Below are 56809 nucleotides of genomic sequence, written 5' to 3'. Positions count from 1 at the left end.
GAAGTGAAACGCCCCAGCGCCAATGGTACTGCGTCTCAAGACGTGGGAGAGTCGGTCGCCGCCAGGCCCGCAAAGCGCAAAAAATCCCTACAAAACATAACAATATCATCGCGGGGTGGAGCAGCCCGGTAGCTCGTCAGGCTCATAACCTGAAGGTCGCAGGTTCAAATCCTGCCCCCGCAACCAAATTTCCTACATAAAATCAGAATGTTACAAAGCCCGGTCTCAACCGGGCTTTTTGCGTTTGAGCGCCAATAGCCACCGAATAATCATTGATGCAAACAGTTCGGAGGTGCCGCCCCTCGCCGCTGCGATCCATCTCGTTGCCGAGCGGGCTTGATACCGGTCATCCCTTCTATGTGCCGGATGCCTCCAGCCGCTTGCCGCGGACGAAGTCGGAGGGCGTCATGCCGTATTCGCGCAGGAACAACTGCGAGAATCGGCTGGGGTTGGCATAGCCGACCGCCAGCGCCGTTTCGGTCACCGTCGCCCCGTCGCGCGCCAGCAGCGTGCGTGCCTCCTCCATCCGCGACTTCTGCAGGAAGCTGTAGACCGGCAGGCCGAACTGCTGGCGGAAGCCGTCCTTCAGCCGCTTTTCGCTGAGGCCGACGCAGGTGGCGAGGTCGTGGATCGTCCAACTCCGGTCGAGCTGGCGCAGCAGCGTGTTCTTGGCCTCGTTGAGCTTGCGCGAGTCGCGCAGGATCTTGGTCCTCTGGCAGAACAGCGGCTCGCGCACCATCGAGATGGCGGCGGTGAGCAGGTCGAGGCAGCGCGCCTCGATGGCGAGATCCTCGCAGCAGCGGTCGAGCCCGCTGGCGACCAGGCCGGCGGCGAGCGCGTCGATCATCTCCGTTGCCGGGAACCGCCCGACCCAGAACGAGCCGGTGGCCGCGACGGTGAGCGGATGCCCGCCGAGCGCCTGCTCGAACAGCACCATGGCGTCGAGCCGGCGCAGGAACGCCTCGCTGGCGCGGATCTCGATGCCGCGGAACCGCGTGTCCGCCGGCACGTCGTAGACCCCGCAGATCGGTGTCCTGGAGAAGATCATCAGCGCCGAGCGCGGGTCGTAGTCCAGCCGCACGGCGCGTGGATCGCCGTCCAGCGCCTTGAGGATGCTGCTGCCGGTGGCGTGTTGCAGAAGGACGATGGTCAGGCCCGGCGCCATGTTGGCCGTCCGGCGGAAGCGGTCCTGCAACCGCAGGTCATAAACGGACAGTTCCAGCCCGAGGCGGATGCCGAAGCGGCGGAAGTCTCCGTCGATCGCCGTTTCCGTCAGGCCGCTGTGGCTTGGCTGCCGGGCCGCGAGATCGAGCTCGCTGGCAGCCTGGCTCAAAGGGCGCTCTTCGATGTTCAGAGCCATTCGAACCTCTCCCGGGGCTGTGCACCAGAAAAGTGCCTAGTGTGGTGAATTTGAAATACGCCTCACTTCGGCGGCACGCCCAGAGCGTATTTCAAATTCGAAAACCACACTAGAAACATAGACTTGCTGGTCACCCTTTTTGAATCTGAAGTTCGTTCGGAGCATGCCGCCAAAGGTGACGAACTTCAGATTCGGGTGACCAGGGCGACGAGTGCACGCGAAAATAAGTATCCGATTGGGACCTTGCCGGCCCGGATCGGGGTAGCGGGCACACCCATGATCTCCAATTCTTGACTGAAAAAGTCAACATTTAATCGCGCTCCCACGAAACCCGCCTGTTCCACCAAATGCGCCATTCGCTAGGGGAAAACAGCGGGTTATCGCACTGCGACAGGTTAGCTGGAGTTCACGCATGTCCGTTGTCTCGTCTCAGATTCCCGCCGTCGAAACGCTGGTCGATGCCATTGCGCACTGGGCCGGGGAGCGGGGAGAGGAGATCGCGCTCGACTTCCGCGCCCGCGCTGGAGCTGAGCCGGTGACGCTCACCTACGCGCAGCTTTCGGCGAGCGCCCGGGCGCTCGCCGCACGTCTGGCGCGCGAAGGGCATCGCGGCGACCGGGCGCTGATCCTGCTGCCCTCCAGCATCGACTATGTGGTCGCCCTGCTGGGATGCATGCAGGCCGGGGTCATCGGCGTGCCCGTAAACCTGCCGGGCCCCTCGCGCGTCCGGCGCGTGCTCGGCAAGGTCGGGCCGATCGCCGCCGACTGCACGCCCCGCTTCATCGTCACCACCGACGAGATCCGCCGCCAGTCGCAGGCCGCCCTCGACGCCTTCGCGCGGGAGATCGGCGCCCGCGTCCTGATCCTCGATCCGCCGTGCGAGCGGTGCTCCTGGCAGGGGGATCCCCTTCGCGGCACCGACACCGCCTTCCTGCAATACACCTCCGGCTCGACCGGCGAGCCGAAGGGCGTGATCAACGGCCACGCCCCCCTGATGCGCAACCTGCGCTTCATCTCGCGCCTGCTGGCGCCGAAGGAGCGGCCCGTCGTCGTCAGCTGGCTGCCGCTCTATCACGACATGGGGCTGATCATGGGCGTCTTCGCGCCGCTGGTCGCCGGCGGCAAGGCGGTGATCCTGTCGCCGACCTGCTTCGTCGCCGACCCGCTCCACTGGCTGGAGGTCGCCTCCGCGGAAGGCGCCGGCATGATGCCGTGTCCGGCCTTCTCGATGGATGCCTGCGTCGAGCGCTATGACGCCGAGCGCTGCGCGAGCCTCGATCTCAGCCGACTGGAAAGCTTCATTCCCGCCGCAGAGCCTGTGCTGCAGCGCCAGGTCGCGGCCTTTTGCGAGACATTTGCTCCTCATGGGCTACGGTCGGCGGCGATCCGCCCGGCCTACGGGCTTGCCGAGGCGACGCTGCTGGTGACCACCGGGTTCGAGCCCGACGGCCCGCGCCTGCTTTCCATCGATGCCGCCGCACTGGAAGACGGCCGGGCGATTGCGGTTCCAGACGGCGCGTCCGGGTCACGCGTCTACGTCTCCAACGGCGCGGAGACCGACGGCCAGGACGTGCGGATCGTCGACCCGCAAACGCTCCGGACCCTGCCCGAGGGACAGGTCGGCGAGATCTGGGTTGGCGGCGACGAGGTCGCCTGGGGCTATTGGGGCAACGAGGCGGCGACCGCCGCCACCTTCCGCGCCGTTCTCGCCGACGGGCCGGGGGAGTTCGCTCGGGGAGGGCCGTTCCTGCGCACCGGCGACCTCGGCTTCCTGCAGGACGGCCATCTCTATGTGACGGGCCGGCTGAAGGACATGATGATCCTGCGCGGCCAGTGCCACTATCCCAACGACCTTGAGGCCAGTCTTGTCGGCGTCCATCCGGCCATCGTCGGCGGCGCGGCGGCGGCCTTCGCCGTCGAGGACGAGCGCGGGAACGAGGCGGTCGTGCTGGTGCAGGAGGTGCGCCGCGACGGGTCGCTCGACCCGCGTGAGGTCGACAGCGCCGTCCGCGAGGTGATCGCCCGCGAGCACGGCCTTGCGCTCGCGGATGTCGTGCTCATCCGCAAGGGCACGTTGAAGCGCACCACCAGCGGCAAGGTCCGGCGGGCGGAGATGCGCCGCGCCTATCTTGCCGGCGAACTCGTGCCGGCGGTCCGGGAGCAGGCCACCGGGCACGACACCGGGCCGGCCCCGCAGCCGGCGGCAGCGGGCGCCGACCACCACGCGCTGGTGGCGGAGATCGCCGCTGCGGCGCTCGGCCTCGGCTCGGCCCGCCGGATCGACCCGCAGGCGAGCCTTTTCGCCCTCGGCTTCGATTCTCTTGCGGCGACGCAGGCGATTGCCGCCCTGGAGGCCCGGCTCGGCCGCCAACTGCCCGAAGGACTCCTCTTCGACCATCCGACGATCGCCGCGCTGGCCGACTGGCTGGCCCGTGCCGAACCGGCGAGCAGCGAGGCGGGCGGCGACGCTCCTGTCGTCGACTCCGCTTCCGCTGCCGAGGCCCACACGTCGCGTGCCCCTCGCGCAGAGCCGCTGGCGATCGTCGGTCTGTCCTGCCTGTTTCCCGGTGGCGAGGAGGACTTCGACGATCCCGCCCGCTTCTGGTCCTTCCTGATGGAGGGCGGCGATGCGGTGCGGCCGCTCAGCCCCGCGCGGTTCGCGCCGGAGCCGGAGATCCCCGGCTTCGGCGCCTGCCTGACGCGCGTCGACGGGTTCGACGCGGCCTTCTTCGGGATGGGCGCGCGCGAGGCGATCAACACCGATCCGCAGCAGCGCCTGCTGATGGAGGCCGCCTGGCATGCGCTGGAGGATGCCGGCATTCCGCCCTCCCGCCTTGCCGGCACGGACACCGGCGTCTTCATCGGCATCGGCACCGGCGACTACGGCCACATTCCCTTTGCCACCGGCGACCGCTCGCATCTCGATCCCTATTACGGCACCGGCACGGCCTTTGCCGCCGCTGCCGGCCGGCTCTCCTTCTTCTTCGACTGGCACGGGCCGAGCCTTGCCGTCGACACCGCCTGCTCCGCCTCGCACGCGGCGGTGCACAGCGCCTGCCAGGCGCTGCGCCTTGGCGAATGCGGGGTGGCGCTGGCCGGCGGCGTGAAGCTGCAGATGCTGACCGAGATCGACCTGGTGCTGGCGCGTGCCGGCATGCTGGCCGCCGACGGGCGCTGCAAGACCTTCGATGCCTCGGCGGACGGCTATGTCCGCGGCGAGGGGCTCGGCATGGTGGTGCTGAAGCGCCTGTCCGACGCGCTGCGCGACGGCGATCCGATCCGCGCCGTGGTGCTGGAGAGCGTGCTGGCGCAGGACGGCGCCAGCGCCGGCCTCTCCGCGCCCAACGCCGCCGCGCAGCGCCGGATGATCGACACCGCCTTGAGGCGCGCCGGCCTGGCGCCGGGCGACATCGACTATCTGGAACTGCACGGCACCGGTACCCGCCTCGGCGATCCCATCGAGTATCGCGCCGTGCGCGATGTCTTCGCCGGCCGGCCGACGGACGACCCGCTCTATCTCGGTTCGGTGAAGACCAATATCGGCCATCTGGAAGCCGGCGCCGGCATTGCCGGCCTGATCAAGGCGGTGCTGGCGGTGGAGGCGGGGCAGGTGCCGCCGCATCTCCATCTCAATGAGGTCAATCCGGAGATCGGCCTCGGCGAGATCCCGGCCGTGGTGCCGGACCGGGCCACCGACTGGCCGCGTCGGGGTTCCGTCCGGCGCGCCGGCGTCACCTCCTTCGGCTTTGCCGGCACCATCGGCCACATCCTGCTGGAACAGGCGCCAGAACAGGCACAGGAGGCCGAAGGGAGCGAGGCGGAGGGCAGTACGCAGGGCCGGCCGCCGCTGCTTCTCGCCTTCTCCGCCCGCAGCCGCGAGGCGGCGGACGGTCTGCGCCGCGCCTTCGCCGAGCGCTTGTCGCAGCCGGGCACGGATGCCCGCGCGCTGGTCAATGCGGCGGCCCATCACCGCGACCATGAGGCCGGCCACCGGGTTGCGGTTGCTGCCGGCGATGCGGCGGGGCTCATTGCCGAGCTGGAGCGGGCGGTCTGCGAGGATCGTCCGGCCGCACCTGCCCGCATCGCCTTCCTCTTCACCGGGCAGGGCGCGCAATATCCGGGCATGTGCCAGGGGCTCTATGACGCCGAGCCGGTGTTCCGCGAGGCGTTCGACCGCGCCGACGCGGCGCTCCTGCCGCATCTCGGCCGCTCCATCCGCGATCTCGTCTTCTCCGCCGGCGAGGAGGAACTGCGGCGCACGGAGTTTGCCCAGCCGGCGCTCTTCGCCGTCCAGTTCGCCCTGGCGCGGCTGTGGCGCGACTTCGGCATCGAGCCCGCGGCTGTCATCGGCCATTCCATCGGCGAGTTCGCCGCCTTCGTCCATGCGGGCATGCTGGAACTCGACGACGCGGCCCGCATCATCGCCCGTCGCGGCCGGCTGATGCAGGACCTGCCGGAGGCCGGGGCGATGCTCGCCGTCCGCCTGCCGCAGGACGAGGCTGAAGCCCTTGCCACAAAGCATGGCCTGTCGCTTGCCGCCGTCAATTCCTCCGCGGATGCCGTCCTTGCCGGCAGCGAGGACAAGGTGGACGAACTGGCGGCCCTGCTGGAAGGGCAGGGCATCAGCGCCCGCCGCCTGCATGTCTCGCACGCCTTCCACTCGGCCCTGATGGAGCCGATGCTGGAGCCCTTTGCCGAGGTCACCGGGGATATCGCACTTGGCCACCCGCGCCTCGCGGTCTTTTCGACCGTGACGGGAGCGGCGCTGAAGCGGGCGCCGGGGTCCGACTACTGGGGCACCCAGGCCCGCCGTACCGTCCGCTATGCCGAGGCGCTGGGGGGTGCTTTCGAGGCAGGCTTCGACACGTTCATCGAGATCGGCCCCCGACCGGTGCTGACCATGCTGTCGCAGCGCGAGGCCCAGCATCACGATCTGACTGGTGCCCTGTTCCTGGCGAGCGCCGCGCCGGACGACGGCAACGGCCTGATGCTGCGCCGCAGCCTTGCCGCGCTCTACCGGCGCGGCGTCGACGCCAACCGCGCCGCCGTGTTCCGGGGTGAGCGCGCCCGGCCCTCGCTCCTGCCGCTCTATCCCTTCGTGCACAAGTCCTACTGGCTCGACTACGGCGCCTCGCAGCCGGCCCGTGCCGCCCTGCCGGCACCGGGGCGCGACAGCTCCGGCGAGCTGCCGCTCTACCGGGTCGAGTGGGAGAAGGTCGACCTGCCCCCGGCGGCTCCCGCCGCCGCGTCTATCCCCGTCGCGCCGCTGCTTGCGGTCGGCGGGTCGCCGGACCTTGTCGAGACCGTCCGCGCGGCCGCGCAAGGGCGAGATATCACCGCTTGCGGCAGTGACGGCGAGGGCATCGGCAACTCCGAAGCCATCATCGTCTGGCTCGACGGATTTGACGCGAATGGGGGGAGGGGGGACGCGGAGGCCGGGGTCTCGATCTTGTGGAAGTTGATACGCCTTTCCCAAAACTTGCAGTCGCTTTCGCAGAAATTTCGCATCCTGCTTCCGACCCGCTCCGCACAGGGCGAAAACGGCACGAATGCGCCATTTCAGGCTGCGTTCTGGGGCGCGGCACGCTCGCTCTCGATCGAATGCCCGGACCTGCAGATCCTGCTCGTCGACATCGCTCCGGACTGCGATCCGGCCGGGATATTCACGGATCTCCTGCCGCGGCTGGATGCCGTTTTCGAGCAGGAGGACATGCTGCAGGCGCGCGCCGACGGCTGGTTCTCGCCGCGCATAACCGCGATGGAAGCACCGGCGCCGGAAGAGGCTGCGAGCCTGCCGGTCGACGGGGCCTATCTCGTATGCGGCGGAGCCGGTGCCACCGGTGCGCATGTGGTCGAGTGGCTGGCCGCAAAAGGCGTCCGACATATCGTCGTCACCGCCCGCAGCGCGCCCGGCCCGAGGGTCCGCGCCGCCTATGAGCGGCTCCGGCTCGCCGGTGTCGACATCCGCCATGTCGAGGCGGATGTCGCCGACGAGGCGGCGATGGCCGCCGTCCTTGCTGGCATCGACGGGGAGAACGTGCCCCTGCGCGGCGTCTTCCATTGCGCCGGCATCGGTCTTTTCGACACGCTGGAGGAGCTGGGGGAGGAGAATTTCTCGGCCGTGCTGCGCTCCAAGATGCAGGGCTCGCAGGTGCTGCATCGCCTGACCGAACACCGCACCGACCTTGTCGCCTTCGTGCTGTTTTCCTCCATCTCCGGCGTCTGGGGATCGCGCCTCCAGATCCATTACGGCGCTGCCAACGCCTATCAGGATGCCCTTGTGCGCCTACGCCGCGCCCGTGGTCTGCCCGGCTTGTCCATCGCCTGGGGGCCGTGGGGCGGCAAGGGCGGGCTCTCCGACCTGGAGGACAACCTGCTCGACCTGCTGCGGCGCGCCCGCATCCACAAGTTCGAGCCGGCGCGCGGCATCGCCACGCTGGACCGGCTCGTCGCCGGCCCCGGCGGCAATGTCGTCGCCGTCGACGTGGAGTGGCAGGCCTTCGCGCCGCTCTATCGCGCCTTCGGGCGCAGCGACCTGCTGGCCCGTGTCGCACCGGCACTTGCCGGGCCGGTGGAGGGCGAGCATCCGGACTGGTCGCGCCTGTCGGAAGACGAGCGCCGTCAGACGGTTGGCGCTTTCGTCGATGCGGCGTTGCGCGAGGTGCTGAAGGTCGACGCCGGCGTGTTGAGCGATGAGGCGGACCTCATCGGCCTCGGTCTCGATTCCATCCTGGTGATGGATCTCGCTCGTGTCATCGCCCGCGACCTCGGGCTTGCCTGCCCGCTGCGGGCGATCTTCGAGAACGCGACACCCGGCCGCCTGCGCGCCCATCTGGTCGACCTCGCCGGAGAGGCGGAGCCGGCACCGAGGAGCGGGGATACCTCGGCCGGCAGCGGCGGGCAGGGCCTGATCCTTGCCGATGCCAATGCCCGCCACGAGCCGTTCCCCCTCACCGAGTTGCAGTATGCTTACTGGGTCGGCCGCGATCCCCGGCATGTCCTCGGGGGCATCGCCTGCCACGCCTATCTGGAAACCGAGCCGGATACCCGCTTCGACATCGCCCGGCTGGAGGACGCCTGGAACCTGCTGATCGCTCGTCACGATGCGCTCCGACTGGTCGTCGACGACACGGGCCGCCAGCGCATCCTCGCCGACGTTCCCAGATATCGCATTGACGTAACTGATCTTTCAGGCGCCGATCCGGACCGGATCGCCTATCACCTGCTGGAGATGCGCGAGAGCCTGTCGCACCAGGTGCTCGATCCCTCGGCCTGGCCGATGTTCGACATCCGCGTGACACGTATGCCCGGCGGCCGCGACCGCCTGCACATCTCCATCGACATGCTTATCAATGATGCGATGAGCAGCCAGATCCTCTGGCAGGAATGGCAGGCGATCTACCGGGCTGGCTCGGCCGAGGCCGCCGGGCTGCTGCCCTTCACGATCTCCTTCCGCGACTATGTGCTGGCCAAGTCGGCAGCCGATGCGGAGCGCAAACGCCGCTTCGAGACCGACCGAACCTACTGGCTGGCGCAGCTCGACGAGCTGCCGCAGGGCCCCCAACTGCCCCTGGCGCGTGCGCCGGAACATATTGGCGCGCCACGCTTTTCGCGGCTGCAGGCCGGTCTCGACGCAGCTCGCTGGGAGGCTCTGAAGGCGCAGGCCCGCGCGGTCGGGGTGACGCCTGCCGGCCTGCTGGTCGGCGTCTTCGGCGAGGTGCTCGCCGCCTGGAGCGACCAGGCGCGCTTCTCGCTCAACCTGACGATCTTCGACCGCCTCGCCCTGCACGAGGACGTGCCCCGGCTGGTCGGCGACTTCACCTGCCTGACCCTGCTTCCGCTCGAGTTCGGCACCGCCATGCCGCTCGGCGAGCGCCTGCGCGACGTGCAGGGGCGCATGTTCGAGGCGCTGGAGCACCGGACCTTCAGCGCGGTCGACGTGCTGCGAGAGCTCAATCGCGGCGGTTCCGGCCGGCAGTTCGCAGCGCCCGTGGTCTTCACCAGCCAGCTCGGCATGCAGGACCCCACCAAGGGCACGTCCGAAGGAGATGTGCTCGGCCGGCTTGTCCACGGCATCACCCAGACGCCGCAGGTCTGGCTCGATCATCAGGCGGGCGAGCAGGACGGCGGGCTGGTCTACAACTGGGATGTGGTCGACGGGCTGTTCCCGGCAGGGCTTGTGGAAGGGATGTTCACGGCCTATGGGGCGGTGCTGGAGCGGCTGGCGGACGAGGCGGCGGCGTGGGGCGAGCCCGTCGGCGACCTCAGGCCCGAGGGCCAGAGACAGGTGCGCCGCGCCGTCAACGAAACGGCACGCGAGCTGCCGCTCGATCTGCTGGACGCACCGTTCTTCCGCAATGCGCAGGCCAGGCCGCAAGCCTTGGCGCTGGCTGCCGGGGGGAGGTCCTACTCCTACGCCGAATTGGCCGGCTGGGTCCGGCGTCTTGCCGGAGGGCTCCGCCAGGCCGGTATCCGCCGCGGCGAGCGTGTCGCCGTCCTGATGGAGAAAGGGGCAGAGCAGGCCGCCGCGTGCCTCGCCATCCTCTCCCAGGGCGGCGTCTATGTCCCCGTCGATCCAGCGATGCCCTCGCCGCGCTTTGCCAGCATCGTCGAGACGAGCGACATCCGGCTGGCACTGACGCAGGCCCGGTTGGCTGACCGCCTGCCGGAATTCTCCGGAAAACTTGTCCTCGCCGACGAGGAGGCCTGCACAGGCTACGAGGAAGCGGACCCGGCGAGCGGGCGCGCACTCTCCGACGAGGCCTATGTCATCTACACCTCCGGCTCGACCGGAATGCCCAAGGGCGTGCTGATCGACCATCGCGGGGCCTCCAACACGGTGCTCGACATCAACGCCCGCTTCGATGTGGATGAAAACGACCGCATCTTCGGCTTCTCGGCGCTCGGCTTCGACCTCTCCGTCTACGACCTCTTCGGTACGTTTGCGGCCGGGGCGGCGCTGGTGCTGCCCGACCCGGAGGGAACGCACGACCCTTCGCACTGGGCGGAGCTGATCGCCCGCCACGGCGTTACCGTGTGGAACTCGGTGCCGGCGGTCTGTGACCTGCTGCTCGGCGAGACGGAGGCCGACCTTTCCAGCCTGCGCCTCGTCCTGCTGTCGGGCGACTGGGTGCCGCTGAAACTGCCGGCGATCCTGCGCGAGCGGGTGCCGGGCGCACGGCTCATCGCCATGGGCGGGGCGACGGAAGCCTCGATCTGGTCCAATTGGTTCGAGGTGGAGGAGGTGCGTCCCGGCTGGACGTCGATCCCTTACGGCACGCCGCTGTCCAACCAGAGCTACCGGGTGCTGGATGCACGCCTGCGCGACCGGCCCGACTGGGTGATCGGCGACCTGCATATCGGCGGCGTCGGTCTGGCGCTCGGCTATGAGGGGGACAGGGAGCGGACCGAAGCCGCATTCATCGCCCATCCGGACGGCGAGCGGCTCTACCGGACCGGGGACATGGCGCGCTACTGGCCGGACGGGATCATCGAGTTCCTGGGCCGCCGCGATACACAGGTGAAGATCGCCGGACACCGCATCGAACTCGGGGACATCGAGGCCGCGCTGGCCGGTCATGCGGGGATAAGGGACGCGGTGGTCGATGTCGTCGGCTCGCAGGAGCGCGGGCGACGGCTGGTTGCTTGGCTGCGCCTGGAGGGTACTCATCCGGATTTCCATGAGACGCTTGCCGCCGACCTAGCGGAGGCCGCGGCCATTGCCGCGTCCCTCGGGGATAGTCTTGCATGCGGTATCGATGGCACCGCCTTGCCGGAGGGCAGAGCAGGCGCCTACGCGGACTGGCAGGCCGGGCTTGCGGCTCGGATGCTCGCGGACCTCTTCGCGAAAGCGGGGCTGCTCGGCGAAGGGGACAAGTCCTTCGATCCGCAGGATGCGGCCTCCGCCATCGGCCTTGCCGCCGACTTCCGGGCGCTGCTACCGCGCTGGCTCGCCCATCTGGAGCGGCAAGGCGTGCTGAGGCGCGACGGCGCGCGGTTCGCGGCCCATGCGCTGCCGCCGGCCTGGGAGGATCTGGAGCGCCAGGCCGGGGAAGCGGGACTTGCCTCCGGCCTCCTCGCTCGCGTCGAAGGACTGATGCCGGAGCTTTCCGCCGTGCTGCGCGGCGAGACGGATCCGCTGGAACTCTTCTACGCGGAGGGGGCCGATCTCAGTCCCGAGCGTCTGGCCCGGCTGCATCCTTGCGCGGTCGATGTCCATCGCCGGATCGGCGAAGGGCTCGCGGCCATGGCGAAGACGGCCGGCCGGCCTCTGCGCGTTCTGGAGATTGGCGCCCGCGCCGGCGTCGCCTCTCGCGACTGGCTGACCGGATTGACCGGAGCAGCGGGAGATCTGCCTGCGCACGCCTTGGTCGATCTCGTGCTGGCCGATCCTTCGCCCTTGCTGCTTGCCGAGGCGGCGCGAAACCTGCCGGGCGGAGCCACCGCCGGAACGGCGGTCTTCGAGCCCGAAGGCACCATGCCGGCGGATCTCGAACCAAACAGCTTCGACGTCGTCCTTGCCTTCAATGCCCTGCACCGGGCGCGCGATGTCGGCGACCTTCTGGCGAATGTCCGCTCGCTGCTGAAGCCGGCCGGACACCTGCTGGCGGTGGAACTGACCGTCAACGGCCCGATGATCGACCTGACGGCGGGTGTGATCGAGCGCGGTTTTGCCGGGCTGGCGGACGGACGCAAGCAGAGCGGGCTGCCGCTGATGGCAGCGCCGGCCTGGACGCAGAGCCTCGGGGCGGCCGGTTTCGACGCCGCCATGGCCCTCGATCCCGCCGGCAACGGCGATCTCGCCGTTCTGGTCGCCCGGAACGTCGACCCAGCGGTGCGGTTCCGTCCCAAGCGGGTGATACGCCATCTCGAAGGCGTGCTGCCGGCCTATATGGTGCCGCGTCAGGTCGTGCCGCTGTCGACGCTGCCGCTGTCGGCCAACGGCAAGGTCGACCGCAAGCGCCTGCCGTTGCCGGGGGAGGCCGCTCCGGAACACCAGGCGATCGCGGCACCACGCAGCGAGAGTGAACGCCGGCTTGCCGCGATCTGGAGCGAGTTGCTCGGCCATCAGGTCGGGTGGGATGCCAATTTCTTCGCGGCCGGCGGCGACAGCCTGATCGCCGTGCGGATGAGCGAGCGGATCCGAGCGGTCTTCGGGCGCAAGGTGAAGCTGCGCAGCATTTTTGCGATGCAGGACCTTGCCGAACTCGCCGCCCATCTCGACGACCTGGGCCGGGAGGGGCAGGAGGCCTCCGGCGAGGCGCCGGTGCAACTTTCCGTCGACCCGCACGCGCAGTTCGAGCCGTTCCCGCTCACGGATGTGCAGCAGGCCTATTTCATCGGCCGCCAGCCGCTGTTTCCGCTGGGAGGGGTGTCGACGCACATCTTCGCGGAGATCGACGTCACCGATCTTTCCGCCGAGGCGCTGGGCTGGGCGTGGAACCGGCTGGTGCAGCGGCACGGCATGTTGCGGGCGGTGATCGACGAGGAGGGCAACCAGCGGATCCTGCCGCAGGTTCCGGTCTTTTCGGCAATGACGTCGGATCTGACTGAGGGAGACGAGGCGGCGCTCGAGCACTGGCTGGAGCGCCAGCGCCGGGAGATGAGCCACCGGGTCTATGACACAGCGCAATGGCCGCTGTTCGACGTGCGTATGGCGAAGCACAGTGGCGGCGTCAGGCTGCTGGTCAGCCTCGACAATCTCGTCTGCGACGGGCGCAGCATGGTCATGCTGCTCTCGGAATGGGCCGCGCTTGCCCGCAACCGGGAAACCGTGCTGCCGCCGCTGGAACTGTCCTTCCGCGATGTGGTGCTGCACTGGGAGCGCGAGGAAGCCTCGCCCGCCCATGCGGCCAGCCTGGAGCACTGGTTCGCCCGCCTGCCGGATCTGCCGCCCGCACCGAGCCTGCCCCTGCGGCGCAGGCCCGAGGACCTGACGCCGCCGCGCTTTGCACGTCTTGCCGGAACGTTGTCGCACGCCGAGTGGGCCGCGTTCCGCGCCAACGCGGCGGCGACCGGCCTGTCTCCCAACGCGGCGCTTCTTTCCGCCTATGCGGCGAGCCTGCGCGGCGGTGGGGGCGGCGACCGCTTCAGCGTGAACCTGACGCTGTTCCGCCGCGATCCGATCCATCCGCAGATCGACCTTCTGGTCGGCGACTTCACCTCGCTGCTGCTGGTGCCGTTCGAGGCACGCGAAGGGGAGGGCTTCGCCGCAGCCGCACGCCGCCTGCAGGACCGGTTGATGGAGGATCTCGAGCACGCCCGGGTTTCGGCAGTGCGGGTGATGCGCGAGGCCGCAAGGCGCGGCACGGATGCACAGGCGCTCGCCGTTCCCGTGGTCTTCACCAGCGGTGTCGGTGTCGACAATACAGCCTCGGACGGCAGCACGGCGGATTGGCTGGGTCGCTTCACCGGCGGCATCACCCAGACGCCGCAGGTCTGGATCGACCACCAGGTCGTCGACCGGGACGGCGAACTCGCCTTTAACTGGGATTATGTCGAAGGCCTGTTCGACGGCGAGTGGATCGAAGGCGTGTTCGACGCCTATCGCCGGATGCTGTCGGATCTGGCGAGCGATGCGAACGCCTGGCAGGCCCTGCTTGCCGCTGTCGATCCTGCCGCTCCCGGCGCATTGTCGGACGCGGCCAGTGGCGAGCCGGAGACGGAACCAGCCGTCGCGGTCGGTGCTCCTGTCGACGCTCCTGTCGATTGGGAGATTGCCGATCTGATCGCCGACCTGCTGGCGCAGGAGCTCGGCATCGACGCACCGGACCGCGAGGCAAGCTTCTTCGAGCTGGGAGCAACGTCGCTGACCTTGCTGCGGCTGCACCAGAAGCTGCGCAAGGCTCTGGGGCACAATTTTCCGGTCGTCGCCATGTTCGCTCATCCTTCCGTCCAAGCACTCGCCGGTCATCTCGGAGCGCCCGAGCCGGCCCTTGCCGGCGAGGTCGGCCGTACAGGCACGCGCCGGGCGGCGGGGCGGGCCAATGCCGAGCGCCGGCGCCGTGTGCGCGAGCTGTGATCCGTCAATTCCCTCATTTCAGTCAGGCAGACCCATGCGCGCTTTCGACATGAGCCTCTTCACCGAGATCTACCAGGACGTGGAACCGGTCGCGATCATCGGGGCGGGATGCCGCTTCATGGGCGCGGCGGATCCCTTCACCTTCTGGCGGCGGCTTGCCGATGGCGAGGAACTGTCGCGCCGGGTGACCGCGCAGGATCTCGCCGCCGCCGGTCTCGATCCCGCGCTGCTGGAACGAGACGATTTCGTCCCCGTTGCCAGCGTCGTCGACGAGGCCGAGCATTTCGATGCCGGACTGTTCGGCTACTCGCCGGCGGAGGCTGCGACCATCGACCCGCAGCAGCGCCTGTTCCTCGCCTGCTCGCGCGAGGCGCTGGACATGGCAGGGCTGGCGGATTCGGTCGCCGGCACGCGCGTCGGGGTCTTCGGGTCCGCGCGCATGAGCACTTTCATCATGCCGCAGCCGGAAGACGTGCTGTCCGCCGGCCAGTCGCGGACCTTCCAGCGGCTGATCGGCAACGACAAGGACTATCTGGCGACGCGCACCGCCTACAAGCTGGGCCTTATGGGGCCGGCGATGACGGTCCAGACGGCGTGCTCCAGTTCGTTGGTTGCCGTCCATGTCGCTTGCGAGCAATTGCGCAGCGGCGAATGCGATCTGGCGCTGGCCGGCGGGGCGGCGCTGACCTTCCCGATGGCCGCCGGCTATTTCCACCAGCCGGGCATGATCTTCTCGCCCGACGGGACTTGCCGGCCCTTCGATGCGGAAGCCTCCGGTACCTTCATCGGCAATGGCGTCGGCGTCGTGCTGCTGAAGCCGTTGCGCCGGGCGCTGGAGGACGGCGACGGCATCCTCGCGGTCATCCGCGGATCGGCGGTCAACAATGACGGCACCGACAAGGCCGGCTTCACCGCGCCCTCGCTTGCTGGACAGCGGGCGGTGATCGAGGAGGCGATGGCGCTGGCCGGCGTCACCTCGGACCGCATCGGCATGGTGGAGACGCACGGGACCGCCACGCCGCTCGGCGACCCGATCGAGCTCAATGCGCTGGCCGAGGCCTTCGGACGCGACACGCCGCGTCATCATCCTTGTGCGCTCGGCGCGCTCAAGGCGAATACCGGGCATCTCGACACCGCCGCCGGCATCGGCGCGCTGATCAAGGCCGCCTTCAGCGTGCGCACCGGGCTGATCGCGCCGTGCCTGCATTTTCGCAAGCCCAATCCGGCGCTGGAAATCGACGCAACGCCCTTCATCGTGCCGCAGGCCCTGCAGGCCTGGCCGGAAGGACCGAGGATCGCCGGCGTCAGCTCCTTCGGCATCGGCGGGACCAATTGCCATGTCATCGTCGAGGACCTGCCCGAACCGCTGAAGCCGGCGCCGCGCAAGGCCGAAGGACCCTTGCGGCTCGCCCTCGCGGCGCCGGACCTGCCGGCGCTGCGTGTCCTGTCGCAAGCCCATGCGGATCTGCTGCTGGAAGGCGCCTATCAGGGCGAGCTGCCGCGGTATTGCGACATGCTCGTCCGCCAGCACTCCGGCGCAGGGGGCATGCGGCTGGAGATCGGCGGCGGAGACGGGCTGGCTCTTGCCCGCACACTGTCGCTGTTTGCCGAGACCGGCGGCGAGGACGAGGCCTTCGCGCGGTCGAGCGACGCGGCGGCGTCATTCTGGCGTGCCGGTTTGATGGAGGCACAGCCGCCCGCCGGCCCCGCCGGGCCGCGCGTGGTCGCCCCCATCGCCCCGCGCATTGGCGGCCGCATTGCCCGGCCGGGCGCGCAAGGTCAACGGGGGGACGGCTGGCGCGAACTGATCGCCAGTCTCGGCGAGGCTTCGCGGCTGCGCGCGGCCGAGCATGACTGGTCGTCGCTCGACGCGGAAGGCGCGGCCGTCGCGCGCCTGCACGCCATCCATGTCGCCCATGCCTTCGACAGGCTCGGCGTCTTCGCCGGTGGTGTCTGGCGCTCGGTGGAGGAGGCGATGGCGGCGGGCGGCATCCTTCCGCACTACGCCCAGCTCACCGCCCGGCTGCTGCGCGATCTCGTGAACGAAGGCGTTCTGCAACGGGAGGGGGACAGGTTCGGCGTCCTGAAGGCGCCGCCGATGGACGAGGCGGAGCCGCTTCTCGCGGACATGGCTGCGCGCGGCTACCGGCGCCTGACCGGCATGGTCGCCCGCGTCGGTCCGCAGCTGGCGCAGATGCTGACCGGCGCGGTGGATGCGGTGTCGCTGGTGTTCCCGTCCGCTGCCATGGATGACGTGGAGGACATGTACGAGCGCCAGCGCGACAGCGTCTTCCTCAACGATCTCGCCGCCGACGCGGTCGCGGCCGTCGTGGAAGCGCTGCCGGCCGACAAGCCCCTGCGCGTCCTGGAAATCGGCGCGGGCACCGGCGGTACGACCTCGTCGCTGCTGCCGGTCCTGCCGGCGCGGCGGACCCGCTACACTTTCACCGATATCGGGCCGCTGTTCCTGCGCAAGGCGCGCGACAAGTTCGCCGCCTTTCCGTTCCTCGACTTCGCGACGCTGGACATCGAGAAGGACCTTGCCGCCCAGGGCTTCGAGCCGGGCGTCTACGATCTCGTGGTGGCGGCCAACGTGCTGCATAACGGCCGCGACCTGACAAGGGTTCTCGCCGATGTGCGCCGCCTGCTGGCGCCGGGCGGTGTCCTCCTGATGCGTGAGATTTCGCAGCCAAAGCCCTTGTTCGACTTCGTTTTCGGGCCACTGGTGCCGGTGCTCGACGACATCGAGGCGCGCGGCGGCGAACTGTTCCCCTCGCTTGCCCGCTGGGGGACGTTCCTCACCGAGGCGGGATGGTCCGACTGGTCGTCCTTCCCGCCGCCGGAGCAGAAGGACGGCGCCATCGGCGAGAGCATTCTTCTTGCCCGGAACGGAGCGCCGCCTGCGCATTCGGCGTCCGTGCTCGCCAGGCGCCAGCCGGAGACGGTGCCCGTCACCGATGCAGCGGGCCTGCTTGCCGACCTTGCCGCGCGGGCCGGCGACGGGTTCTGGCGGTTCGAAGGCGTGCAGCTTGCGCCGGCCGGAACACCGCAGGCCGCGCGTTGGATCACTGCCTCCGATGAGCTCGCCCTTGCGACGGAAGAGGGCGCGCGCCTTATCACGGCAAGGCCCGTCCCGTTTGCCGGCGCTGCGCTGCCGCCCCTGCCTCAGGAGGGCGCGGCAATCGTTGTCGGCCCGCTTGCCGAGCTTTTGCGCCCGGCGCTTGCAGAACTGGCCGGGCAGGGCCCGCTTGTCGTCGATGCGGTCAGCGGTACGTGCGGGCAACTGTCGGACGCGCGCCTTTCCGTCAGGACGCGCCAGGACGGCGGGCTGGACCTCGCCGTCTTCGACACATCGGACTGGCCGGCTCTGTGGATCGACAATCTCCGCAAGGGTCGGCCGGCCGCCGCCGCGACGCGCCCCCAACTCTGCCATTGGCGCTGGGAGGCTGCCAACTCCCGCGCGTCTGCGGGGCGTGTCGCGGCGGTGATCTCGCGTGCCTCCGGGTTTTTCGTACCGCCGGGACTGTCCGCCGGCGACACATGCCTCGTCGATCTCGCGGATGTCGATGAGGGGTTGTCCCTTGCTATCCTCCATGCCGGCCTTGCCGAACTCATTCGCGAGGCCTCGCAGGCAGGGTGCCGGCTCGTGCTGCTGACGCACGGGGCGCTGGCCGTCGTTCCCTGGGACCGGCCGAAAGCGCCGTTGCTGGCCGGCATTGCAGGCCTCGTGCGGGTTGCCGCTCAGGAATATCCGGATCTGGCGGTGCGGCTCGTCGACGACGATGGCAGTCACGCAGATGCCGCGCTGCATCGGGCCTGCCTCGTCGAGGACGGCGAGGCGGTTGCCGCATTGCGCCGGGGGCGGCGTTTCGTGCCCCGTCTGGTAGTGGAGGATGGTGCTGCAGCACCGCTCGGCATCGAACGGGACGGTATTCACCTCCTGCTTGGGGGCCTTGCGCCGATGGCCCTGGCGACGGCCGAATGGCTCGCCGGAAAAGGCGCGCGCAGCATCCGCCTCGTTGCGCGCCGCGCTCCGTCGGACGTCGAGGCCGCCCGGATCGCCGCGCTGACCGCCGCCGGGGTCGAGGTGACCGTGGACAGCGAGGTGGACCTGACGGAAGAGAACCATCTCGACCGTCTGTTCGCCGGCATCGAGGGGCGGGGACTTGCCTCGCTCTTCCACTTCGCCGGGCACCTTGACGACAGGCCGCTCGCGGCTCTCGATGCGGCGGCGCTGGAGCGGGTGCTGGCGCCCAAGCTGCGGCCGGCCGAAGCCCTGTGCCGGCATCTTGCGCGCCTTGCGCCTGCGCGTGTGGTCTTTGCCTCCTCGGCTGCGACCGTCTTCGGGCCGGCAGGCCAGGCGGCCCATGCCATTGCCAACGCCGCCCTGGAGGGGCTGGCGGCGGCCTTGCGCGCGGACGGGGTCGCCGCGACCGCCCTTGCCTGGGGATACTGGCAGGATGGGCGCGCGGAACGGGAACAGCTCGCACGGGACCTCGCCGGCCGGGGCATGTTGACGCTCACGCCGGCCGAAGCGTTGGCGCTGATGGAGACGGCGCTGCAGCGGGGGCATGCGGTGGCAAGCCCGCTGCATGTCGACTGGCAGGCGTTGACGGGCGCCGCCGGCGGACGCCTGCCGCCGGCCCTGTCGCGAATGGCGCCGGCCGCACCGGCCCGCGAACCGGCGCCTGCGCATGGGGATGCTGTCGAACCTCTCGGCGTCGAGACCTGGCTTGTCGAACGGCTGGCGAGCCTGCTCGCTCTTCCGCGCGAGCGGATCGACATGCAGGCAAGCCTGCTGTCGCTGGGTGTCGATTCCCTGATGATGCTGGAACTGGCGCAGGCGGTGAAGGGCGAGCTCGGGCTCGATCTTTCCGCAGGCTTCGCCCTTCAGGATCATACGCCGGCCTCGCTCGCGAAGCATTTGCGCGAGGCGGGCGGCCAGATGCCGGCGGCGGCCGGAGCGGACCTCGAGAGCATCGTCAGGACGCTGATTGCCGACCTCCTGTCGCTTCCCTTGGATGCGGTGCACCCCGAGAGCCGGCTGATCGACCTTGGGCTCGACTCGCTGCTGTTCCTCGATCTTGCCGAAAGGCTCGCCGCCGAAACCGGGCTGCGGCTGTCGGGCGAGGCGGCCATGCGCTTCGACACGGTCGCCGCACTGGTGGAGGGAATCCGGGCGCAAGGCGGTTTGCGGGAGGACGCCGAGGCGGGATCTCTTCGTGCAGCGCTCGCGGAACTGTCTGCCAGTCGCCAAGGACTTGCACTCGCGAATGGTGATCTCGCACCGGTGCCAGCGCGCCCGGGCATGAGCTGGCTGCTGTCGCCGCTGCAACGGGCGTGGTGGCTGGGCCGGCGGAGCGATGTGCCGCTCGGCGGCACGGCCCGGCACATGTATGTGGAATACGACAAGGAGACGGCGAGTTTCGACCTCGACGCCTTCGAGCGCGCCTGGGCCCGTTTCGTCCACCGCCACCCGGCCCTGCGCATGTCGATCGATGGCGAGGGCAGGGCGGTGCTTGCCGAGGTCGGGCCGGTTCCTCCGATCGTCCGCGAGGACCTTTCCGACCTGCCCGATGCGGAGCGGGGGGAGCGGCTCACGGACACCCGCCGGCGCATGAGCGCACAGGCCTTCGACCTTGCTGCCTGGCCGTTCTTCGAATGGCGTGCCTCGCTGCTGCCGGAGGGCCGCATTCGGCTGCATTTCGACATCGACACGACCTTCCTCGATATCGAGAGCTTCCAGGTGATGCTGCGCGAGCTTGGCCGCCATGTGGCCGATCCTGAGCGGGAACTGCCGCGGCTTGGCTTTTCGGCCACTGACTACATGAGCGGGATGGCACTGCTGGGCGAGACGAAGGCCTCTGCCGTGGCGCGCAAGGCGGCCGGCGAGCGCCTTGCGGCCTTGCCGCCGGCGCCCGACCTGCCGCTTGCCGCGCTGCCCGAAACGCTGCCGCCGCGGTTCGCCATCGAACGCCGGGCGCTCGACCGCGCCTCCTGGCTTTCGGTTCGCGATGCGGCGGCCGGCCGGGGCGTGTCCGGCACGGCGCTGGTGCTTGCAGCCTTCGCCGCTGGTTTGCGCGGATGGTCGGCGGACACGCAGCGGTTCTCCCTGCAACTCGCCTACCCCGACCGCAAGCCGCTGCATGCGGAAGCTATGAACATCGCCTGCGAGGCGAGCGCGGCGATGGCGGTGCCGTTCGACTTCTCAAGGGTGACGACCTTCGGCGATCTCATGCAGCGGACCGAGGACGCGATCCGCGAGAACCTGTCGCCGCTGCTGTGCGGAGGGCTTGCCGAGGCGAATGCGGCGCAGGACCTGCCGACGCTGATGTTCCCGGTGGCGATGACGTCGTTGCTCGGCGTGCGGCAGGCCTATGCGCTGCCGGAAAGCGCCGACCCGCTGCTCGGCATGCCAGCTTACGAATACGCCGCCCAGCCGCAGGTTGCGCTGCATTTCCAGGTCCTGGAGGAGGAGCGCGAGCTGCTGTGCAACATCGACGAGCTCGCCGGCCTGTTTCCGCAAGGGCTTGCTGCCTCCGTCTTCGACACCGTGCTGGCGATCCTGTCGAGAGGCGAGGAGGCCTGGTCGCTGCCGCTGGCGGATCTGGTCGGCACCAGCAAACCACCGGCTGGCGAGTTCGGCCTGCGCGCCTGGCTGGGAGGTATCGGTCATGGCGGGTGAGGTGCTGAACGTCGTCGTCTGCGGCACCTGCTTCGGCGAGCATTATCTTGCCGCGATCGCAAGGCTCGGCGGGGATGTCCGGCTGGCCGGTATCCTGGCGCGGGGCGGGGCGCGCTCGCGTGCGCTTGCTGCGCATCTCGCCGTGCCGCTCTACCGGGAGGTTGCAGATCTGCCGGCCGATATCGACGTGGCCTGCGTCGTGGTCCGCACCACGCTGTTCGGCGGCGACGGCACCCGCCTTGCCGAGGCATTGCTGAAGCGCGGCATTCACGTGCTGCAGGAACATCCCGTCCATCCGGGAGAGGTAGCCTCGCTGCGCCGGCATGCGGAAGCCGCGGGCGTGCGCTATCACGTCAACAGCTTCTACCCGCATCTGCCGGCGTTCCGGCACTTCATCGCCTATGCGAGCGCGGCGGGCGAACGGGCGCCGGCGGCCTTTGCGGAAGTCACCACCAGTCCGCAGCTACTGTATTCGGCGCTCGACAGCCTGGGGCGCAGCCTCGGCTCGCTGGTCGGGCTCGAATGCATCGGGCCTCTGGTTCCGCCGTCCGAGGCCTTGCCGTTCCATGCTTTCCAGGGGCGGGTCGGCGGCGTTCCCTTCTCCTTGATGCTGCAATCCTGGCTCGACCCGTCCGACCCGGACCATCACTCGCTGGTCATGCACCGCATGGCAGTCGGCTGGCCGGAAGGGACCGTCAATCTGGTCAACAGTTTCGGCCCGGTCGTATGGAGCCACTCGCTCTATGCGCCCGACTACCGGCAGGACGGGGAGGCGAGCTCCTATCTGCTGTCGCCGGAGCGCCATGCCGGCTGTCGCCACTTCACGCAGCCGAGCGCCCATGTGCTGGGCTCGCCCGCCGGCGCGCCGTTCTGGGACGTGGTGCATGCCGAGTTCCCCGAGGCCATCGGCCATGCGCTCGCCGAGCTGCGCCGTGCCATCGAAACGCCGGGCAGCGTGCACTGGCAGTCGGACGCCTATCTCGCCGACCTCGGCAAGGCCTGGCTGACCGTGCTGCGCCAGGCCGGGCCTCCGCACGAACGCGCCATGCCCGTGCCGCCGCCGCCGCATCCCGATCCCGTCGATTTTGCAAGGACCCTTACCGATGCCGACTGAACCGGCCGCAGACCGTACGCGCCGCGCCTATTCCGCCCTCGACGACGCTTTCGTTCAAGCCGGGCTGGACGGGCATGCGCATTTCCTCAATTGGGGCTACGAGCCCGTTCCCGGTCTTGCCGATGGTGCCGTGCCCGGTCTTGCGCAACCGGGTGCCAACGACGCCTGCGAGCGTCTCGTCGCCGAACTGCTGGGGCCCCTCTCGCTCGACGGCCTGAGGGTCGCGGACATCGGCTGCGGTCGTGGCGGCGCGCTGGACGTCGTGACGCGGCACTACCGTCCGCTCTTCGCGGTCGGCCTCGATCTCAGCGCCGACAACATCGCCGGCGCCCGACGGTTGCTCTCCGGGCGGCGTGTGCGCCTGCAGGTGGCCGATGCCTGTGCCGTGCCACTGGCTGACGGCAGCCAGGATGTTGTCCTCAACCTGGAATCTTCCGGCGCCTATCCGGACATGGGTGCCTTCCTGCGCCATGTCCGCCGCGTGCTGGCGCCCGGCGGGCTGTTCCTGCATGGCGATCTCTGGCCTGCGGAACTCGTCGGCCCGTTCATCGAGACGATGGAGGAGATGGGCTTCGTCCTGGAGAGCCTGCGCGACGTGACGCGGCAGGTCTGCCGCGCGCGAGACCGGATGCCCGCCGGGCTGATGGCGCGCCTTGCCGGCAGCAGGGGAGCGGTAGAGGTCCAGGACTATTTCGCGGCTCCCGGATCGGCGATGTACGACTGCCTCGACCGCGGCTCCATCGCCTATCTGCTCTGCCGCTGGCGGCGCGGCGAGGGCGGGCTCGCAGGTGTGGATACGGGGCAGCTCGAAAAGCGCGCGGCGCGGATCGAAGCGCTGCTGGACGAGGCGCGTGCGTCTCTCGCCGAGCGCGCCGACTGGTTTCCGTTCGGCGGTCCAAGATGTGGAGCCGACGTCAATATCCTGGCCTTTCCCCATGCGGTGGCTGGCGCCTCGGCCTTCAAGAACTGGCAGGCGCAATTCCCACGCGACTGGCAGGTGTCGCCGGTTCAGCTTCCCGGCCGCGAGGGACGGATCGCCGAGCCTCCCTTCACCACGCTGTCGGCGGCGGTCGAGGCGCTGCTGCCGAGAGTGAGACCCTATCGCGAGACGCCGCTCGTTCTCGTCGGCTGGAGCCTCGGCAGCAAGATCGCCTTCGAACTGGCGCACCGGCTGGAGCAGGAGGGCACCTGCCAACCGTCGCTGGTGGTCGCGGGCGTATGTCCCGGCCCGCACCAGCCCTTGCCGGACCTGCGCAGCTACTTCGGGGAGGACGGCATGGAAACCCGGCTGCGGCTGCTCGGCGGCACGCCGGAAAACATCCTGTCGAGCGGCGAGATGCTGTCGGCGCTGCAGACGACGATGGAGGGCGACACGGCGATGGCCGCCAGCTATCGCAGTGAGGCGGTGATCCACGCGCCGATGCTGGCGCTGTCCGCCACGCAGGACGACCTCGTCTCAAAGGAGGCCGTGGAAAGCTGGCGGCCGCGCACCGCTGGCGGCTTCACCCATCGCCGGCTCGAGGGCGGGCATTTCATGGCGCGCGACGATGCGCCTGCCGTCGCGGATGCGGTGCGTGAGGCCGTGGCCGCGCAGCTCAGCCAGGGCCTTCGGCCGGTGGAGGTCGCATGATGAACGCACCCCTTCGCGTCGCTCCCGCCTGGTTCCCCTTCGGCCTGCCGGACGGGCGAGGACGGGCGGTGCTTTTTGCTTTCCACCATGCCGGTGGAGCCGCATCCTTCTTTCATGGCTGGCGGGATCATCCGCTGCTTGCCGATATCGATGTCTGCCCGGTCGAACTGCCCGGTCGCGGACGTCGCTTTTCGGAAGCCGCCAGCACCGGTGTCGACGGGGTGCTGGCCGGGCTCGTGCCTGCGTTATGCAGCGCCGTCCCGGCCGGTCGCCCCGTAATCCTTTTCGGGCACAGCCTCGGCGCCCTCGTCGCCTTCGAGGCGGGGCTGGTGCTGCAGGCGCGCGGCCTGCCTCCATCGGCTTTCATCGCCTCGGCCCGCCGGGCGCCGCAGTTGCCGACGCCGCGTCCGTGGCGCCACTCGATGTCCGACGCGATGCTGGTCGGCGAGTTGCGCCGGTTGGGCGGCACCAGCGACGAGGTGCTGGAAAGCGAGGAACTGCTGGAGCTGTTCCTGCCGGCGATCCGGGCGGACTTCGCGCTGACCGAAACCTATGCCTTGCGGGCGGGCTCGCGGATCGGCTGCCCCGTTCTGGCCCTGCGCGGCGAGGACGACCCGGAAGTGTCGGCGGCCGACGTCGATGCCTGGGAAGCGGTCTGCGGATCCCGGTTCGCGCGGGCGGATCTGTCGGGCGATCACTTCTACCTCTCCGAGCCATCGGTGCTTGCCGACGTCCTCGCGCGGCTGCGCCGCCATGCGGGATTGGCGTGACATGCGGGCAACGGTTCGCACGAGGGACACGAAAGGCCCTGATCGGGGCTGAAGCAGGGCCGATCCGGGTGGCAGACCTTGCGAGGGGCAATTAAGGCCGAACTGTGGTCGGGGTAAGCACTTCATGACATCGCATCCGCGCGCTTCAGGCGCCTTCACCTTCAGGATCGTCAGCCTGTTCATCGGGCTCTACGCGGCGCAGGCCATCACCGGCAGCCTCGTGCAGACCGGTCTTCCGACCGTGCTGCGGGAGGAGGGGATGGGGCTCGACCGCATCGGCCTGCTGTCGCTGCTGTTCCTGCCCTGGGCGCTGAAATTCCTGTGGGCGCCGCTGGTCGACCGCTTCTGCGTCGTCCGCCTCGGCCGCCGGCGGTCCTGGCTGCTGCTGTGCCAGGCACTGATCGTGACGAGCTTCGCGGTGCTGTCGCTGCTGTCGCCGGCCGGGCACTTCGAACTGATGCTCTGCGTTCTGCTGGCCGTTGCCGTCTTCGCGGCGACCCAGGACATCGCCACCGATGCGCTGGCGGTCGAGGCGGTCGACGAAAGCCGCCGCGCCACCGTCAGCAGCGCCGGGGTCTTCGGCGGCTATGTCGGGTTCCTTCTCGGCGTCGGGGCGTGGCTGCCGGTCTATGCCGCCTTCGGCTGGCAGGCCTCGATGCTGTTCATGGCGGGCGTCGTCGCGGTGCTGACGATCCCGGCCGTCGCAGCGCGGGGGATCGAGGCCGGCGCGCCGGTGCCGGTTGCGGCGGGGCTGTCGCGTCCGCGCCTGTCGGCGTCGTTCCGCAGGATGGAGTATCGCCGCGGCCTCGGCTTCATGCTGGTCTACCAGTCGGGCCTGCGGCTCGGCATCGCCTTGATCGGGCCGTTCCTGGTCGATGCCGGGCTGACGCTTGCCGAGATCGGCTGGCTCAAGGGAGCGGGCGGCGCCGCCGCCGGGCTCGCCGCCGCGCTGGCGATGATGGCGGTGCTGCGGCGTCCTTCCGCGCGTGCCCTGATGCTCGCCGCCCTCGCCAACGCGACGCTGTTCCTGGCGCTCGCGGGCGTGTGGAGCGGTATCGTCCCCAAGGATCTCGTCGCGCCGCTGATCCTGGCCCAGTCCGCCGCCGCGGCGACGTCGATGATCGCGCTTTACGCTGTGATGATCGGCTGGTGCTCGCCGCGTCAGGCCGGCACCGATTTCGCCCTGCTGCAGAGCGCCGACGCGGTGATGGCCATCGCCTTCGGCATTGCCGCCGGCTTCATCGGCCAGACCTTCGGGCATGCTGCCGTCTTTGCCCTTGCCGCTGTTCTGCTTCTCGTCGGTGCGGGTCTCGCCCGGCGCCTCTCGATTGCTTCGGAACCGCCTCTGTCTGTCGACGGGGCGCTGGAAATACAAGGAAATCAACAATGAGAAGCCGTGCTCTGCTGGGTGTTTCCTTCGTCGCGCTGATCGCCGTCCTGCGACCGTTCCCTTCGCACGCCCAGGAGGGTGCCGCGTCCGGCGAACCGACGGCGCTTCCCCGCATTCTCGTCTCGGCCACCAAGCGCTTGCAGGAGGCCTTCGAGGCGATCGGCGAGATCGCGACCGTTGAAGCGGATGAACTCGAGGAGCGCGGTTTCACCACCATCGACCGGATCGACCGGGTGTTCCCGGACGTGCTGGTCCGTCAGCGTTCGAGCCGGGCCTATTCCGGCATCACCGTGCGCGGCCAGTCGTCCGTCGACTTCTACAATCCGGCGACCCAGCTCTATGTCGACGGGCTGCCGCAGGATCAGGCGCTGTTCAGCCAGTTGCTGCCGCAAACCCTGGAGCGGGTCGAACTGCTCTACGGCCCGCAGGGCACGCTCTATGGCCGCAACGCCATCGGCGGCGTGATCAACGTCGTCACCCGCAAGCCGGGCAACGACTATTTCCTCAGCCCGGTCCTGAACGTGACCAATCTCGGCGCGCTTGGCGGCGTCGCCTTCGGCGGCGCGCTGATCGAGGACGTGCTCTACGGCGACGCCTGGTTCAGCGCCGAACACGAGGACGGCGAGATGCGCGACATGTTCACCGGTGAGCGCACCGGCGACAGCGAGACGCTGGCCGGCCAGGCCCGCCTGCGCTACGCCCCCGTCGGCAGCCCGCTCGACATCATGCTCTCCTACGGCCGCAGCCAGCGCACGTCCGACGAGGAACGTTTCGTGATGCAGTCGATGCTGGACAGCCGCATCTCGCTGCCGGTGCCCTCGCACTACGAATTGACGACGGACAGCTACGGCCTGACCGCCTCCTACGACCTGGGTCCGGCGACGATCACCGCGCTGACCGGCTATCAGGACCGCTCGCTGCTGCGGACGATCTTCGGTTCCTACACGCCCGAATGGCAGAAGACGTTCAACCAGGAACTGCGCATCGCCTCCAACCCGGAGGAGGGCGCGATGTTCGACTATGTCGCCGGCCTCTACTTCCAGGATCTCGACTTCCGCCGCGAGGTGCCGGCCGCAACCCTCGCCTCGCATCAGGAAATCCGCTCCTACGCGGCCTTCGGCGAAGTCACCTGGCATGCGAGCGAGCGGATCGACCTGACCGGCGGACTGCGCTTCGATTATGAGCAGGTCGATGCCGCCACGACGCTGGCCGGTATCCGGCAGACCAACAGCGCCAATTTCTCGGCGCTCTCGCCCAAGGTGGGCGCCAGCTACAAGGTCACCGACGATGTGCTCGTCTACGCGCTGTTCAGCACGGGCTTCAAGGCCGGCGGCTTCACACGCGCGGTGACCCCGGCCAATATCGGCTTCTCCTATCAGCCGCAGCACAGCTACAACTATGAGGCCGGCATCAAGGCGGGTCTGTTCGACGACACGCTGGAGCTTGGCTCCTCCGTCTATTTCACGATGACGGACGACTACCAGCTTTCCGTCGGCCCGGTCACCGGCCAGTATCTGCAGAATGTCGGCAAGGTGGAGAGCAAGGGCGTCAGCCTGACGGCCCGCTGGCAGCCGGTGCAGCCGTTCTCGCTGTCGGGCGGGATTGCCTTCAACGACACCTATTTCAGCCGCTACCGGAACCCCGCCAATCCGGGCGTCAACCTCACCGGCAACAAGGTGCCCTACGCGCCGGATGTCACGGCCAACCTGACCGCGGCCTATACGTTCGGCCTGCCGGGCGACTTCGGCGACCTGACCGCGCGCGCCGGCGTCTCCTATGTCGGCAAGACCTGGTTCGACGAAGCCAACACCGTGGGGCAGGGCGCCTACGCGCTGTTCGACGCAGGGGTGTCGTGGAAGCATGGCGAGAATGTCGTCGCCGACTTCTACGTCGATAACATCGCCGACAAGACCTATACGGTCTATGGGTTCGATGCGAGCTCCAGCGGCTTCGGCAATGTCTACCAACTGGGCAAGGGCCGCACCATCGGCGGCCGCCTCAAGATCACCTTCTGAGGCGGCAGGCATGCGGATCCTGATCTCCGGCGCCGGCCCGGCGGGCCTTGCGCTTGCCAACTGCCTGCTCGACGCCGGCATGGCGCCGGTCATCGTCGAGAAGGCACCAGCGCTGCGCACCGCCGGCTATGCGGTCGGCCTGCATCTTGGCGGCTGGGAGGTCGCCGAGCGGCTCGGCCTGATCGATGCCCTGAAGGCGCGAGCCATCTCGATCCAGCAGGCCGACTATCGGGACGCGCGAGGCCGCAAGCTGTTCTCCTACAATTATCGCCATCTGTCGGCGGCCTGCGGCGAGCGCATGCTGATGATCCTGCGCGATGCCTTGCAGGAGGTTCTGGTCGAGCGACTGGCGGGCCGGGTGCCGATCCGCTATGGCACCACCATCACCGCCCTTGCCGATAAGGGCGAGGCGGTGGAGGTGGGGTTCTCGGACGGGTCGAGCGAGCATTTCGACCTTGTGGTGGCGGCTGACGGCTATCGCAGCGGCGTGCGGGAACTGCAGTTTGGCCCGCATTCGGAGTTTCTGAAACCGCTCGGCTATCGCAGCGCCGCGTGGCGCTTGCCCTCGTCGCAGGCGATGGACTGCGACTATGCAGCCTTCATGGATATCGACCTGCAGGCCGGTCTCTACCAGGTCGGCGACGGCACGGTGTCGACCTTGTTCTGCTGGCGCGACGAGGAGATCTCCCGCGTGCCGGCGGAGGAACGCACCGCCCGGATCGCCAGTCGCTTCTCGCATTGGCCGGCGCTGGTGTCCGACACGTTCCGCAATGGCGTCGACTGGTCGGACGGGTTCTTCGACACGATCTGCCAGGTCGAGGTGCCGCAATGGTCGCGCGGCCGGGTGGTTCTGATTGGCGATGCGGCGCATTGCATGACCTTCCTGTCGGGGCAGGGCACCTCCACGGCCGTCGTCGGGGCCTATGTGCTGGCGGCCGAACTGGCGTCGCGGCCGCCGGCCGAGGCGCTGGCTGCCTATGAGGCGCGGCTGCGCCCCGTGGCGACGAGGCTGCAGAAGCAGTCGGAGAAGATCGGCGGGCATTACGTGCCGCGCAGCCGCTTCGGCCTTGCGGTCCAGTCCTGGGTCATTCCGGCCCTCATGCGCCCTCCATTGGTGCGTCTGATGGCCCGCAAGATGGAAGCGTCCTCGCTCTCGATTGCGTGAGGACCTGCCCGCACGTGTTCGGCTACCAGCACCATCTTGCGATTTTCTGCAGGAGTGCAATCGACCCTTTACCCGTCGACAGCTGAAGTTCTTTGTTTGCTGACTTGACCCCAATCGACAATGATCGTCGTCGAAGCATAGGTACGCCGATAAAAGCACAACTCAACATGTGGGATCATTGAGTCTGTTCCCTACGCTGCTGTGCCAAATAATTCTCCAAGGAGCGCCGTGTCCATCTGGAGCAGCGTGGCGTGAAGAGGGGAGGGCGGTCGCAAGTAATGATGATTGCACGCCCGCGCAACCAGAATACCTAATCAAAATCAACGTTTCAGACGAAAGCCCCGATCCTCACGGACGGGGCTTTTGGCGTTTCTGGTGCAGATTTAGAACAAAGCATGAACTGAGGAGGCTCTGCCGGATGCACCGCCTCAGCCTGTTCGACATTGAGGACATCGACACGCCCGACGCCGACTGGCGGGGCGTTGTGATCGGTGCCCCGGGGGCAGTTCGCTTCGGCCGGCCAATGATAATCGGCCACTGATAATCGGCCATTGTCACGGCAGTTGGACCGCCTCTTCACCGCCGCCCTCGACATCGAGGTGTGAAAAGGTTCTGGTCCCCTTTAAAGACTGAGGATGCCCAAGGCTGTGGCTTCATCGGTAACGAGGATGCTGGCAAGGCGGGACTGGAGCATGGCGTGGATGGCCTCGATTTTTTCCGGGCCGCCTCCCACACAGATGCGCTCGGGCACGTTGCACATTTCCTCCTCGTCCATGGTGATGTGCCGTTCATCGAACTCGCTGATCACGATCTCTCCATCGCGATTGAAGAAATAGCCGGAGGCGAAGCCGACCGCGCCAAGGTCGAGATAGCACTGGATTTCCTCCTGGGTCATGAAACCGCCCTGCACCAACAGGGTGGGGCCGGTCAACTGGGTCACGCCAAAAAGGATCTTGCTGCAGTGTCGCAGCATTTCGAAATGCTCGCGTATGGCCGGTTCCGCCATGAGGATATCTTTCACGTGCGGTGACGACACCACGCCCGGCGCATGCAGGTTGACGGCGCGAGCATTCAGCTTTGCTGCGATGTTGGACGTGCACAGAACCGGTGAGAAGTCGAAGGTCGCCGCAGAACTGCCGGTGGTCTGGGCGACTGTGATACCCGGGAAGCGGCCTGGGGTCAGGGTGCGGGACAGGCTCAGCACAGTGCGGCCCCAGGCAACGCCGATAGTGTCGTCCGGCTGCAGGCGGGTTTCCAGAACCCGGGCGCCAAGCTGGCCGATCAGCTCTGTCAGCGGCGCGGCCCCGCCCGCATGCGGCAGCAGATAGCACTCGTTGAGCCCCGTCTTTTCGCACAGCTTCTGCGCCATCTCGATCCGCGCCATGCGGGTCGGGTCGATGGCGATTGTCACAACGCCCTCATCCTTGGCCCGTTGCAGCAGATTGAACACCGAAGCGCGGGATATGCGCAGCTCCTCGGCAATCTGGTCCTGCTTGTAGCCCTGCTCATAGTAGAGCCAAGCCGCCCACAGCACCTCGTCCATGGCGAATTGCGAGGGCACTGCCCGTCGTGGTGCGCCGCCGCGGACCTCCGCCGTGCTCTTCCCCTGATTGTACTTCTTCGACATGCAGGCTCCTTCCGTCCTGAGCCGTCCTTGGCAGATTTTCGCGCCGGTTTCCATTGTTTAGAGCGGCCTCCCGCATTTTTTGGCATATGCCACATAATTCTGAAATACGTCATTGACATATGCCAACAAGAACTGGCAACTTTCATCCCAGAGGCAGGGTTCAAGCTTGGGAGGGGTGAATGAACGTGCCGCGCATGACAGGCCATGCGCTGAGCGGGGGCTGGAACGCCCTTATCGGCGACGTGACGCAAGGCCGGTGGCGTGACCCGGACACGGGCGCTCCCGTTTCCGTTCCCTTCCGCCACATCGACATTGGTGACGGGTTCGCCGAGGCCGCGCCGGACATGCTGAACAGCGTGATGCCGGCGGAAAGCTATGCGGTGGTCTGTGACAGCCATACGGCCGATGCCATGGGCTCGCGCATTGCCAGCCGTATCGGCAACCGGGCCGAGCTTGTGCTTCTCGACCATCCCCATGCAGACATGGCTTGTGTCCGCGCCCTTCAGGAGCGGACGAAGAAGCACGCGGCGCTGGTGGCTGTCGGGTCCGGCACGATCAACGACCTTTGCAAATACGCGACCTATCTCGACGGCCGGTCCTACAGCGTGTTCGGCACCGCGCCCTCCATGAACGGATACACCTCATCCACGGCCTCGATCACGCTCGACTCCGGCCTGAAGACCACTCGCAACGCCCATGCGGCCAAGGGGGTTTTCATCGACATCGCTGTGTCCGCCGGAGCGCCGCAATATCTGATCGGGGCAGGGCTGGGCGACAGCCTGTGCCGGCCGACAGCCCAGGTAGACTGGTATTTCTCTCATGTCATGCTCAGCACACGCTATGCCACTGCACCCTATGTGTTGCAGCAGGACGATGAGCGGGCGGTGCTGGAGCGCACCGCCGGACTTGGTGCACGGGACCACGAGGCCATCGGCTATCTGCAGCGCTTGCTGACCCTCGGCGGCCTCGGCATTGCAGTGGTGGGCATGAGCCATCCGGGCTCCATGGGCGAGCACCAGATTTCCCATTGGATCGACAGTTTCGCAGGCAGCCGTCATCCAGGCACCGTGCATGGACAGCAGGTGGGGGTCGCCTCCATCACCATGGCCCGTTTGCAAGACCGGATCCTGTCCAGGGACGAAGCGCCCCGAGTGAAGCCCTGGCAGCCGGATGAGGCCGCCATCCGCGCCCGCTATCCCGACGCGGCCGTCGAAGACTGCCTTGAGGCCAGCCGGGCCAAGGCGATGGACGAGGCAGCAGCGGCAGCCTTCAACACGCGCCTTGCGGAGCTCTGGCCGGAGCTGCGCCGGACCCTGCGCGCAATGATGCTGGATGCGGACGAAATGGCCGCGCATCTGAGAGCGGCCGGCGGCGGGGCAACGCCCCAGGAAATCGGTCTCGACCGGCAGCTTTATGCGGATGCCCTGCGCTATTGCCGCGAAATGCGCGACCGCTACTCCCTGCTCGATATGGCTGCGGACATGGGCATTCTGGAAGATTTCATTGAGGAAACCGTCTGATGAAACCCCTGCGCGACATGGATGACCGGGCACTGGCGCGCTGTGTGGCCGTGCTGACCGACATCGACGACACGCTGACCACCGATGGCCAACTGCCCGCCGCCGCCTACCAGGCGCTGGAAAAGCTGGCTCAGGCGGGGCTTGCGGTGGTGCCGATCACGGGCCGCCCCGCAGGATGGTGCGACATGATTGCCCGCTTCTGGCCTGTGGCCGGTGTGGTGGGTGAAAATGGCGCCTTCTATTTCTCGTATGACCGGGATGCCCGTGTCATGCGCCAGAAGTTCTTTGCGTCAGGTGAAGAACGGCGGGCCAACAGGGCCAAGCTCGAAGCCCTTCGTGAGAAGATCCTGAGAGAGGTTCCCGGTGCGGGCATTGCCTCCGACCAGCTTTACCGCGAGGCGGATCTGGCCATCGACTTTTGCGAGGACGTTCCCCCGCTGCCGGAAGATCAGGTCCAGCGCATTCTTGATATCTTCGTCGAGGCCGGGGCGGTGGCCAAGCTATCGTCCATCCATGTGAACGGCTGGTTCGGCAACTACGACAAGCTGTCCATGACCCGGATCTTTGCCAAGGACATTCTCGGTCTCGATATCGACCGGGACGGGGACCGGATCGTCTTTGCGGGCGATAGCCCGAACGACGGGCCGATGTTCGGTTTCTTCGTCAATTCCTGTGGCGTCGCGAATGTCCGGGACTTTGATCCGGCCAGCTTCAACCCGCCTGCCTATGTGGCGGATGCCGAGGGCGGCGGTGGCTTCGTGCAGATCGCCGAGCGCATTCTTGAAGCGCGTGGCTCCCTGCGGACAGCGGAGCTGAACCATGCCTGAGACGCGCTACGATCTGGCCATCATCGGCGGCGGCATCAATGGCTGCGGCATCGCCCGCGACGCGGTGGGCAGGGGGTATTCCGTCTTCCTGTGCGAGCAGGGGGACCTGGGCGGAGCGACGTCTTCCGCCTCGACCAAGCTGCTTCACGGCGGCCTGCGCTATCTGGAGCATTACGAATTCCGCCTGGTGCGGGAAGCCTTGGTCGAGCGGGAGGTTCTGTGGGGCATCGCGCCGCATTTCGTCCGGCCCCTGCGCTTCGTGCTGCCGCACGCCAAGGGCATGCGCCCCGCCTGGCTGCTACGCCTCGGCCTCTTCATCTACGATCACCTGGGCGGGCGGAAGCTGCTGCCGGGCACTTCGAAGGTAGAGTTCAAGCGGTCCCCGCTGGGAGAGGGTTTGCGGGACGATCTGACCCTTGGCTTTGAATATTCGGACTGCTGGGTGGAGGACAACCGGCTGGTGGTGTTGAACGCCCGCGATGCCCATGAGCGCGGCGCGGTGATCCGCTCACGCACCCGCTGCACCAGCGCCAAACCGCTGCCGGGCGGTGGCTGGCGGGTGACGACCCGTGACCTGCTGACCGGACGGGAAGAGACCCTCACCGCCCGCATGCTGATCAACGCGGGCGGCCCCTGGGCGAATGCCGTTGCGCGGGAGATTGCGGGGACACCGCCGAAAGGTCGGATCCGCCAGGTGCAGGGCTCGCATATCGTGGTGTCCAAGCTCTACAGCCATGACCGCTGTTTCATCTTTCAAAATGCGGATGGGCGGATCGTCTTCACCATTCCCTATGAAGATGACTTCACGCTGATCGGCACCACGGACCGGGACTATCCGGGCGATCCGGCCAAGGTGGCGGCCTCGGAGGAGGAGATCGCCTATCTGTGCGGTCTGGCAAGCAGCTACTTCAAGACGCCGGTCACGCCCGCGGACGTGGTCTGGACCTACAGCGGCGTGCGTCCGCTTTATGACGACGGCAGCTCGGAAGCCCAAAAAGCAACCCGGGATTACGTGCTGGACGTGGACGGCCGCGAGGAGGCGCCCGTTCTCTCTGTTTTCGGCGGGAAAATCACAACCTACAGACGGCTGGCAGAGGCTGCGATGGAGCATATCGTCTCCCGTATCGGCCAACCTGCCAGGGGCGGTCTCGCTGCGGGCTGGACTGGCCGGTTTCCGCTGCCAGGGGGCGGCTTTGCGCCCGGAGAGTTCGATGCGGTGGTGGACAAGTTCCAGAAGGATCACCCGTTCCTGAGCAGGGCTGAGGCCGTGCGGCTGGTGCGCCAGTACGGGACCCGTGCGGGAGCCGCCATCGGAGATGCCCGGTCCCGTGAGGAGATGGGACAGGCATTCGGTGCGGGCCTGCACGAGGCGGAGGTCCGCTACCTGCAGGAGGCTGAATGGGCTGTCAGCGCCGAGGATATCGTCTTCCGGCGCAGCAAGCTGGGTCTGCGCATGCGCCCTGACGAGATCGAAGCGCTCGATCACTTCCTGGAGGAGACGGGTGCGGGAGCAGCCGCGCGCAGGGCCTGAGCAATCAGGAAGACAAGGGGGACGACAGGAGGACTGACAGACAAGAGAAGCAGCAAGGGACATGAGAGTTCACCTGCCGTGGGGGCGGCGGGAACTGGGAGGAGACATCATGTTTTTAGGCATCGACCTTGGCACGTCCGGGGTGAAGTCGATCTTGATCGACGGGGAGCAGAAACTGGTGGCCGAAGCGGCATCGCGCCCGCTCGCCGTCACTCGCGCCCATCCGGGCTGGTCCGAGCAGGATCCGTCCCTGTGGTGGGACGCCGTCACCGAGACGCTGGATGCTCTGGCCGCCAGCCATCCTGACAAGCTCGCCGCCGTGGAAGGCATCGGATTGTCCGGCCAAATGTATGGCGCAACGGTCCTGGGCGAGGACGGCAAGCCGCTGCGGCAGGCGATCCTTTGGAACGACACCCGCACCGGCGCAGAATGCCGGGAGCTGGAAGCCGCGGTCCCCGACCTTCTGGACCGGGTCGGGCGCAAGCCAACCCCCGGCGTCACCGCCTCCAAGCTTCTCTGGCTGCGCCGCCACGAGCCCGAGCTGTTCGCCCATATCCATAAGGTTTTGCTTCCAAAGGACTATATCCGCCTGCGGCTGACAGGGGAGATGGTGTCGGACATGGCTGATGCCAGCGGAACCATGTGGGTCGACCTTGCCCGCCGGGATTGGTCGGACGCGATGCTGGCGGCCTGTGGCCTTGACCGGTCGCACATGCCGCGTCTTTGCGAAGGAACAGCGGTTTCCGGGGTGCTTCTGCCCGAACTTGCCAGCCGCTGGGGCATGCACCGGCGGCCCGTGATCGCGGGAGGAGGCGGCGACAACGCCTGCGGCGCCTGCGGCACCGGTGTCATCGAGGATGGTGAGGGCACAGTTTCGCTCGGCACCTCCGGGGTTCTGTTCGTCGCCAACAACACGCCGCGCAATGCCGGCGGAGCGGCCATCGAGTCCCTGTGCCATGCGGTCCCTGACCGCTGGCATCAGATGTCGGTGGTCCTGTCGGCAACATCCTGCCTGACCTGGCTGTCCGCCCGGCTGAAGAAGAGCCCGGCGGAACTTGCAGCCCTTGTCGGTGACAAGCCGCGCCCGGCAACGGATCTGCTCTTTGTCCCCTTTCTGGATGGCTGCTGGTCCCCGCGGGACGACGCGGCAATCCGGGGCGGTTTTCTCGGCCTGGCCCATCAGCATGACGATGCGGCGATGGCCCAGGCGGTGATGCAGGGAGTGGCCTTTGCGGTGCTGGAATGCGCCAACGCCTTCCGTGCCAGCGGCACGGACCTGAAGCGGCTGCTCGCCATCGGCGGCGGGTCCCGGTCCCGTGTCTGGATGTCGATGCTGGCTACGAGCCTTGGTGTCGAACTGGACCTGCCGGAAGCCAGCGAACTTGGCGCGGCCTTTGGCGCGGCCCGGCTGGGCATGATCGCCGCCAGCAACATGCCGCCGGAAGCGATTCTCAAGCGTCCCGCCATCCGGGGTGTCGTTGAGCCGGAAGCGGCCTTTGCGGCCAGCTATGCGCAAGCCTTTGAACGCTGGGAGGCGTTTACCGGGCTTTGCTGAGGAAGGCTGCCTCCGGGAGGAGACGGATGCAGCGGGAGGAAGGCCCGGCCCGGCGGAATGCGCGGGCGGGCAAAAGTGGAGGAGGATCAGGAATGACCGAGGAAAAGACAGTATCCGGTTTCGACCGCAGGACCTTCATGATGGGCACCGCGGCGTTTGCCGGTGCGGCTGCCTTGTGGCCGAAGGGCCTCAGAGCGGAAGGGGCGAATCCGAACTTTGCCGCCGCTTTGGGCTGGACCACCTATGACTCCGGCCGCCACCTGCAGGACGGGTTCCGGGCCGCCGTTGCCGACCTGGGCGGTACGTTGAATGCGACCGACGCCGGGTTTGATGCCCGCGTCCAGTCCGACCAGATCGACTCGCTGGTGGCAACCAAGCCCGACGCCCTGTTCATCACTCCGGCGGATGCGGCCGCCATTGCCCCGGCTGTCAAGCGGGCGATTGCCGCCGGTATCCCGGTCTTCTGCGCGGACAGCGCGGTGCCGGGCGCGGAAGTGGTGACCACGGCCATGTCGAACAACTTCGGCATGGGACAATATTCCTGCGAGTACATCTGCAAGGCCCTGAACGGCAAGGGCCGGATTGCCCGTGTGATGCTGCCGCAGAACGAGAGCTGGGATCAGCGCACCCTGGGCATGGAATGGACCCTGCGCCGCTATCCGGACATCAAGGTGGTGGCCGAATGGGCCTTTGCGCTGGCAGGCAACATTTCGCCCCGGCAGGCCGTGGACAACATCCTCACCTCCAATCCGGACGTGGATGCCATCTGGTGCGCCTGGGACGGGGCGGCTGTGGAAGGCACGCTGGCGGCTCGCGCCGCAGGCCGCAACGATCTGATCATCACCGGTATCGACGGCGGATCGCAGGCCTTCAACTATATCGCGGGCGGCACGCCGCTGAAGCTCTCCATGGCGCAGAGCTTCTACGAAATGGCCTATGCCTGCGTGTTCTACGCCCATGAGAAGCTCGCCGGGCGCAACACGCCCCGCCTGGTGATCACCCCGACCTACGCCGTGACGCAGGAAATGCTGACCAACGGTATTCCGGACGATTTCGACGTGCCGGGCCGTGCGGCCGAGCTGGGCTGGACCCGCGCTCTGTGACGGAAAAGTCCGCGGGGCCATTGCTGGCTCCGCGGATTCTCGAACGAAAGGGAGCAAGGCTCATGGGAACGCCTATCCTTCAGGCGTCCGGCGTGTCCAAGAGGTTCGGTCCGGTCATGGCCCTCACCGGCGTGGATTTCCGCGTCGAGGCAGGCGAGATCCACGCGCTTCTGGGCATCAACGGCGCAGGCAAATCCACATTCATCAAGATCCTCTCGGGGATCATCCAGAAAGATAGCGGCAGCATCCGCATCGCTGGCAAGAATGTGCACTTCCGCGGGCCGAACGACGCCATCGGCGCGGGCATTGCGACGGTGCAGCAGCATCCCGAGCTGGTGCCGGACATGAGCGGTCTCGACAATATCTTTCTGGGCCGGGAAAGCGCCGGCCGCAGCCTGTTTGCCCGGGTCGACCGTCAGGCGCTGGAAAAGCGCGCCAAGGCGCTGCTGGCCCGGTTCTCCGTGCCGCTGGATCTGTCCAAGCCCGTGGCCCAGATGCCCGCCGTCGAGCGCGAGGCCGTGGCCGTGCTTCAGGCGATCGCCAGTGATGACATCAAGGTTCTGATCCTCGACGAGCCGACCTCGACCCTGACAGAGGTGGAGCGGGAGGACCTGTTCAGGCTCATGCGCCAACTGCGCGCCCAGGGCATTTCGATGATCTACATCACCCATCAGTTGGAAGAGGTGTTCGCCATCGCAGACAGCTTCTCCGTCTTCCGCAACGGCACCTGCGTTGCGCGGATGAGCGTAGAGGAGGCCAGGCGGCAGGACCAGTCTCTGGCGACGCTGATGCTGGGCGAGGAAATCGGCGATGTGTTCCCGGCCCGCCCGGAGGGGCTGGAGATTGGCGAGACCGTCCTCAGTCTGAAGGGGTTTGGCAGTGCGGGCGCTTTTCGCAACATTCACCTTGAAGCCCGCAAGGGCGAGGTGGTCGGCATCTTCGGGCTGGTCGGCTCGGGCGCGGAAGAACTGGCGAAAGCGGTTTACGGCGTTCAGCCTGCGGAAGAAGGCGAGATGGTGCTGAAGGGCAGGACCCTGGCGCCGAAATCTCCCCGTGAAGCGCTTGATGCGGGCATTTTCCTCGTGCCCGGCGACCGGCGCACGGAAGGGCTGACGCTCACCCGCTCGCCCCTGTTCAACGTGCCGCTGGCCAATCTCAAGCGCGCCAGCGGCGGCGGCTGGATGCTGCGCCGCAGGCAGGTGCGCCAGGACGCCAGCGAGATCACCCGCGCCATGGCCCTGCATCCGCCGAGCCTGACCACGGCGGCCAGCGACTTTTCCGGGGGCAACCAGCAGAAGCTCGTTTTGGCCAAGGGCCTCTACAGGGAAGCGGATCTTTACATTTTCGTGGAGCCGACGGTCGGTGTCGACATTGGCGCAAGGGCCAAGATCTACGCGCTGATCCGGGAGCTGTCCTTACGGGCGGCGGTGATCGTGTTCTCCAGCGACTGCGACGAGGTCAACGGCGTCGCCGACCGGACCATCGCCATGCACAAGGGCCGTCAGGTCGACCCGGGGCCGGAAGGTTTCACCCGCGACCAATTGCTGATGGCCGGCATCATGGGGGAACTCCACGCATGAAACTTCTGTCTCCCCTTCCCTCCATCTGGGGCCGGGCGCTCGTCTTCCTGCTGCTGGTGGTGCTGGTGGCTGCCGGGTTCACCATCGCCGAGCCGCGTTACCTGTCTCACGCCAGCCTCTCCGGCATCGCCCGCCACATGGCGGCCAACGGCCTTGCGGCCCTCGGCCTGACCTTCGTGGTGGTGGTCCGCAAGTTCGACCTGTCGATTGCCGGGGTCGCAGCTTTCACCGCCATGACCATGGGGGCGGTCATTGCGGCGGGCTATCCGCTCTGGGCCGCTGTCGCCATAGGCATTGTGACCGGCGGTCTGATCGGCATGGTCTCCGGCGTTGCCATCAGCCGTTTCGGCATGCCCGATATCGTGACGACCATCGCCACCGGCTCTGTCTGCGCTGGCCTTGCCTTTCTCTACACGGGCGGCCGGTCGATCTTTCAGAACTTCTTCACCAGCGGCATCACCGACTTGAACGATGCTCGCTTCCTGGGGCTGGGCGTGTCGCTGTGGTTCCTGGTCGCGGTCTATGCGGCGGCCTGGTTCGTCATGCACCGCACCCGAACGGGCCATGCTTTTTATGCGGCCGGCGAAAACCCCGTGGCAGCCCATTACTCCGGCATCCAGGTGAAGAACTACGTGGTTCTGGCCTATGTGCTTTGCGCCGTCTGCACTGTGCTGGCCGTGCTGCTGATCCTGGCGGAAAGCGGCAATGCGGAGACCAACAAGGGCGCCAACCTGATGATGCCGGCCTATGCGGGCGTCTTCCTGGGCGCGGCCATGATGGCCGGCACCTCCGTGCTGGCGACGTTCGCGGGCATCTTGCTCATCACCATGCTGCTCGACGGCTTCTCGCTTCTGGGCGTGCCCTACTACTACAGCGACGGCGTGGTCAGCCTCATCCTGCTCATGGGTGTGGTGGCGTTCTCCGGTTTCGCCCGCAACTGGGCCAGCTCCTTTGCGGTGTTCTTCCGGGGCAGCGGCAGGACCAACAACAAAAGGGAGTGGCAGGAATGACCATGGCCTATCCGGACCCCGCCTTTCGACGCCCGCGTGCGCGCAAGCTTGCCCGAACAATAACAAACCTCTGGCTTGTCGCCGTGCTCGTGCTGCTGACGCTGGCCATTTCCTCGGTGCGACCGCAACTGGTGGAAAGCACCAACATGATTTCCATGCTGCGCTCCTTTTCCATCATGGCCGTAATGGTGCTGGGACTGACCTGGGTGATCGCGGCAGGACAGATTGACGTCAGCTTCATGCAGGTCGCAGCTCTCGCCAACATGATGACGGCAGCGCTGCTCGCCCATGGCTACGGCTGGAGCGTAGCGATAGCCGTTGCCCTTGGAACCGGCGTGCTGGCGGGGCTGATCAATGGCTGGCTCGTTGCCGCATTGCGGCTGCCCGCCCTGATCGTGACCATCGCCACGGCGGGCATCTGCGCTTCGGCCGCCGCCGCTTTGGGCAAGGGCACCGTGATCCGCATCGCCGATGCCGGGCCATTGGGCTGGATGCTCAATACCCCTGTTCTGTCCGTCGTGCCGGTAATCGTGCTGCCGGTGGCGGTGCTGGCTCTGGCGGCCTGGTACATTCAGGAGCGGCTGACGCTTGGACGCTACATCTATGCCATGGCCCAGAACGAGGCGGCTGTCCGCTCGGTCGGCGTGCCGGTGACCCGGCTGATGATCTTGCTTTTTACCCTGTCCGGCCTTTGCGCGGCCATGGCCGGGGTGATGCTTGCGGCCAGCCTGTCTTCCGGCCAGCCCACCATCGGCGGCCCCTTTCTGATCAACGGCCTGACCGTGGTGCTGCTGGGCGGAATGATGGTGCATGTCGGCAAACCGAACATTCTCGGCACCCTGACCGCGACCCTGTTTCTCGGGGTTCTGTTTAGTGGCGCGGCTCTGCTCGGCCTGCCGGACTATCAGCGCCAGATCATTCAAGGCGTTCTGCTGGCGCTTGGCCTCGGGGTTGCCACATGGGCCGGCCGCCGTCATGGCAGCCGCGGCGGGGAGAGCGAAAAATGAGCGGATCGTCTGATGTGTTCATCGGACTGGACTGTGGCACCGGCGGCGCCCGTGCTCTGATCTGCGGCGCGGACGGAAAGCTTCTTGCCGTCGCCAGCAAGGACTATCCCACCCGTTTCCCCCAACCGGGCCGGGCCGAACAGACCCCGGAAGACTGGTGGCAGGCAGCCTGTCTCGCCGTCCGGGAGGCTGTTGCGGAAGCGGGCGTCAGCCCCGCCAGCGTACGCGCCATCTGCGCGGACGGCACCTCCAGCACGCTTGTCGCTCTGGACGAACATCTGTCCCCTATCGGCGAGGCGATCTTGTGGATGGACAACCGGGCGTCCCCGCAGGCGCACCAGATCCAAGCCAGCGGCCATCCGGCCCTGCGCCGGTCACGGGGCGGTGTCAGCGCGGAAACCGCCCTGCCGAAGATTCTCTGGATCAAGCAGCAGGAACCAGAGCGCTATGCCCGCACCCGCTGGTTCGTCGAGATGGCCGACTACATGGCGCTGCGTCTGTCCGGCCAACTGACCCTTGGCCTCAATCACACGATCAACCGCTGGTTCTACGATCCGCGCCAGGGAGGCTGGCCGCTGAGCCTGTTCGAGGCTGTGGGGCTGGAGGGAATCGAGAGCCGCTTTCCTCCTTGGATGCTGCCCTTCGGCGCGCCCATCAGCCCCTTGAGCGCGGAAGCGGCGGAGGCTCTGGGCCTGACTACCTCGACCCTGACGGTCTGCGGGGGAACCGACGCCTATGTTGCCATGGCCGGGCTCAACACCCTGCGCGACGGTGAGACGGCGCTGATCACCGGCACGTCCCATCTGGTGCTGCCGATGACAGACGCCGACACCGAGGTGGAAGGCATCTTCGGGCCGCATCCCGATTGTGTGGTGCCGGATCTCTTCGTCATGGAAGGCGGGCAGGTGTCCTCCGGCGGCATTTTGCGCTGGTGGCAGGAAGTGGCCTTTGGCCGTGAGAAAAGCGATTTCGAGCGCATGATGCGTGAGGCGGAGGAGGTGCCGCTCGGTGCCAATGGCCTGATCGCGCTGGATTTCTGGCAGGGCAACCGCAATCCCTACATCGACTACGACCTGCAGGGCGCGGTCTGGGGCCTGACCATGAAGCATGGCGCCGCAGACATCACACGGGCGCTGATGGAATCCGTGGTGCTTGGCACGGCCAATATTATCGAGCGCCTGACCGCCAACGGCATTTCCATTGGCAGCATGACCGTGGCCGGGGGCTGTTTGCGCACGCCTTACTGGCTGCAGATGCATGCGGATGCGACCAACCTGACGCTGAGAATCCCCGAGGTGGGCGATGCAACCGCCTTGGGCGCGGCAATCGGCGCCTCTGTCGGAGCTGGCGCTTATGACAGCCTGCAGAGCGCAGCGCGCCAGATGGTCAGGATCAACCGGGAAATCCGACCCGATCCGTCGCGGCATGCCGCCTACCGCGATCTGCTGGCCCTCTACCGGGAGACCCACGAAGCCCTGAGGCCCCTGATGCACCGTATGGCGGAGCGGACCCGGACAATGCGGCCTGACACCCTGGGCCCTTGAGCCTGATTGCTCAAGGACCAGGCCGCCACCACCAACAGCCCACATAGATGGGCCTCTAGCGTGACCCCAAAGGACCCTCCGCCTCGACTGGCGGCGGAATGGTCAAGCTTTGTCAAATGACAGGAAAGGAATGACAATGGCACCACATATCGGAGATCTGGTTGCGGAAATGCTGGCGCGATCCGGAGTCGAGTATGTTTTCGGCATGCCCGGCGGGCAAACCACAGCTTTGCATGACGGGATTTCCCGGCGCTCCGACCGTATCCGCCATATCCTCATGCGCGACGAGCGCAACGCCGCCTATGCGGCAGATGCCTATGCCCGCCTGACCGGCAAGCCGGGCATTTGCGACGTGACCGTCGGTCCCGGCGCCAATCTCCTGCCCGCAGGCTTTCTGGAGGCGCTGAATGCCTCGATTCCCTTGGTCGGCATTATTGGGGAACTGCCGCTCGACTGGCTGCCGCTGAAGGAAAAGGGCATCGCCAGCCAGGGTTTCGACCAGTTGGCCTTCTTCAAGACCTGCTCGAAGGAAGCCTTCCTGGTGCCGTCGGTTGCTGCGCTGCCGGAGTTGATCCGCACCTCCATGCGCATTGCCACTGCCCCGCGGCCTGGTCCGGTCGCCCTGATCATTCCCCATGATATCTTCGATGCGGACTGGGACATGGACACGCTTCTGGCGACCGTCGATGATCGCAGCGTACGCATTCCCTACCTGCGCTCGACCGCGCCCGATGGCGATATTGCCGCCGCAACCGCCTTGATCCGCAAGGCCAAGCGCCCCGCGCTGGTCTGTGGCGGCGGCGTGCATGGCTCGGATGCAGCAAAGGAAGTCACCGCCTTCGCCGACCGTCTCGGGGCGTTGGTGGTCACCAGCCTGTCGGGAAAGGGCTCCGTGCCTGAAACCCGGAGCTACGCGGCGGGGGTGCTCAATCCGCTCGGCTCGAAAGCCGCCATCGATCTCATTCAGGAGGCTGATCTGGTGATCTGGTGCGGCTCCAAGGTCAGCCAGAACACGGGCATGAACTGGACCCTGCCCAAGCCGGACCAGGCGACGATCACCATCGACTTTGATCCGCTCGAACACGGGCGCACTTTCCGCCCCACCGTGCCGCTGTTGGGCGATGTGCGCGAAATCATTACCGCGCTGGATGCAGCTCTTGGCGAGAGCATGGCGGACAGCCGCCCGGACTGGATGGCCCGGATTGCCGAGGCGAAGGCCGAGTGCGACGCGGCGAAGGCGGAGGAAATGCGCTCCGACCAGATCCCGGTTCTGCCGCCGCGCGTCATGGCGGAAATCGACAAGCGCCTGGGGGACAAGGATATTGTCGTCTCCGATGCGTCATTTTCGGCAGGCTGGATCTCCGGCTATATTCCGGCGCGCGAACCGGGACGCAAGTTCCTATTTGCCCGCGGGCAGGGCGGTCTTGGTTATTCGGTTCCCGGCGCGATTGGCGCGGCGGCCATTGCCCCGGAGGGGGCGCGGGTGGTCACGGTCGCGGGCGATGGCGCGTTCTCCTACACCATCGGCGAACTGGCCACCCAGGCCCAGTACAATCAGCGCGTGGTCAATGTGGTGATCAACAACGGCAAGCTCGGCTGGATTCAGCTGTGGCAGGAGATCTTCTTCAAGAATGTCCTGTCTTGCGAGCTGGAAAGCCAGAGCAGCGTTCCAGGGTATGCCGCTGCGGCGGCGGGCCTTGGGCTCAAGGGCATCTATGTGGAGAAGCCTGAGGACATTGGTGCGGCCCTCGACGAGGCCTTCGCCCATGACGGGCCGTCGGTGGTGGAGGTGCGCATCGATGACCGGGCAACCCCTATCCACTCTTTCAAGCGGCGCATGCGCGAAACCGAGGACAAGCCCCGTCCACGCCCGGGCACGGTCTACAAGCTGCGTGACTGGAAGATCTCTCCGGATCTTTGATCCGGATCCGGCTGTTTAAAGCTCCCGGAGTTCCGGAGCCCTGACCCAGCCTTCTGTCCCGGAACCAACTGCGGGTCACGTCTCACACCAACGTGGCCCGCTTTTTATCTACCGGGAAGCGGCCATATACGCCCGCCTCCTGCTCCTCGTCGAAACGGCTGCACTACAGTTCTGGTCCTTTCGATACGGCCAGAACGAACCTCGAGCTGGATTGGCAGGCAAGGGCAAGGTCAAACCACCATCGCCTCATGGCTATTCCGGCAATCCTAGAGAAAATCGGCTTGCCGCGGCGGAGCATTGTCCGTCAAAATTCGCGTTCCTGCAGGTTATTCCATCTATCCCATGACCCAATATGGTTCCGTCATACCTTTGGAAGGCAACGCCAGACCCTCTTGGATTTGCAATCCACGCAGTTTCCACCATTGACAGCGTCTTGTCATCGGCCTTGCCATCCAGCGCCAAGATGGCACCGGACTGCCATGTCATACGCGCTTTGAAGGTGCCGCTTGCTGCATCGTAGTCGCTAAAAGACACTTCGATCTGGTGTCGTTGGCGACTTAACGTGCCCTCGTCAATATAGACACCTTGAAGGACAACCCCGCTCGTAAGAACGCGTTCCACCGATGAAAAATGTTCGGCGGCGCGTTTCCTTTGCGCAGCTTCGGCTTCCTCCCACGCCTTCCTTTCCTCTGCAGCCCTCTTCCGCTCCGCCTCCAATGCGGCTTGCCGCTCTTGCTCGATACGGGCCGCAAGAGCCGTATGCTCGTCCGAGCCTTGCACCACGGCAAGGCCAGAGAAGGCGCCGCGAGGCTCCCCAACAGCGGCGAAGGGCGATCCCTGCAGATCGAATGCGAACACCCATTGCCCTTGATTGAGCGTTGCGGACGAAATGCCATAGACCTTGACGGCGTGGCCCGCCGGAAGCACCTGACGCAACACTAAGACATCTCCCAGATGCCCCAGCGGCTCGAATGTATCTTCCTTGACTTCAATAGACGCGTTGAACCGGCTCTTGTACAGCGGTTCAATGTTGCTTCCGAAGTTTTGCGTTGCTTCGACCTTGAAGTCTCTAACGTCCCACACCGGCGGAATATCGAACGTGAATGCGTTTCTTATCTGCCTCTCACTTGGCTCGGCGGCGAACGCGGATCCGCTGATGAGCGCCGCGAAGATCGCCGCAACGACGGGAACCGCCAGGAAGACGTTTTTCATTGCTCTCCCTCTGAACGTGGATCAACGAAGATAGGCAGGCCAGTACCGGCGCTCGCGGTCGTGCCAGTACCGGTATCCATTGCCGTCGCGGTAGAAGGTGTAGCAAGTCCGCACGCCCGAATGGCTGTTGGTTGCGCACAGGACGCCGTTGTCGTTTATCTGCCAGGTGCCCTGGGCGGTCATCCGGCTGTCGGCATAGCGATAGGTGCCGTCTCTGGAGAACAGGAAGGTGCCCTGGCCTTGGCTCCATTCGCGGCCGATGAAGGCGCTGCGCACCTGTTCGGCGGTGAGGCGGTTGCCGTTATCGGCCGCCGCGGTCTGACAGGCCATCAGGCTCAGCGCGAAAAGCACGGCGAAAACCACGCCGAAGCGTGACAGTCTCGGGAACATCATCGCTTACCTCGGCAGCGCGGCTTTGATGCGGTCGAGGATCTTCAGCGACTCCCGCATGGCACCCGCGTCATTCTGCCGATGGGCGCGGTCGTGCAGGACGCGGCCCTCTTCCAGTTGCCGCGTCAGCTCGGCCTTGCGCTTGGCGGCCAGTGAAGCGGCGGCAAGCTGCTGCAAGACCGCGGGGTATTCTGCCGTACCCCGGCAGGCGAGTGCGCTGGACGTCCCCGCCGCCGTGACGAGAAGGCCACCCAGGAGAAGAGCGGCAGGCCGTAGAAAAGATCTGTGTCGGCTGGTCATGGAGGTTCCCGGTTTCCGTATGGCTTGTCCAAGCCGCCCACCCTCAACCTGTAAGCAGGCGCCCAGCAACAGCCCGTGTGACGGGCTGCCCGACCATGCTCTTAGGGAGGACGGCATTCGGCGTCATCTACCAACTTGGAAGGCTTGGAAAAATCGGAAGACAAGGAAATTAAACGATAATTATCAAAGTGTTGACCGGTTTCAGCGTGCTGGCTAAAAAGGACGGACGAGGGTCAGGCCTGGGGGCTGCATGGGGCGCAGACTTGAGAGCATTGAAGAATGGCACAGGCTATTCGATGCCTTGTGCATGGAGCGGGGGCACGTGGACAACGGCAGCCTCGCCAGCGACTACTGTGCCCTCACCAGGAAGAGGACGGACGGGGCCCACGAAACGGCGCTCAAGAGCCTGAACAACTGGCGTCAGGGTGTCCATGTTCCCAATCGCCGCAATTTCCGGCTTCTGACTCTGTTGCTCCAGATCGAGGACGGCGACGATATCCTGCCGCATTGGCATCGGCTTTACGAAGAGGCTCAACGGCGCAAGCCCTCCAATGAGCAGGGTAACGACAAGAACGGCGACGCCACGGACTTGCAGGAGCTTGCGCCGCGGATCACCGTCGGCGCGTCCCGTCGCTCGCGCCGCTGGCCGATTGCCGCTGTAATCGCCGTTGCGATTGTCTTGGTGGGCGGCATGGGGATCGGATTGATCGGTTGGCAGAAACCGGAGCCTCAAGTCGCCGTGCGGAAGAAGCCGGAGGCCGGCGAGCCGGTCATCGACATGACCGGTGAGCGCATTTACTGGCGCGAGCTTTCCGAGGTGAGGGTTGGCGAGTCGGTCGTGATCCATGCCAAGCGCGGACGCTGCGGCGAACAGCCACCATCTTGGGAAGAGACGTTCGAGTACCTTCCGGAACTCGCCACGGGCATTTGGTCGGACGGAGGCGTCGGGTTCCGGATCAGCCGATCCTGCGGCGGCGCGACGCCGGCACGGGCGGTCGTGTTCACCGCCACGCGGTCCGGCGAGGAGCGGTTCATGCTCTACGAGGACCAGATCACGATCCGCGTGGACGAGTAGGGGGCTGTCGCCGAAGTCAGCGGAAGTCAGCCGAATCCGGCTCTCGGGCCGGATCGTTCCGGAGCGGCAGGCCAGGCCCTCGGTTTTTGCGAGGGCTGTCCTCATCTCATCCGACTGGTCCCCTCGGGTTCGAGGCGCTAATCAAAACCAGCTTTCGGGCGCAGTCCCGGCCGGCATGCAGACATGCTGCGCGCCGCCGCCCGCTGCCCAGCCAGTCGATCCCTCGCGATCATCGCCAGCCAGACCGAAGCGACAGATTCCTGCGCGCGACCCGGCCTCCCGCCGCGGTTCCGACGCGCCTGCGCCCGCCCACGGGCGCGACGGGGGCCATTCGCGATGTTCAAACCACTCGCCGGTATTCTTCTGACACTTGCCGCAAGCCTCGCCCTGCCAGCGGGGCCGTCGGCGCTGCGCGCCGAGCCGGAGGCGCCGCTCGTCATCGCCGATCCACGCGGCGATCGCGGCCTGCTCGCGCCCTTCGCTCATCGGCGCGACGGCATGGGCTATATCTACACCGGGTTCCTCTTCGACACGCTGGTGGAGAAGGACGAGACCGGCGCCTTCGTGCCCGGCCTTGCGCTGCACTGGCAGGCCAGCGGCGCCGGCCTCGTCTACGACATCGATCTCGACCCCTCGGCGCGCTGGCAGGACGGACAACCGCTCACCGCGCAGGACGTCGCCTTCACGGTGGACTATCTGCGCCGGCACCGGCACGGCTTCGTCTCCGTCGAGGCGATCGGCGAGGCGGTGACGCTGGACGAGGCCCGGCTCCGCCTGACGCTCACGCGCCCGGATGCCGGCTTTGTCGGCGAGGTGCTCGCCGGCATGCCGGTCCTGCCCGCCCATGTCTATCGCGACATCGAGGATCCGCAGCGGTTCGCCAGCCTGGAGGCGGCGACCGGCAGCGGACCGTACCGGCTGGCGACTTTCGACAAGGCGCAGGGGCGCTACCGGCTGGAGGCGGTTGCCGGCCATCGGGCGGGGCCGCCGCGCTTCAGCACGGTCGTCATCACCAGGCTCGCGCCCGAGGCGGCTGCGCTGGCGCTGATCCGCGGCGAGGCGGACATCGTGCCGAACCTGATGCCGGCGAAGGCCGCAGAGGTCACAGCGGCCGGCAAGCTGGTGATCGAAACCTCGAGCGGGCATCCGGTGCGCCTGCTGTTCAACCACCGCAATCCGGTTCTGGCCCCGCTCGCGGTGCGGCGCGCGCTGGCTCACGCGCTCGACCGGCAGGCGCTCGCCGACATTGCCTATCAGGGCCATGCGCAGGTCGCCGAGGCCGGCTATTTCCAGAAAGGCTCGCGCTGGCTTCGGGATGGCGGGCTGCCTGGCTATGCGTTCGATCCGCAGCAGGCCGAGCGTCTCCTGACGGAGGCCGGCTGGACGCGCGATGCGGCTGGCAATTGGCAGACGGAGGGCGCGCCCGACACGTTGCGGCTCGTGGTCGGCGAGGACATGCGCCGACTGGCGGTGACGCTGGCCGACCAGTTCGCGAGGTTCGGGCTGAAGGTCGCCCTCTCGGTGCTGGAGCAAGGCGCCCTGCAGGACCGCCTGGCCTCCGATGAGTTCGACCTCGCCCTTGCGTCGACCAGCACGCTCGGCGATCCCAACGGGATCGGCCGGCGGATCGTCGGTGACGACTGGCGCCACGACCGCTTTCCCGGCGATCAGGACTTGCGCGACCTGCTCCGGCGCCAGTCGGAGGCGCTCGATGCGGACGAGCGGCAGCGCATCCTGTGGCAGTTCGAGGATCTCTATCTCGCCCAGCTTCCCTCCTTGATGCTGGTCGATCCCGTGTGGATGACGGGGCACTCGCCGCGGGTTGTGCCGGTGATGCCGGCCGATGGCGTCGCCATCGGCATTCCGAGCCCGCTGCACAGGTCGCTGTTCTACCGTCCCGGCGCGCTCTAGGGAGGCCGATGTGGCGGCAGGCTTCCCGTCTCGTGCCGGCCGAATGGTCCTCGACCGGGCCCTCGCCCTGCTGCTGGTCGTCGCCCTCGGCTTCCTGCTGCCGCGCTTCATGCCGGGCGATCCGGTCGAGTTGCAGCGGGCCTCGGACCTCGATCTCGGGCTTGCGGCTGCGCAGCGCGAGACGCTGAGGCAGGAGATGGGCCTCGGTGGATCGCTCGGCGAGCAGTTTCTGACCTATTGCGCGGCGCTCCTGTCCGGCGATCTCGGCTTTTCGGTGGCCCATGCCGCGCCGGTGTCGCAGGTCGTGGCGGGTGCCCTTGCGTGGACGAGCCTGCTCGTGCTGCTCGCCTTTCCGATCTATCTGCTGATCGGGCCCTGGCTCGGCATCGAGTCGGGCCTTGCCCCGGAGCGACCGCTCGGCCGAGGCCTTCTCGTCGGCCTGTCGGCGCTGGGCAGCGTGCCGCCCTACGCCGTCTCGATCCTGCTGCTGTGGCTTCTTGCGGTCGCGGTCCCGTTGTTTCCGCTGGGCGGGGCGGAGGCGCTGCTTCCCCCCGCCGATCCCCTCGTCCGGATTGCCGGGGTGCTGCATCATGCGGCCTTGCCGGCGCTGGCGCTTGCCACCCACGAGATCGTCCGCTTTTTCTTTCTGAGCCGCGGCGCGACTCTTGCCCTGTCGCTGCGGCCCTTCGTGATCAACGCGCGGGCGCGGGGCATCGCCGGCTGGCGGCTGCGCGTCACCTATCTCGCCCGCAGCCTGGCGCCGGTGCTGGCAGGGCGTCTCGGCGACACGCTGGCCGGCCAGTTCTCCGTCGTCCTGTTCGTCGAGATCGTGTTCTCCTATCCCGGCATCGGCCTGGTGATCCACGAGGCGATCCGCGCCCGCGACCTTGCGCTTCTGCAGGGAGCGGTGATCTGTCTCGCCGCAGCGATCCTGGTCCTGAACGCGCTGCTCGACGGACTGGCCGGCCGGCTGGCGCGCAGGGGCTGAGCCATGGTCTGCAGCGTTCCGGCCCCTGGCCGCCAGCGAAATTCGCCGAAGCGCGGCCCGGCCGGCCGCCGACCGGCGCTTCGCCGCCTGTTGGGCCGGGGCCTTGGTCTCGCCATCGCGGTCGTTCTGCTGGTGTCCGGCATCGGCCTGCCGCCGCCGGCGACCGGGCCCGATATCCTCATGGCGCCCGGCTTCGCCCATCCTCTCGGCACCAACGATATCGGCCAGGACGTGCTGGCCGGCCTGCTAGCGGCAACGCCGAACTCGATCGCCATCGCGTTCCTGGCTGCGGCGGCGACGCTGGCGCTCGCGATCCTCGGCGGTCTTGCCGCAGCGTGCGGCGGCCGGATCGTCCAGGCACTGGTGTTGCGTCTGGTCGACATCCTGCAGATCCTGCCCTCGATCCTGATCCTGCTGGTGGTGGCCGCCTCGCTCGAGCCGGGCCTCGTCACCCTCGTGCTGCTGCTCGCCCTGACCAACTGGCACGACGACGTGCGGGTGGTGCGCGCCCTGATCCTGCGCGAACTCACCCGCGAGAGCCTGCAGCAGGCACGGCTGGTCGGCTACGGCTGGTTCTACCTGTCGGTCCGGCACCTGTTGCCGCCGATCGCCCCGGAACTGCGGGCGCTGGCGCTTGAGAGCGTCCGGCGGGCGGCGCTCAAGACCGCCGGACTGGGCTTTCTGGGACTTGTCGATCCGCAACTGCCGACCTGGGGCGGGATGATGCAGGACGCCCTTGGCCACCTCACCACGCCGGCCTGGGCCTGGCTGATGCTGCCTCCGGCGGTGACGCTGGCCCTGTTCCTGCTGACGATACAGCGCCTCTCCGGCGACCCGTCGGGCCGCACCGCCGCCGAGGCAGAAGCATGATCGAGGTAACCGACCTGTCGCTCGCCATCGGCGGACGCCTGCTGCTCGACCGCATCGACCTGCGGGTCTCGCCCGGCGAGACCTATGCCCTGCTCGGGCCGTCCGGCTGCGGCAAGAGCAGTCTCGCCCGGCTGCTCACCGGGCTTCTGCCGGGCAGGCCCGCCGCGCGCGAAACGCTTGCCGGCCGGCCGGCCGCCGGGGCCCGCTGGGCCGGCGCGGCCCGCGTCTGCGACACGGACATGCTCGCCGCCGGACCCCGCCGCCTGCGCCGCCTCTACGGGCGCGCCATCGGCCTTGTGGTGCAGGGGCTCGGCGATGCGCTCAATCCGCATCTGACGGTTGCCGGCCACGTTGCCGAAATGCTCGCGGTGCATGGCAGCGATGGGCGGAGCGTGCGCGAGATCTGCCTGGACTACGATCTTCCCGAGGTGCTTCACGACCGATATCCAGCCCATCTCAGCGGTGGTGAAATCCAGCGCGTGCTGCTCGCCCTCGCGCTCATCCCGCGGCCGCGGGTGCTGATCCTCGACGAGCCGACGGCCTCGCTCGACCCCGCCAGCCGCGACCGCGCGCTGCGCAGCCTCGCCAGGCGGGCGGAGGAGCGGGCGCAGATCCTCATCACCCATGATCGCGATCTCGCTGCCCGCTTCGCCGCACGCGCCGGCTGGCTCGAGAACGGTCGGTTGCAGCCGGGCCTGCCCGCTCGGCGTCCTCCGGCAACGGTGCTGCGGGACGTGGCCGGATCCGCCCCATGCCGGGCAGGCGCGACCGCGCGGCTGCGGCTGCAGGCGGTCAGCCACGCGGTTGGCAACCGCTGCCTGTTCGACGGGGTGTCGATCACCATCGCGTCCGGCGGCTGCGCCACGGTGTGCGGTCCGAGTGGCAGCGGCAAGTCGACGCTGGCGCGGCTGGCTGCCGGGCTGATCGCGCCGCAGCAGGGCGAGGTTACGGTCCTGGAAGGGGAAGAGGGCAGCGGCAAGGGCCGGCATCTCACACTGCCGCGCGCGGCCTGCGCCCTGGTCAGCCAGCATCCGCACCGCGCGATGGCGCCGCATTTCACGGTGCGCGAGGTGCTCGCCGAGGTGCTGCAGGCCCCGGAGCGGCGGCCGGCGCGGGTCTGGCCCTGGCCGAGCCGCGCCGCGCGCGCGGCGACGGATGATCGGATCGCACGCCTGTTGACGCAGGTCGGACTGCCGGTGGCGGCAGATTTCCTTGGCCGCCGGGTCGCCGTTCTGTCCGGCGGCGAGGCGCAGCGCCTGGCGATCGCCCGCGCGCTGGCGCGCGCGCCGGCGTTTCTGGTGGCCGACGAACCGACCGCGGCGCTCGATGCCGACACTCGTGACCAGATCGTGCGGCTGCTCGCGGATCTGGTGCGCCGGGGCGCGGGCTTGCTGCTCGTCACCCATGATCCGGCCGTCGCGGCGACGCTCGGCGGCGCGCGGCACACGCTTGCCGGGGGTGTGCTGATGCGACTGCCTGACGGGGAGCGCCGGGGCCCGGCGCCGGCGTCGCGCCCTGGAGCCGGAGCCGGGGTGGCGAGCGGGCGTGCGGAGCACGGATGAGATGCACGCAGCGCCTCTGGTCCGACGGGTCCGGAGCGGCACACTGGACCACGCGCGGAGCCGATGCCTTCGCCCCTTGTGGGAGCCGACATGACGAAACGCCCTCCCTTGCGTCTATGCGTTGCCGGCGGAACCGGCTTCGTCGGCGCCCATGTGGTGCGCGCCGCGCTGGCACGCGGCGACGAGGTGGCCGCCACCTGGCACGCGGCAGAGGAGCCTTCCCGCCTCTACGCCCTTCCCGGCGCGGCGCAGCGGCTGCGGCTGCATCCGGCCGACACGGCGGACCCGGCGTCTTTCGATCCGGCGTTGCGCGGGGCGGATGCCCTGTGCATCGCCTGTTTCCCGACGCGGCGACAGGCGGCGGACGGAACCCCGGAGGCGGAGCTCGATCCGCGGCGCGGCGCCGCCGAGCTCGTGCAGCCGCTCGAACAGGCCTGCCTCGGCCTGATGGCGGCGGCGCATCGTCATGACATCTGCCGCGTCGTGCTGTGCTCCAGCACGGCCAGCGCCGATCCGCAGGACCCGGCTGTCGTCCGGAACGAGGTCGATCACGTATCCGATCTTGCGGCGCAGCTTGCCGCCCGCCGCTTCGGAGCGGCGCAGAAGACGGCGATGGAGCAGGCCGCCCAGCGTTTCGCGCAAGCGGCCGGGATCCGTCTGTCGATCCTGCTGGCGAGCATGGTGGTCGGGCCGCCGCTGCTGCCCGGGCACGTCGAGGGTCATGTCCTCGCGATGCTGCGCGATCTCGCCGCCGGCCGGCCCGGCTGGCATCGGCAGGTCCCGGCGGGCTCCATGTCGCTTACCGATCCGGACGCCCTGGCGCGGATGGTGCTGGCAGCTCTCGACCAGCCGCAGGCAAGCGGCCGCTATTTCGCGATCACCGAGAGCCGGACCTGGCAGGACCTCTATGGCCTCATCGCCCGCCACGTGCCGGCCTCCGCGCTGCCCGCGCCCGCCGCAGGACCTCCCGAGCCGCCGACCCGGTTCGACTTCACCCGCCGCGAGTCGCTCGGCGTTGCCATGCCGCCCGTCGAGGAGATGGTCGCCCGCACCTTCGCGGCGCTCGCTCCGGGTCGGTCTGCGGAGGCGCTGCCCTCTTCCCTGTCCACCGATCGAGGCGACCACCATGCACCCGACAGCACCGCGTGAGGACGCGCCGCCCAGCCCGCCCTTCGCCCCGCTCGGCGACGCGCTCCTGCCCCCCGAAAGCCGGCTCTCGCCGGCCGAGCTGCGTCAGCGGCGGTCGATGAAATGGGCCACCCATGGCGAGGACGTGCTGCCGGCTTTTGTCGCCGAGATGGATCTTGCGCCGCCGCTTTGCGTGCAAGAGGCGATTGCCGACGTCGCCGCCCGCGGGGACTACGGCTCCCCGCCGCATCTTTCGACCGGCGCGCCGCACCCGCTGGCGCTTGCCCATGCCGCCCGGATGGTGGCGCTTTACGGGTTCGAGCCCGAGCCGGACCTCGTGGTGCCTGTCGCCGACCTGGTGCAGGCGCTCTATCTTTGCGTTGCCGCCTTCACCGATCCCGGCGACTGCGTGCTGATCCAGGAGCCGATCTACCCGCCGATCCGGGCAGCCGTGCTCGACCAGGGGCGCCAGGTCGCGACGCTGCCGATGCGCGCCGACGGCCAGGGTCCGGCGCTTTCGGCGTCCGAACTCGATGCCCGCCTGCCGAACCGCACGCGCCTCCTGCTCCTGTGCAACCCGCACAATCCGACCGGCCATGTCGCGACGCGCCCGCAGCTCGACGCGCTCGCCAGCCTGTGCCTTTCGCGCGACATGGTCGTCGTCAGCGACGAGATCCATGCCGACCTGGTGTTCGACGGACGCGCGCATGTCCCTCTCGCCGCGCTGGGCGCGGAGATCGGCGCGCGCGCCGTGACGCTCGTCTCCGGGACGAAGGCGTTCAACATTCCGGCGCTGTCGACCGGGCTGATGCAGTTCGGCTCGGGCGGGCTGAAGCAGCGGTTCGCGGCGCGGATCCCGCTCAAGGGGCTCGGCCTGGCAAATGCCTTTGGTGTGGCGGCAACGCTTGCCGGCTGGGCGCGGGGCGATGAATGGCTCGACCGCCTGCGGACCTACCTGCAGGCGGCACGCGACCATGTGCAGCGGCGCCTCGCCGCCGAGGTGCCCGGCATCGCCTTCGCCGCCCCGCAGGCGACCTATATGGCCTGGCTGGATCTCTCGGCGCTGGACCTGCCCGGACCGGCGGCCTCCGTGCTGCTCGAGCGGGGCCGGATCGCGCTCAGTGCGGGCGAGCGCTTCCTGCCGGGCGGAACGGCTTTCGCGCGGTTCAACTTCGCGGCGGCGCCGGAGCTTCTCGATCCGCTGGTCGATGCCCTCGTTGCCGCCTGCCGGACCCGGTGAGACCGGGCCGCGAGGCAGCCGGCCTCATGCCGCGGTGGCGGCCTCGGCTTCGGGCACCGACCGGCCGACCGCGCCGTGCAGGTCGAGACACCGCTCGAACCAGTCATGCACGGGGTCGCCCGGCGACAACACTGGCTCGGGCGTGCAGACACGGGCCCACTGGAACACGCCGAACAGGATGTAGTCGGCAAAGAGCGGCCTCTCGCCGCCGAACCAGGGCTGCAGGGCCAGCACCGCCCGCAAGGGGGCGAGGCGGGCCGGAAGGTCGGCGAGCGCGGCGTGGCGGGGCTCGAACAGGGCCTCGAGCGTCTTGCCGAACCGCTTCTCCCGCGCGGCGCGGAAATAGGCCCGGTCGGCGGGAGACATCATAGCGTGCATGTCGAGCATCGCCGCGGCCGAGATCGGCGGGTGCAGCATCTCCTTGCTGAACGCCTCGACGAAACGGGCCATGGCGATGCCGCCGGCGCCGCCGAACAGGCTCGGCCGGTCGGCGTAGCGCTGCTCCAGGTAGAGGGCGATGGCGAAGCTGTCGCCCTCGATATGGCCGCGGTCGTTGAGGACCGGAACGCTGCGGAAGGACCCGTCCTCGATCCCGGCGATGCCATCGAAGCTCACCGCCCGCAGCTCGAACTCCAGACCCTTGTGCAGCAGGGCCAGGATGATCTTCCACACATGCGGCGAATAGTGCCGGCGGGTGTCGGCTCCGGTGAGGCTGTAGAGAATTGTCTGCATGGCAGGTTTCCCGTTTGGCATGCCGGTCAGCGCAGCAGGGCGGCGCGCGGCGTCCCGGCCGTGACCTGCGCGAGCAGGCCGCGCACCACCGCCACCACGTCATCGGGGTCGGGCAGGGAGAAATGGCCGTGCATCTTGTCCATCAGCGGGTCGAAGTGCTCGCGCCAGACGGGCTCGATCACCGCGTAGCCGTCCTCGCGCATCCGTGCCACGTTGCGCCGCACCGCCGGCTTTTCCCACATCGGGCCGCCCATGACGGGGAAGAACGCGACCGGGAAGGTTGCCGCGAGAATGACGGTCGTCAGCCGGTTCAGCGAACTGCCGTTCGCGACGGCGGAGAGCGTATTGGCCGTCGCCGGCAGGACGATCAGCAGGTCGTGATCGAGTACGATCCGGCCAGGCTTGTCGGTCGGCCAATCCTTCGGATCGTCACCGCAGATCAGCCGGTCGACGAAAAGCGCCGTGCTCGCCGGGTTGATGAACTTCGTCGCGGTCGGCGTCAGCAGCGCGGTGATGCTGCAGGCCATCGCTTCGCGGATCGCGCGCAGGTAACCCGGCAGCAGCGTCGAGTCGAGCGAGCCGGACACCCCGACAAGGAGACGCGGCGCGGGCTGGAGCGAGGAATTCGGCGACTGTGTCATGCGGGCACCCTTTCCGGTTGGGAGAACGAAGGAGATGGCATCTGCCCGGCCCGCCTGGCCTCGACCACGTCCCAGACACGGGCGGCGATGTCGGGTCCGCCGAGCCGGGCGACGGCGCGGATGCCGGTCGGGGCGGTGACGTTGATCTCCGTCAGATAGCCGCCGATGACGTCGATGCCGACGAGGATCAGGCCCTTCTCGCGCAAGGCCGGACCGAGACGGGCGCAGATCTCGCGCTCGCGCGGGGTGAGGTCGGCCTCGCGCGCCGCGCCGCCGCGCACCATGTTGGAGCGCAGGTCCCCCTCCTGCGGCACCCGGTTGACCGCCCCGGCGAACTCGCCGTCGACCAGCAGGATGCGCTTGTCGCCCTTGGAGACCTCGGGCA

Annotated in this window: 32 protein-coding genes, 1 tRNA gene and 1 pseudogene; 26 read left to right on the top strand and 8 right to left on the bottom strand. The window is 67.8% G+C overall.

Annotation, left to right across the window (positions count from 1 at the left end):
- The first annotated feature begins 109 nt into the window (after positions 1–109).
- A tRNA-Met gene (locus TSB10P1A_RS01480) sits at positions 110–186 on the top strand.
- Positions 187–355: 169 nt separating this feature from the next.
- On the opposite strand, the gene TSB10P1A_RS01475 is transcribed toward TSB10P1A_RS01480, so the two are convergent.
- Positions 356–1360, bottom strand: coding sequence for an AraC family transcriptional regulator (locus tag TSB10P1A_RS01475; protein ID WP_186386134.1), 1005 nt, complete (start codon positions 1358–1360; stop codon positions 356–358).
- A gap of 412 nt (positions 1361–1772) precedes the next feature.
- Here TSB10P1A_RS01475 and TSB10P1A_RS01470 point away from each other — a divergent pair, with 412 nt between their 5' ends.
- The 8 genes from TSB10P1A_RS01470 to TSB10P1A_RS01435 all read left to right on the top strand — a co-directional run bounded on the left by TSB10P1A_RS01470 (position 1773) and on the right by TSB10P1A_RS01435 (position 29150).
- Positions 1773–14381: a non-ribosomal peptide synthetase/type I polyketide synthase gene (locus TSB10P1A_RS01470; protein ID WP_186386133.1), complete on the top strand. Its 12609-nt coding sequence runs from the start codon at positions 1773–1775 to the stop codon at positions 14379–14381.
- A 34-nt stretch (positions 14382–14415) separates the two neighbouring features.
- Positions 14416–21066, top strand: a complete 6651-nt coding sequence (locus TSB10P1A_RS01465) for a beta-ketoacyl synthase N-terminal-like domain-containing protein (protein ID WP_186386132.1) — start codon at positions 14416–14418, stop codon at positions 21064–21066.
- On the top strand, positions 21056–22180 hold the full coding sequence (locus TSB10P1A_RS01460; RefSeq protein WP_186386131.1) for a Gfo/Idh/MocA family oxidoreductase: 1125 nt from the start codon (positions 21056–21058) through the stop codon (positions 22178–22180). Before TSB10P1A_RS01465 ends, TSB10P1A_RS01460 begins: the two co-directional genes overlap by 11 nt.
- A complete protein-coding gene (locus TSB10P1A_RS01455; RefSeq protein WP_186386130.1) occupies positions 22170–23810 on the top strand; it encodes an alpha/beta fold hydrolase in 1641 nt (546 codons plus the stop codon). Before TSB10P1A_RS01460 ends, TSB10P1A_RS01455 begins: the two co-directional genes overlap by 11 nt.
- Positions 23810–24580 carry a thioesterase II family protein gene (locus TSB10P1A_RS01450; protein ID WP_186386129.1) on the top strand — a complete coding sequence of 257 codons (771 nt, stop codon included), beginning with the start codon at positions 23810–23812 and terminating at the stop codon, positions 24578–24580. The genes TSB10P1A_RS01455 and TSB10P1A_RS01450 overlap by 1 nt, the downstream gene beginning before the upstream one ends.
- Before the next feature lie 124 nt (positions 24581–24704).
- Positions 24705–25970, top strand: a complete 1266-nt coding sequence (locus tag TSB10P1A_RS01445; protein WP_186386128.1) for an MFS transporter — start codon at positions 24705–24707, stop codon at positions 25968–25970.
- Complete coding sequence (locus TSB10P1A_RS01440; protein ID WP_186386127.1) at positions 25967–27985, top strand: TonB-dependent receptor; 2019 nt, start codon at positions 25967–25969, stop codon at positions 27983–27985. The genes TSB10P1A_RS01445 and TSB10P1A_RS01440 overlap by 4 nt, the downstream gene beginning before the upstream one ends.
- A 10-nt stretch (positions 27986–27995) precedes the next feature.
- Complete coding sequence (locus TSB10P1A_RS01435) at positions 27996–29150, top strand: FAD-dependent monooxygenase (RefSeq protein WP_186386126.1); 1155 nt, start codon at positions 27996–27998, stop codon at positions 29148–29150.
- Between the two features lie 622 nt (positions 29151–29772).
- Here TSB10P1A_RS01435 and TSB10P1A_RS01430 read toward each other — a convergent pair.
- Positions 29773–30777 carry a sugar-binding transcriptional regulator gene (locus TSB10P1A_RS01430; RefSeq protein WP_186386125.1) on the bottom strand — a complete coding sequence of 335 codons (1005 nt, stop codon included), beginning with the start codon at positions 30775–30777 and terminating at the stop codon, positions 29773–29775.
- A gap of 179 nt (positions 30778–30956) precedes the next feature.
- On the opposite strand from TSB10P1A_RS01430, the gene TSB10P1A_RS01425 reads away from it, so the two are divergent.
- From TSB10P1A_RS01425 to TSB10P1A_RS01380, 10 genes are all read left to right on the top strand, one after another.
- Positions 30957–32297: a sn-glycerol-1-phosphate dehydrogenase gene (locus tag TSB10P1A_RS01425; RefSeq protein WP_186386124.1), complete on the top strand. Its 1341-nt coding sequence runs from the start codon at positions 30957–30959 to the stop codon at positions 32295–32297.
- Positions 32297–33124, top strand: a complete 828-nt coding sequence (locus TSB10P1A_RS01420) for an HAD-IIB family hydrolase (protein ID WP_186386123.1) — start codon at positions 32297–32299, stop codon at positions 33122–33124. Before TSB10P1A_RS01425 ends, TSB10P1A_RS01420 begins: the two co-directional genes overlap by 1 nt.
- The gene (glpD, locus tag TSB10P1A_RS01415; protein WP_186386122.1) at positions 33117–34655 is read left to right on the top strand and encodes a glycerol-3-phosphate dehydrogenase; all 1539 of its coding nucleotides are present in this window, start codon (positions 33117–33119) and stop codon (positions 34653–34655) included. The genes TSB10P1A_RS01420 and glpD overlap by 8 nt, the downstream gene beginning before the upstream one ends.
- Before the next feature lie 61 nt (positions 34656–34716).
- Positions 34717–36210 (top strand): xylulokinase, encoded by a 1494-nt coding sequence (gene xylB, locus TSB10P1A_RS01410; protein ID WP_244292913.1) that lies wholly within the window; start codon positions 34717–34719, stop codon positions 36208–36210.
- Positions 36211–36302: 92 nt separating this feature from the next.
- The gene (locus tag TSB10P1A_RS01405; RefSeq protein ID WP_186386121.1) at positions 36303–37313 is read left to right on the top strand and encodes a sugar ABC transporter substrate-binding protein; all 1011 of its coding nucleotides are present in this window, start codon (positions 36303–36305) and stop codon (positions 37311–37313) included.
- Positions 37314–37375: 62 nt separating this feature from the next.
- The gene (locus TSB10P1A_RS01400) at positions 37376–38893 is read left to right on the top strand and encodes a sugar ABC transporter ATP-binding protein (protein WP_186386120.1); all 1518 of its coding nucleotides are present in this window, start codon (positions 37376–37378) and stop codon (positions 38891–38893) included.
- Positions 38890–39903 carry an ABC transporter permease gene (locus TSB10P1A_RS01395; protein ID WP_186386119.1) on the top strand — a complete coding sequence of 338 codons (1014 nt, stop codon included), beginning with the start codon at positions 38890–38892 and terminating at the stop codon, positions 39901–39903. The genes TSB10P1A_RS01400 and TSB10P1A_RS01395 overlap by 4 nt, the downstream gene beginning before the upstream one ends.
- Positions 39900–40910, top strand: coding sequence for an ABC transporter permease (locus tag TSB10P1A_RS01390; RefSeq protein ID WP_186386118.1), 1011 nt, complete (start codon positions 39900–39902; stop codon positions 40908–40910). The genes TSB10P1A_RS01395 and TSB10P1A_RS01390 overlap by 4 nt, the downstream gene beginning before the upstream one ends.
- Positions 40907–42454 carry a ribulokinase gene (locus TSB10P1A_RS01385; RefSeq protein ID WP_186386117.1) on the top strand — a complete coding sequence of 516 codons (1548 nt, stop codon included), beginning with the start codon at positions 40907–40909 and terminating at the stop codon, positions 42452–42454. Before TSB10P1A_RS01390 ends, TSB10P1A_RS01385 begins: the two co-directional genes overlap by 4 nt.
- Positions 42455–42590: 136 nt before the next feature.
- The gene (locus TSB10P1A_RS01380; RefSeq protein ID WP_208986990.1) at positions 42591–44375 is read left to right on the top strand and encodes a thiamine pyrophosphate-binding protein; all 1785 of its coding nucleotides are present in this window, start codon (positions 42591–42593) and stop codon (positions 44373–44375) included.
- Positions 44376–44627: 252 nt separating this feature from the next.
- On the opposite strand, the gene TSB10P1A_RS01375 is transcribed toward TSB10P1A_RS01380, so the two are convergent.
- The 3 genes from TSB10P1A_RS01375 to TSB10P1A_RS01365 are packed head-to-tail and all read right to left on the bottom strand — an operon-like array spanning position 44628 to position 46154.
- The gene (locus TSB10P1A_RS01375) at positions 44628–45587 is read right to left on the bottom strand and encodes a hypothetical protein (protein ID WP_186386116.1); all 960 of its coding nucleotides are present in this window, start codon (positions 45585–45587) and stop codon (positions 44628–44630) included.
- 21 nt (positions 45588–45608) lie between these two features.
- Complete coding sequence (locus TSB10P1A_RS01370) at positions 45609–45977, bottom strand: DUF995 domain-containing protein (RefSeq protein WP_186386115.1); 369 nt, start codon at positions 45975–45977, stop codon at positions 45609–45611.
- Positions 45978–45983: 6 nt separating this feature from the next.
- On the bottom strand, positions 45984–46154 hold the full coding sequence (locus tag TSB10P1A_RS01365; RefSeq protein WP_186386114.1) for a hypothetical protein: 171 nt from the start codon (positions 46152–46154) through the stop codon (positions 45984–45986).
- A 445-nt stretch (positions 46155–46599) separates the two neighbouring features.
- Here TSB10P1A_RS01365 and TSB10P1A_RS01360 point away from each other — a divergent pair, with 445 nt between their 5' ends.
- The 7 genes from TSB10P1A_RS01360 (at position 46600) to TSB10P1A_RS01330 (ending at position 55051) form a co-directional block, all read left to right on the top strand.
- Positions 46600–47352, top strand: a complete 753-nt coding sequence (locus TSB10P1A_RS01360) for a hypothetical protein (protein WP_186386113.1) — start codon at positions 46600–46602, stop codon at positions 47350–47352.
- A 336-nt stretch (positions 47353–47688) separates the two neighbouring features.
- Positions 47689–49263: an ABC transporter substrate-binding protein gene (locus tag TSB10P1A_RS01355; protein WP_186386112.1), complete on the top strand. Its 1575-nt coding sequence runs from the start codon at positions 47689–47691 to the stop codon at positions 49261–49263.
- Between the two features lie 43 nt (positions 49264–49306).
- Entirely contained in the window at positions 49307–50251 is a 945-nt protein-coding gene (locus tag TSB10P1A_RS01350) for an ABC transporter permease (RefSeq protein ID WP_186386111.1), read from the top strand.
- A gap of 3 nt (positions 50252–50254) precedes the next feature.
- A complete protein-coding gene (locus TSB10P1A_RS01345; RefSeq protein ID WP_186386110.1) occupies positions 50255–51121 on the top strand; it encodes an ABC transporter permease in 867 nt (288 codons plus the stop codon).
- On the top strand, positions 51118–52683 hold the full coding sequence (locus TSB10P1A_RS01340) for an ABC transporter ATP-binding protein (protein ID WP_186386109.1): 1566 nt from the start codon (positions 51118–51120) through the stop codon (positions 52681–52683). Before TSB10P1A_RS01345 ends, TSB10P1A_RS01340 begins: the two co-directional genes overlap by 4 nt.
- A gap of 90 nt (positions 52684–52773) precedes the next feature.
- Positions 52774–53832 carry an NAD-dependent epimerase/dehydratase family protein gene (locus TSB10P1A_RS01335; RefSeq protein WP_186386108.1) on the top strand — a complete coding sequence of 353 codons (1059 nt, stop codon included), beginning with the start codon at positions 52774–52776 and terminating at the stop codon, positions 53830–53832.
- Entirely contained in the window at positions 53810–55051 is a 1242-nt protein-coding gene (locus tag TSB10P1A_RS01330) for a MalY/PatB family protein (protein ID WP_186386107.1), read from the top strand. The genes TSB10P1A_RS01335 and TSB10P1A_RS01330 overlap by 23 nt, the downstream gene beginning before the upstream one ends.
- Before the next feature lie 24 nt (positions 55052–55075).
- Here TSB10P1A_RS01330 and TSB10P1A_RS01325 read toward each other — a convergent pair whose 3' ends face one another.
- The 3 genes and pseudogenes from TSB10P1A_RS01325 to TSB10P1A_RS01315 all read right to left on the bottom strand — a co-directional run.
- Positions 55076–55783, bottom strand: coding sequence for a glutathione S-transferase family protein (locus TSB10P1A_RS01325; RefSeq protein WP_186386106.1), 708 nt, complete (start codon positions 55781–55783; stop codon positions 55076–55078).
- A 26-nt stretch (positions 55784–55809) separates the two neighbouring features.
- On the bottom strand, positions 55810–56424 hold the full coding sequence (locus TSB10P1A_RS01320) for a flavoprotein (protein ID WP_186386105.1): 615 nt from the start codon (positions 56422–56424) through the stop codon (positions 55810–55812).
- Positions 56421–56809: pseudogene (locus TSB10P1A_RS01315) on the bottom strand (glutathione synthase); the annotation flags it as partial. The gene TSB10P1A_RS01320 and the pseudogene TSB10P1A_RS01315, both read right to left, overlap by 4 nt.

Origin of the sequence: Stappia sp. TSB10P1A, from assembly GCF_900185725.1 — a bacterium.
Lineage (GTDB): Bacteria > Pseudomonadota > Alphaproteobacteria > Rhizobiales > Stappiaceae > Stappia.
Note: the sequence above shows the minus strand (reverse complement) of the source record. Positions and strands in the feature narration are given on the sequence as shown.

Bases quoted from the DNA above. Each gene is read 5' to 3' on its own strand.
- TSB10P1A_RS01320 (WP_186386105.1), bottom strand. From the start codon at position 56,424: ATGACACAGTCGCCGAATTCCTCGCTCCAGCCCGCGCCGCGTCTCCTT.
- TSB10P1A_RS01475 (WP_186386134.1), bottom strand. From the start codon at position 1,360: ATGGCTCTGAACATCGAAGAGCGCCCTTTGAGCCAGGCTGCCAGCGAG.
- TSB10P1A_RS01335 (WP_186386108.1), top strand. From the start codon at position 52,774: ATGACGAAACGCCCTCCCTTGCGTCTATGCGTTGCCGGCGGAACCGGC.
- TSB10P1A_RS01380 (WP_208986990.1), top strand. From the start codon at position 42,591: ATGGCACCACATATCGGAGATCTGGTTGCGGAAATGCTGGCGCGATCC.
- TSB10P1A_RS01435 (WP_186386126.1), top strand. From the start codon at position 27,996: ATGCGGATCCTGATCTCCGGCGCCGGCCCGGCGGGCCTTGCGCTTGCC.
- TSB10P1A_RS01325 (WP_186386106.1), bottom strand. From the start codon at position 55,783: ATGCAGACAATTCTCTACAGCCTCACCGGAGCCGACACCCGCCGGCAC.
- TSB10P1A_RS01395 (WP_186386119.1), top strand. From the start codon at position 38,890: ATGAAACTTCTGTCTCCCCTTCCCTCCATCTGGGGCCGGGCGCTCGTC.
- glpD (WP_186386122.1), top strand. From the start codon at position 33,117: ATGCCTGAGACGCGCTACGATCTGGCCATCATCGGCGGCGGCATCAAT.
- TSB10P1A_RS01405 (WP_186386121.1), top strand. From the start codon at position 36,303: ATGACCGAGGAAAAGACAGTATCCGGTTTCGACCGCAGGACCTTCATG.
- TSB10P1A_RS01350 (WP_186386111.1), top strand. From the start codon at position 49,307: ATGGTCCTCGACCGGGCCCTCGCCCTGCTGCTGGTCGTCGCCCTCGGC.
- TSB10P1A_RS01420 (WP_186386123.1), top strand. From the start codon at position 32,297: ATGAAACCCCTGCGCGACATGGATGACCGGGCACTGGCGCGCTGTGTG.
- xylB (WP_244292913.1), top strand. From the start codon at position 34,717: ATGAGAGTTCACCTGCCGTGGGGGCGGCGGGAACTGGGAGGAGACATC.
- TSB10P1A_RS01390 (WP_186386118.1), top strand. From the start codon at position 39,900: ATGACCATGGCCTATCCGGACCCCGCCTTTCGACGCCCGCGTGCGCGC.
- TSB10P1A_RS01330 (WP_186386107.1), top strand. From the start codon at position 53,810: ATGCACCCGACAGCACCGCGTGAGGACGCGCCGCCCAGCCCGCCCTTC.
- TSB10P1A_RS01440 (WP_186386127.1), top strand. From the start codon at position 25,967: ATGAGAAGCCGTGCTCTGCTGGGTGTTTCCTTCGTCGCGCTGATCGCC.
- TSB10P1A_RS01445 (WP_186386128.1), top strand. From the start codon at position 24,705: ATGACATCGCATCCGCGCGCTTCAGGCGCCTTCACCTTCAGGATCGTC.
- TSB10P1A_RS01455 (WP_186386130.1), top strand. From the start codon at position 22,170: ATGCCGACTGAACCGGCCGCAGACCGTACGCGCCGCGCCTATTCCGCC.
- TSB10P1A_RS01385 (WP_186386117.1), top strand. From the start codon at position 40,907: ATGAGCGGATCGTCTGATGTGTTCATCGGACTGGACTGTGGCACCGGC.
- TSB10P1A_RS01355 (WP_186386112.1), top strand. From the start codon at position 47,689: ATGTTCAAACCACTCGCCGGTATTCTTCTGACACTTGCCGCAAGCCTC.
- TSB10P1A_RS01460 (WP_186386131.1), top strand. From the start codon at position 21,056: ATGGCGGGTGAGGTGCTGAACGTCGTCGTCTGCGGCACCTGCTTCGGC.
- TSB10P1A_RS01430 (WP_186386125.1), bottom strand. From the start codon at position 30,777: ATGTCGAAGAAGTACAATCAGGGGAAGAGCACGGCGGAGGTCCGCGGC.
- TSB10P1A_RS01465 (WP_186386132.1), top strand. From the start codon at position 14,416: ATGCGCGCTTTCGACATGAGCCTCTTCACCGAGATCTACCAGGACGTG.
- TSB10P1A_RS01370 (WP_186386115.1), bottom strand. From the start codon at position 45,977: ATGTTCCCGAGACTGTCACGCTTCGGCGTGGTTTTCGCCGTGCTTTTC.
- TSB10P1A_RS01470 (WP_186386133.1), top strand. From the start codon at position 1,773: ATGTCCGTTGTCTCGTCTCAGATTCCCGCCGTCGAAACGCTGGTCGAT.
- TSB10P1A_RS01450 (WP_186386129.1), top strand. From the start codon at position 23,810: ATGAACGCACCCCTTCGCGTCGCTCCCGCCTGGTTCCCCTTCGGCCTG.
- TSB10P1A_RS01375 (WP_186386116.1), bottom strand. From the start codon at position 45,587: ATGAAAAACGTCTTCCTGGCGGTTCCCGTCGTTGCGGCGATCTTCGCG.
- TSB10P1A_RS01400 (WP_186386120.1), top strand. From the start codon at position 37,376: ATGGGAACGCCTATCCTTCAGGCGTCCGGCGTGTCCAAGAGGTTCGGT.
- TSB10P1A_RS01340 (WP_186386109.1), top strand. From the start codon at position 51,118: ATGATCGAGGTAACCGACCTGTCGCTCGCCATCGGCGGACGCCTGCTG.
- TSB10P1A_RS01345 (WP_186386110.1), top strand. From the start codon at position 50,255: ATGGTCTGCAGCGTTCCGGCCCCTGGCCGCCAGCGAAATTCGCCGAAG.
- TSB10P1A_RS01425 (WP_186386124.1), top strand. From the start codon at position 30,957: ATGAACGTGCCGCGCATGACAGGCCATGCGCTGAGCGGGGGCTGGAAC.